Raw genomic sequence first — 56,379 nt, forward strand, 5'->3', positions numbered from 1 at the left:
AACGCGACGGCGCGATCGGACCAGCACACGTGAAAGTGCTGCGGGAGTTCTTCCACCAACTACCCGCCTGCGTCGACACCAGCACCCGACAATCCGCGGAAACCGAACTCGCCGCCCACGCCCGAGCACTACGACCGGACCAGCTGAAGAAAGTCGCTGAACGCCTCGAAACGATCATCAACCCCGACGGCACCTTCGACGACACCGACCGAGCGCGGCGCCGTAGCTTCACCCTCGGCCGCCAAGGCCCGGACCTGATGAGCAAGTGCGTTCTCATCGCCGACCCCGAACTACGCTCCTACCTCGAAGCAGTCTTCGCGAAACTCGCCAAACCCGGCATCAACAACCCCGAAGACACCACACCCGCACAAAGTGAGGGCGAACCCGATCCCGAGGCCGTCGACCGTGACGACCGCAGCAGCAGCCAACGCCAACACGACGCCCTGAAAACCATAGCGCGGGCGATACTCTCCTCCGGAAACCTCGGCCAACACCGAGGACTCCCCGTCTCAGTAGTAGTGACCACCACACTGCAAGACCTCGAAAACGCTGTCGGACACACCGATCCCGCGCACGGTCCGAGTGAAGTTTTCGTGTCCGGGCCACCGGTAGTCACCGGTGGTGGAAGCCTGCTACCGATGCATGACCTGATCCGGATGGCCGCCCACGCCTACCACTACCTCGCTGTCTTCGACGAAAGTAACGGGCGACCGCTGTATCTGGGTCGAACCAAACGCATCGCGACCGCTGACCAACGCATCATCTTGCATGCCCGCGATATCGGCTGCACCCACCCCGGCTGCTCGAAACCCGGATACCTATGCCAAACCCACCACCGTCAGGAATGGGCCCACGGCGGTTCCACCGATGCTGATCAACTCACCTTCGCCTGCGAACCCCACCACCGCCTCGTCGGTAGCGGGGAAATGCAGTGGGCCACCACCCCGGCACCGGTGGGTCATTCGACACCCGGACGCACGCAATGGATCCCACCAAAAACCACCGACCCCAACCAAACACCCCGGATCAACCATTACCACCATCCGAACGAATACCTCGCACCCCAACACCACCCACCCAACAAAGAACCCGAGAACGGCTGAGTCGGGTGGCGGTTGAGCGCAATGCGGTCGCCGAGTTCGGTCATGCCCAGTGGCTGGATACTCCACTCCTCACCAACATCGACAAGCACTTCGCCGACAAACTCGACACCGCCGCATCCACGTTCACCACTCACGCTGGAATACCCACCAGTGCAATAGGTGTCGGCTCGTCTCGTCGGCGTATACCCGAATTACGGGTGGCCACCGGTCATCTAGCCTGCGACTGCTTTCGCTATGAAGACCTCGAGCCCTTCGCCCTCAAAGCGTCACACTTCAATCGAGCACAACCACCGCACGGTTCAGCCGAGCACAAACCCGCCACACGATTCAGCCGAACATCAAAACCGCACACAGTTCAGCGGAACACAAGATCTCAACCGCGCTTGGCGAAGCCGAGGTCGATGACGGCGGCGCGTTCCTGCTCGAGTTCGGCGACGCTGGCGTCTATGCGGGCGCGGGAGAAGTCGTCGAGGTCCAGGCGTTGGACGATGGTGTACTTGCCGTCGGCGCATGTGACCGGGAACGAGCTGATTATGCCCTCTGGGACGCCGTAGGAGCCGTCCGACGGGACGGCCATGGAGGTCCAGTCGGCGTTGGGGGTGCCGAGCACCCAGTCGTGGATGTGGTCGATGGCGGCACTGGCGGCACTGGCCGCCGAGGATGCGCCACGGGCCTTGATTATGGCGGTGCCGCGCTGCTGCACAGTGGGGATGAACTCGTCGCGCAGCCACGTGTCGTTGTCGATGAGGTCGAGCGCGCGTCTGCCGCCGACCGTGGCGTGGGTGATGTCAGGGTACTGGGTGGCCGAGTGGTTGCCCCAGATTGTCACCCGGGCGATGTCGGCTCCTGGTGTGCCGGTTTTCTTGGCCAGCTGCGCGATCGCCCGATTGTGGTCTAGGCGGGTCATCGCGGTGAAGCGGTCGGCGGGCACGTCGGGGGCGTTGCTCATGGCGATGAACGCGTTGGTGTTGGCGGGGTTGCCGATCACGAGCACCTTCACGTCGTCGGCGGCACTGGCATTGATCGCCGCACCTTGGTCGGTGAAGATCGGGCCGTTGGCGTTCAGGAGGTCGGCGCGCTCCATCCCTGCCGTTCGCGGGCGCGCGCCGACCAGTAGTGCGACGTTCGCGCGGTCGAAACCCACCCACGGGTCGTCGCTGACGTCGATCGACTCGAGTAGCGGAAACGCGCCGTCCTCGAGCTCCATCGCGACACCTTCCAGCGAAGCGACGGCAGCCGGAATTTCCAGCAACCGCAACCGCACCGGCGTATCCGCCCCGAGCATCGCCCCGGACGCGATCCGGAACAGCAGACCATACGCGATCTGCCCCGCAGCTCCGGTTACAGCGACAGTGACTGGCGCGGTGCTCACGACGAACTCCTTGCGGTAGGCGGACACTCGATCCCCACCCTATCGACTCTCACAGCCCACGAACCCACGTGGTGAGCTACCGAACAGTTGCCTTCCGGAGGCTCTGCACCCGTACCCCTGATCGCACTCGGCACCTTCGCTGCGTTTCGACGGATCCACGCACTCGTGCATCAACAACCACGCGCCAGCGCGCGACGCCGTCGAAGCAGGGGCAACCGCAGCCGGCAGCGGCCCACCATCTTTCAACCGGGCACCATTGGGGCCGCCCATTCGTAGCCAGGCGGGCGACGCGGTCCACTCGCACGAGACTCTGCGTGGGGACCGCGGACTCGACAGGAATCCGCGGCTCAATAGGCCCGTGTAACCCCGCCCAAAACTTCGACACCCTCTCGGAACCAGGTCGGCTCCACCTCCGCGACGACCCGCACAGCTCTTCGGAGTCAGCGCATCTGGCCGACGGCGGCACAGTTCAGCACAGGGCCGCGACTTCCCTATCTGTCAGCACGATCGGTGAAACGTAGTCCTTCTCGCGCGCTATTTGCACCGCTCGATACAGCGGTCGCTCCCCCAACCCCGCGTCACGTGCCTCGGCGCGCAGCTGGTGGATCAGCATCGTCGAAACCGCAACAGCGGCAGCCAATGGGCAGGCGGACAGGGCGTCGGCCAGTTTGCGCAGGCCGACCAGGTGTAGTTCGCGGCCGCTGCCTGTGTCGGTGTACATGGCCAACGGAATGATCTGTGTGTCGGCTCCTGCGGTCACCCGCAGCACGATGCGGCTGAGGCGGCCCTGGAATACCAGGACCTCGACGCCGGTCGCCGCGGCGATGTCGATGCGTTGTTCGCCGAATAGGCGGCGCGCGTGAATCATGGTCCCGGTCAGCCACATTCGCCGACGCCGCAATGCCAGCGCATACGCGAGGGTGGGCGCGCCGAAGACGAGACCGATCACCAGCGCGACCGGCCAGCTCACCAGCAGGGCCGCCAATAGTGCGGCGCCGAGTCCGACCCCTATCGCCGCGAGGGCAAGGCGCCGCAGCATGGGTTCATATGTCTCCGGTGCGACGAGGTCGAGTCCGACCGGTGAAACAGGCTGAGAATCCCCAGGATTCGAAGGTTCAACAGTCACGGCAGCACATTCATACGAGTGTCGGTGTATTTCGGCACCGTACTACTCGGTACGGGTCAGCGCGGCTGCGACGGCGGTAACCGTCTCGTCCAATGGGATCTGGCGTTGGTCACCGGTCGCCATTACCTTCAGACCGATCACGCCTTCGGCCAGGTCGCGGTCGCCCAGGACCAGGGTGAGCTCGGCACCGGACTTGTCCGCTGCCTTCATGGCGCCCTTGACACCGCGCCCGCCATAGGCCAGGTCCACCCGGATGCCCTCGGCACGAAGCTGCGCGGCCAGTACGACCAAGCGCTGTTTAGCTGCCTCGCCCAGTGGCACCCCGTAGACCTCGCAGCGCGAGGGGTCGCCCGCCGACTTGCCCTCCGCGGCCAGGGCGAGGACGGTGCGGTCGACGCCGAGCCCGAATCCGATGCCGGAAAGGGGTTGTCCACCGAGCTCGGCCATCAGGCCGTCGTAGCGACCGCCGCCGCCGATGCCGGACTGCGCGCCGAGACCGTCGTGCACGAATTCGAAGGTCGTCTTCGTGTAGTAGTCCAGGCCGCGGACCATGCGCGGGTTCACCACGTAGGGCACGCCGAGCGCGTCGAGGTAGCCGAGCACCTGTTCGAAGTGCGTCTTGGCCGATTCCGACAGGTGGTCGATCATCAGCGGCGCGTTCGCGGTCATTTCCCGCACCTCGGGACGCTTGTCGTCGAGCACGCGCAGTGGGTTGATCTGCGCGCGGCGCTTGGTCTCCTCGTCCAACGGGAGTTTGAACAGGAACTCTTGCAGCAGCTCCCGGTATTGCGGACGGCAGGTCTCGTCGCCGAGTGAGGTGATGTCGAGCCGGAAGCCTTCCAAACCGAGCGAACGGAATCCGGTATCGGCGATGGCGATCACCTCGGCGTCGAGCGCGGGATCGTCGACGCCGATCGCCTCGACGCCGACCTGCTGCAACTGCCGGTAGCGACCCGCCTGTGGCCGCTCGTAGCGGAAGAACGGTCCCGCGTACACGAGCTTCACCGGCAATTGGCCGCGGTCGAGGCTGTGCTCGATCACCGCGCGCATCACACCGGCGGTACCTTCGGGGCGAAGCGTCACACTACGGTCGCTGCGATCGGAGAAGGTGAACATTTCCTTGCTCACCACGTCGGTCGATTCGCCGACGCCGCGCGCGAACAGTTCGGTGTCTTCGAAGACCGGCAGCTCTACATGCCCGTACCCGGCGAGTCGGGCGGCGCGAATGAGGCCATCGCGCACCGCGACGAACTCGGCCGAGCCGGGTGGTACGTAGTCCGGTACCCCCTTCGGGGCGGAGAAGCTGCTGGTCTTGGTCACGATGGACAAGTTTCCACCACCACCGCCCACCAAGTCCAACCGGTTATCATCCATCACCGAATCGGCGCACGATATTCACGCTGAGCGGGCCCAGTGCGGCGATATCGCACCGATCATCGGCACCGCGTCGAGCAATCCGGCTGCCACAACCAGTCCCGGTCCCCAGTGTCGTGAATCGCATATCTTCTTCTCGATTCCGTCGCTGCGATGATGACGGGCACGCGAGAGAGTCGCCTCCAGAAATATGCTGCGACACGACCCCGGGCCGCTCACCCGTGACGGATATCGCGGGGGCTGGCTTCGAAGCGATGACGGAAGGCGGTGCTGAACGCGCTTGCGGACCCGAAGCCCGACCCGAGGGCGAGAGCCGCGATGCTCCAGTCGCGATACGCGGGACTACGCAGGCGCGCATAGGCCAGTTGCAGACGTTCTTCCTTGATGAGTTCACGAGGGGTGGTACCGGCACGCTGGAGCGCCAATTGGATTTGCCGCACAGACCAGCCCAGAGCGTGCCCGATCGTCGCGCCGCTGAGCTCGGGGTCACTCGCGTGGGTCCGGATGTAGTGTCGGACAGCTGTTTCCAGGTCGGCGAGGTGGCTCGGTCCGGTCGGCTGATCGCCGACTATGTGCATGCACAACAGTTCGACAAGGCGCGTGGCGACGGTGTCGAACTGACGTCCGGTGAGGACGGCGCCCTCGGCGAACAGTCCGGCGGCGAGGTCGACGACGATCGGTCCGAGCCCGGAGGTGAGATCGGTGGGCTGTGTTGGTTGCGCGCCGCGGTCCAAGCGGTGGTCGACCTCGCGGCGCGGGATGGTCATCAGCAGGCCCTTGGTTCCTTCGCCGAGCGCGAAGGCAAAGGGCTTATCGATGGTCACCAGGCATCCGACACCCGGCGGCAAGCGCGCGTACTCCTCGGCCTGCCGCAGCCCCATCTGCCCGGTGATGGGCAGCAGCAGTCGGTAGTCGTCGTCGGAGTCGGCCCGCACATCTCCCGCGGTGCGGTAGTAGGTGACAGCGTCGGACTCCCAGCCTATGAGCTGGTATTCGGCGGTGCGCCGCAGCGTCGTGCGGCCGTCGAAATCGGTGCGGCGCGGGAAGGCGTAGCTGAGGCGACGGTGGTAGGAGTTGATCAGCTCGGACCAGTAGTCCGCACGTTCCTCCGGCGCTGCGACACGCGTCGTCGCGGACTCGACGAAGACGGTTCGGTCGTGCACCGTCACCCACTTCCTACCTGGCGATCTGCTCTGCACCGCGGCGCGCAACGCAGTGGTGTCGGCACAGAATAGAACCCCTCGCCGCGGCAGGGCGAAAAAGAGGCTTTGCGCATAACCAAAACTTTGCTGCGCACGCAGACAACCGGGACACCCGCCGCGTTTCTATCGTCACCGACCAAGGGATAACGTCGACGATGAGGAACCCAACGATGCGCAGAATAGTGATGGGCCGCAGCGAATCCGGCAAGACTCAGGTTCTTTCCGACGAGAACATCGACCCGATCACCATCGCCCTGTTGCCAGGGGCAGCGGTGCACCGGATGTGGGAGTTGGACGAGCCGACGACCCTGCCGGTGACCGCGGCACAAGGTCCCGCGGACGGCATGTTCTTTCCTGGCCCCGGCGGCCTGCGCTTCGGTTTCATCTCCATTCCGCCAGGGCTGAGCTACGAGCCGCCCGCGGATCTGCCCGCCGAGGTGATGGTCGCGGCCATCGCGGAAGCCGACGAGAAGCTGCCAGGGATGATGGCCACCTTCGACGAGCGGTTCCCGGGAATACACACCACCCACACCGTCGATTTCGTGGTCGTACTGTCCGGCGACGGCCGCTTGCGAACCGACGACGGTGTCGACGTGCCGCTGCACCCCGGCGACTGCGTGATCCAAAACGGTTCCGCACACGCCTGGTTCAACGACGGCACCCAACCGTTCGTCTTCTGCTACAGCCTCAGCGGTGCCCACTGAGGCTGTAGCGCAGGTCACACTGAAGCGCGGCCGCGCGATGACGCTCAGCCAACGCGCGGCCGCCGTTCACACCGTTGGTTCGCGCGGCCGCGCCAAAGCGCGTCGTGACTCACAGAATGCTGACGGTATGGTGGCCGCATGAACACGGACACGGGAGGAACGTGGTAGTGCCGAGCAACGAACAACGACGAGCAACGGCGAAACGCAAGCTGGAACGCCAGCTCGCCAACCGGGCCGATCGGACGCGCAGGCGCAAGCAACTCACGATCGCCGGGTCCGTGCTCGGCGTCGTCGTGGCGGTAGCTGCGGTCACCGGCGTCTATTTCCTGACTCGCGGTGACGACAGCGACAACACCACCGCCGCCTCCGAGACCAAGGACGCCTCACTCTCGGCCGCCGCACCGCCGGCCGCGCAGGCCAAGCCCGCCTCGGTGAACTGCACCTACCGCGACGGTCAGCGGCCCGCGGACAAGCCGGTCAACAAGCCGCGCACCGAGGGCATCCTGACCGACGGCCCCAACGCCAAGGTGAGCCTCAGCGTGGAGACCAGTCAGGGCCCCCTCGGCCTGACGTTGAACAACGCCGAGTCGCCGTGCACCGTGAACAGCTTCGCGAGCCTGGCGGGCCAGGGCTACTTCGACGGCACCAGCTGCCACCGCATGACCGCGGGCGAGGGCCTGAAGGTGTTGCAGTGCGGTGACCCGACCGGCACCGGAATGGGCGGCCCCGGTTACGAATTCGCCAACGAGTACCCGACCGATCAGTACGCGCCCGGCGATCCGGCCGCGGAGTCGCAGCCGGTCGCCTACAAGCGCGGCGTACTCGCGATGGCCAACGCGGGTCCCGGCCCCGACGGCGGCGGCACCAATGGCAGCCAGTTCTTCATCGTGTACGGAGACTCCGAACTGCCGCCGCAGTACACCATTTTCGGCACCGTCGACGAGGGCGGCCTCGCGACACTGGACAAGATCGCCAAGGGCGGTCAGGACAACGCGAACGGCCCCGGCGACGGCAAGCCGACCCTCCCGGTGGTCATTTCTTCGGTGCGCCTGGACTGAGTTGCGCGACTGCCCGGACTCGAGTCCATCGTCCCCGGCGATGGACTCGAGTCGACCCGGAGTAAGGCGTACCTCCGCCTTCGCTCCGGCCGTGTGCGGGTCCAAGAATAGACCTCGTCGGCTGCGTCTATTAGGCGATCCTAATCATCCGGTAAGGGTGGGCTAAAACCGAAGATCCTACGGCCCGTTGCGCTGCGTGCCGGAATTGTGCGATATATGCTGTTAAGCGGCCCGCCCGCGCGATTGGGGCGAGCTTTCTCGGGTAATCTGGAACCAAGGAGTTCCCGTAGCGTCGTAAGAAATGACACGCCACGAGTGCTTCGCATGTTCAAGATTGCAGGCGGGGCAGCGTCGGACAGACTACAGTTCGCGTGGCGGTGTCCGTGACGAAGAACCACAACATCCATAGTGATCACTGCAGCATCGGGGAGCAGCCATGTCCGAGGAACTGGACGACATCGGCCGGGAAACTGCGGCCATGATGAGGACAATGTTGCAGCTTGCGACGCTGGTCGCGCTGCGCACCCGTGAACGTGGTCAGAAAGAAGCCGAAGCTCGGGTCAAGGTGACCGAGGCTCGTGCGAAGGAAGCCAGAGAGCTTCAGATACGTGAGGCGCGCGACTCGAAGGCCAAGGACCCGCGCAACCTCGAATTGGCCAGAATGGTCGAGAATCCGGTGCCCGCCAAGGGAATCTCCTTGGAGAAGGACCGATTCGCGGCACAGGCCGAGGCGAGCCGCATGGCCGCCACCGCGTCCGCCATGGCCAAACCACTCGTCAGGTACGACTCGGCCGAACGGCGCACCGCCATCGCGGCACATCTCGCCAGGATCGGTATCGCGCCGGAATTGGCGGCGGTACGGATGCTCATCGAGGTAGGGCAAGCCCAGCCGCCGGAAGAAGCGGTCCGCGTCCGCAGCGAAGAGGCCCGCGCGACTGCCACCAGGGGCCGGGAGCAGGAATCCCGTGGTCTGGAACGCGTCCGCCAGTAATACATGAGAAACGCCCGCTGACCCAGCGGGCGTTTCGTCATTTCACGGGCCGGTAAGTCCTGCGCGGCTTCAGGTTTCGCTCACATGCGGAAATCACCGACGGTCGGATCACCATCGAACATCCCCCGGTCGGGGGACTTCAGCGGCAGCGGGCTCAGCATGTCCTTGTGCCCGTTGCGGACACTGCAATACTTGAACGGCCCGCGAGGATCGAACAGCTTCGTCATGTGCGGGTCGGCGTGGTCGAGGAACCAGACGCTCAGCCCGGTACTCGGCTGATTCCGATAGTGCTCCCACGCGCGCCACAGCGCATCCAGCCGCGCCACCGCCTCGGCGTGCTTCCACCATTCGGGGCACCACACCGTTTCGCTGATGTCGGTCACCTGGCGGCGGTAGACGAGGCTCAGATAGTTCTCGACGAATTCCACCACGTTGGTGTAAATCATCGGCTGTTGCGGCTGTTCGGTCACAGCGGCCGGACCTCCTCGGTTTTGCCGTATTCCGGTGGTTGGGTGACCTTGGTCAGCGAAGGCGAACCGATCAGGTCAACGATCTCGGTCTTGCGCCCTGGGAGATGGTGCTCGATCGACCTCTTCACGTCGGCAGCGTACTCGCCCTCCCACCACGGGACCGTGCGGACGAGCACCGCGGGCTGGCCGGAGGTGAAGACGATCGCACGGCCCTGCGGCAGGGTCGCCAATCCGTGCGCGGTGAACGTCTTCGACGAACCGAGCGAGCGCGAATAGCTCTTGCCGCCTTTGGATTCGGAGACCGACGACGACACGGCATCGTATTCGCCGATCGCCTCCGAACGATCCCGCAGGAAGTTCATATCATCGACGCCAGGGCCGAGGACCTTGACGTTGGCCGCCGACCACAGCGCCAGCATGCCCGCGTCACCCCAGCAGCGCGCACCCTGCGCCCACGACTGCAGCACCGTCATCACCACGATGCCGCGCGACCCGAAGTGGCTGTACTGCTTGGGCAGATCCTTCCAGCGCACCACGTTGGCCGCCTCGTCGAGCACAGCGAGCATCGGAATGGGCAGGCGACCGTGCGGCGAGCGCGACGCCTTACGCATGGCCACATCGATCACGGCCTCGGTCAGCGCACTCACCAGTGGCGCCGCCGAGCCGCGCCCTTCCAGTGACAGGCTGTAGAGGGTGCCGTTGGCCTCGACGAAGCCGAGTTCGTCGAACTGTTCCCTGTTATCGCCAGGCAGGATCCAGGAGTGCACGTTCGACAGCTGTAGGCACCGGATCATCTTCTTCGCGGTACCGAAAATGCCGCTCTTGGTTCGCGGGTCGGCGTTGTACTGCATGGCAAGGCCCGACGCCGTGTAGTGCTTGTTGGCATTACGCAGCAGCTCGATCGGCTCCGAGTTATTGGGATCTGTTACCCAGTCCCACACCTGGACGATCGGCAACTCACCGAACGCCGCGGCCAGGAACAGACCGGCGAGCAGATCTTCGGCCTCCGGGTCGAAGAACACATCGGACTTCGTGGAGTCCGAACCGTTGTCCGCGTCGGCGAAGTGCCCTGCCAGCCGTGCGGCCCGCATTTCCGCGCCGTCGTGGTGAGCATCCACCCAGGCCAACGGATCCCAGTACCAGGTGGGTTCTTCGCCGGCCACACCCTGCGGGTCGAAGACGAAGGTCGGGCTTCCCTTTGCCTTGCGCACATCCCGGGTCGCGTCCACCACGTCGCGCTTGTTCGACGTGGCCAATACCGGACCGATCGCGGTCAGGATCGCCGGAATCACCCGTGAGGTCGACTTGCCCTGGCGCGGACCCCAGATATCCAGGTGCAGGTCCTCATAGGAGCCATAGAGCATCACCCCGTCGGCGACGCCGATGCCGATCGGCACGCCGGGTGCGTCGTTGTAACCGAGCCGCACGCCGAGAGTTTCGGCCTTGGCCCGCACGCCCGCCTCGGTGAGCGCGGTGATGGCGCCGCCGCTGCCCATCACATCGGCCTTGTCGTCGATGGACAGGCGTCCCTTGCCTTTGTGTCTCGTCAGCTGCTTGCGCACGAAGATATAGACGAACAGGAGCGCGACGACCAGCAGCACGATCACCGTCGACGCGCGCGGCCAGTGCAGGTTGCCGCGAGCGATGTCGGCGACGATGGCGATCGGGTTGACCGGAATGTCCTGGCGGGTGACCGCCATCGCGTTGCCGAGATGCAGTGCGATCCACAGGGTCCCGAGGATCGCGAAACCGGCGTAGATCATGTACAGGGTGATATCGGGTCCGACCACGGCCGGATCCACCACCTTCTTCTTCTTCGCCATGTTGCCTCCTCCTCGGGTCCGTGCGTGTGGTCTGCGCTGGTATCAGCGGAATGCGTCGAGCCGCCAGCCGTCCGAGGTACGGACGACGGTGGCGATGACCGTGGCGGGCGGCAACTTTTCCTTGCGCTGGTTCGGGTAGACGACGGTCTGCTCGATACCGATCTTGAATTGTTGGATATTCGGGTCCGCGCCTGCGGGCGGCTTGTCACCGGCCGCGAAGGTGAATGCCTCGACGCGTGCCTTCGCCCTGGCCCAATCTGCCCATTGCAGTGTCGCCTTCGGCGTCTCCAGCCCGGTCGGCGAGCTGTCGAGCATCCGAATCATGCTGGGGCCCAGCCACTTTCTGGCCCTTGTCAACGAAGCACCCTGATCCTCGGTGGCAGGTTCCCAGGTATAGATCTCCTTCAGCGCGGTCACCGCAACACCGTCCGGCGTGACCGGATCGGGCGCGGGCGCTTCCTCGAGCAACCTGGGCGTGGATGTAGCGGGATGCGCCCCACCGGAACCCGCGTCACCGCCATCTGCGCGACTACAGGAAGCACCGAGCATCGCGACGCTCACCACCAGCATCACCACCAGTTTCGCGCGGAATTTCGCTTTGTCATCCAAGACTAATCGGTCATTCAAGGCTAGTCGCCGCGACCGACACATCGGCGCCGCAACAGCCTCCGGCGCTTCGGCGTGTGCACTGCCCCTGATGCCCCCGCTGTTCACAACACCCTCCTGGCCCGAGCGTCGCCTGGCACCGCGACCTCGGTCACGCCGCCGCGCGTCCGCGCGTCCGCACCGGGCACCGACTGGATCATTTGTCCATTGCCGGAATAGATTCCGACCAGCGCGGGCCCACGCGGACCGAACGCGCTGAATACCAGATCGCCCGGCGCCAGTTTGCCCATCGGGACCTCGATACCCGCCTCCCACTGTTGTTCGGCGGTGCGCGGCAGCGTCACGGCGCCGGAGGAGGCCGCGAACACCGCCGCCGAGGTCAGGCCGGGTCCGTCGAGGCCACCGCCGCTCGGTCCCTGCGGCCCGCCACCACCCCACACATACGGCTGGCCGAGCCATTCGTGCGCGGCCTCGACCACGTTGTCCCCGCTCGATCCATCCTTCGGGGTGAAGCGCCCGAGCGAACCAGGCGCGCGGTACTGCGGCTCCATCGCCAAGATGTTCGCGACGTAGGGCTGGGTCTCGGAGTAGTGCGCCGCCACCTGATTCGGCATACCGCCGGAGGCGAGCACCGCCCCCTCGCCCGCGTTGTAGGCGGCGAGCGTCAGCGCGGTGACGTCGCCGTGTACTCGGCCGTCGGCTTCCCAGGCCATGATCTTGTGCGCGATCGCGCACATGTAGCGGCCCTGGCCGATGATCGCATCGCCGTCGTCCCACACGCTGGCAACGCCATTGCCGTCGGCGTCGAGGACATACGGCTGCCCGTCATCGGGGTTCGTGCTCGCCGCTGTGCCCGGCAGGAATTGCGCGAGGCCCTGCGCGCCCGCGGGCGAGTTCGCCCCGCGCTGGAAACCGGACTCCTGCCTGCCCTGAGCAGCCAGCAGCGACGGGGTGATCTGCGGGCACAGCGAACCGGCACGGCGATACCAGATTTCGAGCTCCGGCGGCACCTTGCCGACGGCCAGCGCGCCACCGGCGGTACCGAAACCGCGACTGCACCGAGGATCGTTCGAAAAGGCGCGCGCGCCACCGACATCCGGCGTCGGTGCGCCGTCGAGCCATGGCATCGGATCGATTTGGCGACCACCGGTGAAGCGACCACCGGGGACGATCTCGAAATGCAGGTGTGGACCGCTGGATTCACCTGCCGAGCCGACCTGTGCGATCGGCTGGCCCGCGGTCACCGTGTCGCCGACGCGCACGTGCACGCCGGTATCCCACATATGGCCGTACACGGCCGAATACGAACGGCCGTTGGTATCCACCGAGTCGACGACGACCCAGTTACCGAAACCCGATGCGGGACCGGCCGCGACGACGCGACCATCGGCCACCGAGTAGATCGTGGTGCCGTCGGTGGCGGCAAGGTCGATACCGAGGTGGGTGCCACCGCGCGCACCGAAGACGTCCGACACCGTGAAGGTACCCACCGCGAGCGGCAGTGTGCGGCGGATCGGCCCGCTACCTGCGGCCAGCGACGGCGTGCCGGTGACCGTCGGATTCGCCTGGGTCACAGAGGGATTCGTCTCGGTAACGGAGGGATTCGTCGAGGTAGCCGAGGAGGCAGCGGCACGGGGGTCACCCGGCGCGTAACCACCCGGCGGAGGCAGCATGGCCTGCGACGACCCGAGCACCGAGTAGCTCTCGCACTCGTCATCAACCGCGGGCATCACGATCACGACCACCAAGGTCATCAGACCGAGTACCGCACCGAGCGCAACCCATAGGATGGAGCGCCCTGTCACCGCGGCACCATCACCGTCGGTGCCGCGATTGATTGAGGGTGTCGGCGAGTGTGCGATTCATTTCCGCGGCCGCGGCCAATTGCTGTTGCAGCAGTATGACTTTGCGACGCAGCGCCGTCGCGTCCAACCGCTCCAGGCTCGGCCCTTCGGCGGCGCGAACCCAGTTGCGAACCGAATTCGTGTGCACACCGATCTGTTCGGCGACCACCCTGCACGCCTCTGATTCGCTGCGTAGCTTGTCGGTCAGCGCGGCGACCTGCTCCACCGCGGCATTGCGTACCTCGGGCGACACTCGCCGATAGGACCGATGCGGCATCATGCGGTCCACCTCCCGCACGCACCCACGGGTCTGCACCATCTCACGGCCATCGCACCAACCCTCATGCGGCACTCCCGTTCGGTGATCTCGAGCCACGCGCGGTGGATTCGGTGAATTCACTGAACCGCTGGTTGGTGTCGTGTATTCCACTTTCCTTCTCCGAGAGGGTGAATTCCATATGGAATGGGATGCCCGGTCGACGATCCTCACCGATCTTCAACAGGAACTTGCCGGTGCCCGGTGGCGACGGTCGTAGCTGGCCCGGCTTGAGTGCCTCCCCCGTCAGCGCTTGCGGCGCGGACCATCCGGTCACCATCTCCGCCTCGGCGGATGTGAAGGGAATGGTGCTGTCGAGACGCTTGATCTCCTCGCCGGGCAGCGCGCCGAAAATCTTGGCGCGCGCCCGCTCCAGGAAACCGAGGGCCTTGGCAATCGCCGCTTCCGATCCGAGTGCTTGCAAGTCCTTGATGGTGTGGCTGATCATGATCAGCGCGGTGCCGATGCCACGCTGCAGACGGGTGAGCTCGTCGACCCGGTCGATCATGAAGTCGCCGAGGCCGAGCACCTGCCACAGCTCGTCCATCACCACCTGGAAGTAGCGCTGCGCGCCGAGGTCGGCGTCGGCGAGCACGTGCGCGGCCTCCACCGAGGCGAATCCATCAGCCCAGCAGGCCAACATGACGGCGGCCTTGAGCTTCTTGTCGCCGGTGGGGATGTGCGAGACATCGATGCAGACCGCGACGGCGCTGGTATCGATCGGCACCGTGGTCTGGCCGTTGAAGATCGCGCCGAACGGACCCTGGGTCAGCGCGCGCAGCGAACGGCGCAACCCCTTGATCGCGATCTGGTATTCGTCCGGGTTGTCGGCGCCCGCGTCGAGCATCAATTCCTCACCGCCCTCGACGATCACCTCCAGCAGATGCTCCATGATGGGCGGCTGGTCGGGGGTGTAGCCGCTGCCCGGCCGGTACAGCACACGCAGCGCGGTCGCGATCAGCGTCTCCTCGTAGTCGCGCACTCGCGCACCGCGCACCAACTCGACCAGACCCGCCACCAGCGTCACCTGCCTGGCCCGCAGATCCTGGAGCACCTGTGCCTGCAACGCGGGCAACTCGTCCAGCATCGGGACCACCGAGCCGAGCACGCCCGCGGCGAGCGGATTGAGCTTGCCGTGACCGTAGCCGAGGTCGATCACCTGGCCGCCGACCAGTTCCACCAACTTGCGGTAGTCCGGTTTCACGTCGGCGAGGATGAGCGGGGTGATGCCCTGCGCGACGCCGCCGAGCACGATTCGGCGCACCAGCGACGACTTACCGAAACCATTGAGCCCCAGCACGAAAAGGCTCGGCGCGGTGATGAAACTGCCGCGCATGAACCAGTTCATCGGGTCGAAGCAGACCGGTGCGCCGGTGTGCAGGTGAGAACCGAGCGGGGTACCGATCAACGGCGCGCCCGCGCCGACCGACCACGGCCACAAGCCCGCGACCTGGGCGGTGGTTGCCCGGTACTCGACAGGGCGGCCGACCACGTTCATCCGCCCGCCGCCCGGCCCCGCGTAGCCGCGATCGGTGAGTTGCGCGGTGCTGCGGTCGAATCCGTCCTCGAAGGTCTGTTCCGCGCGGGCGGCGTAATTGCGGCGGCGGATCTCGTCGGTGCGCAGCTTGAAGGTCGCCCATGCCGCGCGCAGCCCCGTCTGCTCGCGGCTGATCCCCTCCAGCCTGGTCCTGGTGATGTCGTCGAGCAGCTTCGGGCCGGACTGTCTGCGCTTGTCCGCCTTCAGCTTTGCCTTGTCCATCTGCGGGGTGCCCATCGCACGGTCGGCGACCCGGTCGGCTTTGACCGGGCGCGGCACGCCGCGGCCACCCCGTGCACCAGTACGTTCCACCTTCGCTCCGGTCCGCTGGGGCGGCGGCACCGGCCGATTACCGCGCGCGGGGCGTTCGCCCTCACGCTGCGGCCGCGCGTTCCTGCCCTCGCCACGATCGGCGGAAGTGCGCTCATTACGGCCGTTCTCGGCATGCGGGCGCTCGGCGCGGGCCCGCTCGGGGTGTGCCCGCTCGGGACGGGCGCCATCGGCGCGGCCCGCTCCGGCCCGCGCTCGACGCTCGGCCGCCTCGTGCGCCGATCGCCGTTCCCGATCGGCGACTTCCTCGAGACCCGGCCGATCGTCGCCGGTCACCCGCGCCGGTTCCCGTACGGGTGGCTCGTAGTCACGTGCCATGAATCGCTCACTCCTCCGCCTCGCTGGCGCTCGGCTCCGTCGTGCGCGACGCGCCCTGTGTCTTCGGTTCGCTCGCTACGCTCACTCAGCCCGCCAGTGCTTTCGGAATAGTCGCGTGTTCCGGCAGGATCACACCACAGCCGAGCGAGGCAGCGAACGCCGCCGACTGATAGCGATAGCACCGCCGGATCTTCAGTCGCGCCTGTGTGGACAGGTCGCGGGTGATGGCTTCGATACGCGGCAGATCGCCGCGCAGGGGCTCGGTGATGGTCACCAACGCCCCGAAGCGGGTCACACCGTGACCCCGGGCTTGCTCTTCACGGGCCTGCTGGGTGGCGCCGACCCGCAGGGTCGCGGCCGCCGAGACAACCCCACGCTCGCTCTGCTGAGCGACGAGCGCGTTCTTGAAATCGTCGTCGACGATCTCGGCGGCGTCGGCGGCCGAGTGTGGACGATAGACGATCGCGATGCGCTTGCGCGGCACTTCGGGATTCGGCGCGAGCAACCGCTGCAGCACGCGCTCGTCCACCGCACCCTCGGGTGCCGCGTCCATCTCCCAGGTGACCGAGCGGCCACCATCGTGCACCAGGTGATCCCACTTCTCGTCGTGCGAGACCGGCCCCGCATCGGCCCAATCCAAGCCGTGCCCTTCGGGTTCGCCCGCCGCCACCTCGAGGTCGGCCTGCGAAGCAGGGTCGTAGCTGCGCCGGATGAAGGAGATGACCTCGTCGGCCGACATCGGTTGTGCGCGCACACCGGCCTCCGCGAGCGCGGCACAGATACCCGGCAGCCTGCGGCCGATCTCGACCGCCTCTTCCGCGGGGTTCTTACGACGCTCGGCGGTGGTCGCCTTGAAGGTGATCGCCACCCGGGGCAGCAGCTGCACCCGCTCCTGCGGCAGCTCGGTGGCCAGCTCGTACATCACCTGCTGGGCAAGCTCCGGCGCGTCGGGCCGTGTGATCGTGGAAACCTCGGTGAGCAAACGGTTTCCGGTCTCCGGCACGGTGTCGATCACCGGAACGACGGCGACGATGTCACTGGTCTGGCCGACCGAGGCGAGGAAGGTGCCCCACGCCGATACCCAGCGGTCGATGACCGGCTGATCGACCGCCTCGTGGCCCTGCGGCCATGCCCGTAGCACCACCGTGTACTGCGCGAACTGCGGTAGGTGGATCATGCCGAAGCTGTACCCGCCCGCGTCGATGCCCTCGTACAACTTCGAGGGCGCGAGCAGTCCGGGAAGCCGAGTGACACCACCGGGAATCCGCGAGAAACGGCCACCGCGATACACGTGCTCGCCACTCTTACGCGAGCGCATCCAGTTGAACATCATAATTCCGTTCTCGTAGCCGGAGCGGCCCCCCGTCCGCCACACCAGCGGAAGCATTACGACAACACCGGTGCCGCCCACGATCAGACCCCATTTGAACCCGCCGACCATGGCGCAGATCAAGGCCGTGATCACGACGACGAAGCCGATGACGGTCTCTTCCCAGCGCAGGCCGAAAAGGCCTGCGCTGCGCGGCTTTTGCCACAGTCCGTACGCGCGGCGCTCGTAAGTATCGTTCGTCGTCATGGTCATCGCGGAATGGTGCTCCTCCCGAGGTCGGGTGAACGATTGGCCCAGCGGTCGCCGGCCACGTCACCCATTGCTTGATCGGCCCCGGTCAGCGGGGCCGTCATGGCACGTGCCGCGCCGACACGGCCGGCCGCTCTGGCCGCACCGGACGGTACTCCCGCGGAGCCCGCGGACCCGGAGGCGCGCGGTGCGCCGCCACCGGCACCACCGCCTCCGCCTCCACCGCCACGCGGCGGGGCGGGGCGGGGACCCGCGCCACCACCACGGGTAGGCGGCGGACTGCCCGCACCACCGACGTAGCCCGCCGAGCCAGGAGCCGCCGCGCTCTTGACCGCAACGGCTTTGGTGCCCATGGCACCGAGACCGGCGACGGCGAGCAAGGTACCGCCGGTCGCGGTGAGACCGGAGCCACCGCTACCGACGACCGCGATCGCGGGTGTGACAAGACGCATCAGCGCGGGCAGCACGAACGCGACACTGCACAGCAGCACGATGGCGACCAGCATGCGTTGCGCCTGATCACCTTCCGGCAGTCCGGAGGTGTCGGTCAGCGCGTCCACATGCCCCGCGGTGGTGAACGCGATCATGTAGACGATGGCCGCGACAGGTTTCCACAGCATGAACGCGATGATCCAGCCGACCAGCTTCTGATACGAGGTCTTGCCGACATTCATACCGGAAGCCGCTGCGGCCAAGGGCAATACGCCCGCCGCGATGATCAGCAGCCCCTGTCTGACAATGGCAAGGATGATCTGCGCGAGTGCGCCGAGCAATCCGACGATGGCGATGATCAGCACCAGGCCCGGCGAGAATGCCTGTAGCTTACTGGTTTTCACCATCAGCTCGGCGAGGTCCTTGGCATTGCCGTCGGTCGAGTCGTTGATGATCCACTCGGAGAACTTGTCCGAGGCCTGGGTGCCCGCGACAATGACCGCGCCGAGCATCCACGAGCTGAACACCACCCTGGCGAACATCCGGAACGATTCGGCCGCCTCGTTCATCGCGGCGCCGCGTCTGGCCTCGGCCAATCTGGCGCCGGAGAGGATCACCGAGGCTATCAAGAGCAATATTTGGGCCTGATAGGTGTAATCGTTGATCTTGGTGAACAACGACCCCCCATCGCTGGCCACCTCGTTGGGCACCTTCATCCAGAACGTCAACGCCAGAATGATGGCCTCGCCGAGACCCTTCATCAGCGAATCGACGACCTTGCCGAAGGTCGAATCCCACGCCTTGTCCTTGACCGCGGTGGCCGCGCTGCCGGGATGCGAGGCGGCATTGCCCGCCTTACACGCGGCCGACGCGGCATCGCCGAGCGAGATTCCCGGCAGACCGACATTGTCGAGGGTGTCGTGCAATTCGTTGCACGTCTCGTCGAATCCGTAGGTCTGACCGTAGGCCACGGTCGGTGTCGCGATCATCACCGTGAAGATGACCGCGAAAATTGTGACGACACGCCTCACCATTGTGTCCACCCCTCGATGCTTCGCAGGGAATCGGTCAACTGTCTCTCGAGCCTTTCTCGCGGACTGAATGGGCGCGTTCTGTTCGGTGTAGGTCACCATTTCGTCCACCCCGCAAGCGATTCGACGTACTCGGTCTGTGCGTTGTTGGACGTGGCGGGCTTGAGTCGCCAGTCCCCCGCGTCCCATACCATCACCAGGCGCAGCGCCGCCCACAGCTGTTTGCCGTCGACAACCGGCCCGCGTGAGGCGAGCCGAATGATGGCGAGGTCGTCGGCGTAGTTCTCCACCTTGAAGGCGTCCGAGGCGACGAAGTATCGAGTCACCTTCTCCGGCTGCTGTTCTGGCAATCGGTCCTGCGACAACGCCTTGTCGTAGGCGGCGATCTGCTGGGCCGAGACCCGCACCTGCCGTACATACAGATCGCGGTCGGCGGGCCTGGCGTTGAGCCGGTAGGTGATCTGCGCCGCGGCGAGCACCGATCCCTGCGGGGTGTGCGAATAGCCAACGGCCAGACCGTCTTCGATGTGCGAGGGACCATCGGAGGTCGAGAACGGCACCGAGGCGCCGTATATCCGCTGCCAGCCGTGCGGCGCCGCGGTGCCTTCCGGCGCGGCGGTCAGCCAATCCGGGTCCGACGGCTTGCGCTGGTCGCTCGGCTGCTGCGGAAGCGGTTGTCCGGCAGGATCATTCGGGACATCGACCCGCCTACCGAAGATATCGACCTCGGGATCGGCGAACCCGGACGCGCCGGACCCCGCCGCGGCGACCGGCCCGCTGCCGCCATCCGAACCGGTATCGCGGCCGAGGTACATGACAAGACCGACGATCACGATGAGTGCGAGCACCGCTGCGGACGCGATGGCACCGAAGGAGACGCGATCGCGCGCGTTCGACTCCTTCTCGTTCACTTCGGTGCCTCCAATGTCACGATGTCAGTGGGTAATGCGTCGACCGCCTCGATGGGCCGGGCAGTCGATTCGGGGTCGGGCAGTCGTAATCTCCAGTCGTCGCCGTACCACTCGACGGTGGTGTGGTTGACCGCTCTCGAGTTGTCCGAATATTCGGTATAGACGTCGACACCGGAACGCTCGTCGGAGTATTCGATGATCTTGTAGCCGAGCAACCGCGGTGCGTATTCGACCGAAGCGGACCCACTGATCGAGAGCTGCACGCGGTTGACCGACCACTCGTCTCTGGCAGTGCCCGGCACCACCTCCATGGCCACTACCTTCGACCACTGGTTGTCCGCGGCTACCGACAATCGCACCGTGTGGATGATCGCGGCGAGCGCTGCGCCGGGCGGGGAATGCTCGAAACCTGTTGCCGCGCCATCGGCCTCCTTCTTCGGGCCCTGCTCCGCGTGCGGCAGTGCCACACCCTGGAACGGCTGCCAGCGCACGTGCGTCGGCGTCGCGGCCAGCTTCGGGCCGCCGTCGCCGTCGCCACCGCAGCCGACCGCCGCCATCAGCAACACGACACCGACCGCACCAGCGGTGGGCCCGCGAGCACCGCGTCGCGACGCGCGGACGGCGTTTCGGGTCACGGTGTGCTCGGACCGTGTCTGCGTGGAGTTCATCGTCATCACGTCGGTAGGAACGCCAGCGCGATCCCGGACGCGGTACTGGCCACCGCTGCGCCGAGCAGGCTCATCAAAACCCCGTGTGAGGCGTCGTTCATCGCGAGATCGCTGCGGAACGAGTTCCACAGCTTTCCCGCGGAAACGATCATCCAGGCGAGGCACACCAGCAGTACGAACCAGAGCAGCCAATTCAACAGCTGCATCAAAGGTTGCAGCACCTCGGAAGGCATCTGCTTGTACGCGAGCAGCTCACCTGCCGAGACCCGCACGGTAGACATCGCCCCCATCAGGTGCCGATGACGGCGTTCATGATGGTGCCCGCGCTGGTCGCGACGACGCCACCGATCATGGCTCCGGCCACCATCTTGGGCGACTCCAGCCCACCACCGGTCCACTTCTCCCACGCGAACTTGCCGCCCGCGTAGGTGATGCCGCAGATACCCGACAGCAGAACGAACCAGGTGAGGTACCGGACCAGCTGCAGGATCTTCTCCGAGCCGGGAGGCGCCTCTGGTGTCGGGTTACCGACTTGAGCCAGGACAGTGCCGTACGCGTCCTGCACTGCGAGGAGGATGGTGCTCATCGGGTGCCTTTCTCGAAAAAGTGGGCGGTCAACGGTCCGGGACGGCGCTGAATATCAACATTATTCTGGCCCATCGTCGAAAGATGAAGCAGCATCCAGGTTTTCACGCACCGCAGCGAGGATATCGGTGCCGAGCTCCCGGACCTCGAGCGGAACTTCCTCGAGCGGGTCGATCTTTCGTTTCTTCGGCGGGAGCGCGTCACCCGGCGCCCAGACCGGCAGATTCTCCGGCTCGACGAGGGTCCACTCCTCATACCACGGCACCTGCCATACCTGACCGGCCAGCGAACCGACCACGTCGCGGTAGCGCCGGATCTCGGCGGGCATCCTGCCGGGCCGTGCCGCCACCGTGATCAGCCCGAGCACCTCGGCGGCGCCGGCGAATCCCGAATGGTGTTGGCGCAACAGGTCGTGGGCGCGGGTCAATCCCGCGATGGTTTCTCTGGCTACCAGAACGACGAAGGGCGACTCGCGGTCGAAGACACCGGGCCAGCGTCGGCCCGAATCCGCCGCGGGCGCAAGCACATGCGCGAGGCTACTGGCTCCCGCGCCACCGTGCACGCCGAGCAACCACACCAGCGGCGCTCTGCCGACACCCGGCACCGGACGGTCCCAGATCAGCGCGCGCCGTGACTCCGGTGGAGCGACCACACCGACTTGCGCGGGCTCGGGTCGACGACGAAGTTTCATGGCGGCCGTCATGATGCCACCCCGGCCAGCAGGCGCGCATACGCCCGTCGCGTCTCCGCGGCCAACGACGCGTGCCGCACGAGTTCACCACGGGCCAGGTGGGGGTCGTACGGAATCTCCCTGATGTCACGGACCCAACCCGACAGATGAGAACGCAAATGGTCGGCAACCCGTGACTCGCCACCGGGCTGCTGGTGCGAGACAACGATCGTCGTGTCACCGACGATGCCGCTGCCCTGCCCCTGCGCCGAGTCGCCGAACTGGTCGTCGAGCCATTCCAGGGTCACCCGCAGCCTGTTGGCAGCATCGGCGCGCGCCGGAATGGCAAGCACCAGAGCAACATCGGAGTCATCGAGCAGTGGCCGCAGCTGACGTCCAGCGATCGGGCTTCCGCCATCGTAGACACCGGTGAAACCGGCGTCGTAGATCGCGCGGGCCACAGTCAGATAGGTGGCCCTTCGCCGCAGTGGTGCGGCGTCGCGCCACAGCAGCCCGATCCCCGAGCTCGCCTGCGACATGCACTCCTTCAACGGTGCTGGCTCGTCGTTGCCGCGCCCGTACAACCACGACTGCAGACTGATCGGGTACAGGTGCTCGTCGGCGCCGCGCAGCGCCAGATCGCTGCCCGCCGCCGTCGCGTCCACCGCTACCGTCGGGTTACCCGCTGTCGCAAGCTCGCCCGCGATCCCGAGCACCGTCGTGGTGGCGCCCGCACCACCGCAGCCGCCGACCACCAGGATCGGACGCTGTGCCGGCTCCTCCGCGTCCTGCGCACTGTTCTCCGCGCGCTTGCCGCGCCGCAGCCGCACTACCGGAGCCCTCACGCGCGCAGGTCGGCCCGCCGATTCGCCCTCCTCGGGCGTCTCGTCGAGCCAGCGGCTCCAGTCCTCTCCCATCGCCTCAGCTCTCCTTTTATCCGGCCGCGATACCCGTGATGAGGGTGCGGCCGTCGACCACCGCTGTGGTGACCGTCTGCTTGTTGTACGTGGCAGGCACACCGCCGGGCCGGTACTCGGTGATCTCCACCAGATACCGGCTTTCGGTGATCGTCACGACGCGCACACAGTGCGTGGTGCCCACCGGAATGGAGTCGATACCGCGTTGGATCACCGAGGCGGGCGACACGGCCGCCTCCGGCGCGACCACTTCCCTGGCCCGCTCACCGGAGCGTTCCACGTAGTAGCCGTACTGGAACGACAGCACCGCGTCCGGACCCGAGGTGGTGCCGCCGGATTCGGCGCTGCGCACGATGCGTTCCTCGCGTTCGGTGGGGCATGCGTCGGCCGCGCCGGCACCGGTGCCCGGCTGTGGCCTTGTCGCGTAATTCGGCCCTGCGCCCACCTCGTTGGGCTGCGCGGTGCCGATCGCGAAGTGCATCGACGACGGAGTGGGCTCGGCGGCGCCGCGATCGGAGGAGGAGCGCAGCAGCAACAGCACGCCCGCGGCGGCAGCGCCGAGCAGCACGACCGCGACGACGAGCACCACGATCGCCCGGGCGCGACGTGAGGTCGGGTGATCGCGCGCCTCTTGACGCAGGGCGCGCGAGGCTTCCGCCGCGGCGGTGGCGCGCTCCTCACGGTCGTCGTCGAATTCGTCTTCGGGCCACGGGAACCGCACGACACCAGCCACACTCGGCGGTGCGTAATCGTCATCCGGTCCCGGCGCGCGGCCGGACACCCAGTCCGACCAACCGCCGGTGAATTCGGCACGGCCCGACGGGAGATCGGTCGGTACGTCCGCGCGGGCGCGAACCTCATCGGGATCGTCGTCGAGAATGTAATGCGGATATCGGGCCGGGCCGTCGTCGTCACCGAGGGTGGACACACCGACCTCGTCTGCGTGAGCGGGGGTCGCCGAACCCGTTTCCGGCTCCAGCGGGCCGTACCAACGCGACAGCTGTTTGTACGACTTCAACATTCCCCCCGTCCCGCGGAGTGAGGCACATGGCGCATCTCAGACCCTCTCTGCGATCAGTTCGTGGAGAACGGGTAGGTGTTGGCGGTGCCGGGTCGATCGGCGGGGGGTACCGAAGTCTCGCCTCCGGATGAGGCGCCATCGGCTCCCGTCCCAAACGGAAATTGTCCCGTACCGGACGAATTCGGCACAGTCGACGCGCCGGAACTTTCTCCGAAGAATCCGGGCGACGGCCTGTCGCTGCCTCCTTGCGGCGTGGCGCCACTACCGAACTTACCTGCCACATCGCGTGCGACCGCTGCGAGCCAGTCGGCGACGAACCGGGTCGGCGCTTCACCATTGGCCGAAACCGCCGCGGTCCCGTATCCGGTGTGCCGCTGGACGGTGTCCCAGTATCTGGTCCACGTGGTGATGTCGAGCAGCTCGCTGTTGTCGGTGATATTTTGTACAACCGCGTCGAAGGCCTGGGTAACCAGCCGGACACCGGTGGTCGGCGGAATCAATTGTGGAACGGCACCGAGTAGCTTCGTCCCCAACAGCAGCAGCCCGGCCGCCGGGTTCGACAACCCCGCGGTCGCGAGCTCTCCGATGCCCGCGGGACTGATGACCGCCCTGACCACGGTGACCACCGAGCTCAGGCCGATCATGCCGACCTTCAGCAGGCCCTGGATCGCACCGGGGATGTCCAGCGGGGTGCGCGGATCGGCCGCGTCGGCCAGCCGCTGGGAGATCGACTTCTTCGGCGCGAGTGACAGATTCGCGATCGAGTTGCCCTGGACGTCCTCGTTGGCGACCTTGGTCACCGTCTTGATCGAGGTGAACGCCAGCGCTTGCGCGATCGAGACCAGCGAGGCGATCGGGTCACCGCCACTGAGCTCGGCCTGGCCGACGACATTGGCGACGGCCTTCAGGATCGGCGCACCCTGCGGTGCGTCGCAGGCGAGGTCGCCCGCCGTACAAAAACTGGCGACACGACCGGTCAGCGCGCCGAAATTCGCCGCCCTGTCCCGATCGGGGCCGATACCGCCGCCCGCGGCAGGCGCCTGCGCAAGTGCGGTGATCGAGGCCAGCTGATCGCCTGAAGTACCCGGCGCCGCATCGGGCGTCGCCTTGCCCGGCGAGCCGGGGAACAGTGGCGCACCGGGATTGCGGGTCGGATCGCCGAACAGCGCTACCGCCGCGACCTTCTCGGCGGGCAGCACGCCACGCCCCTGGCCGATCTCCTGCGCGAACATCGACGCGACATGTGCGCCTTGGGAATACCCCACCACCGCGAACCGGGAGTCGCCACACCGATCTGCGACGGTCTTCGCCATGCTGCGCAACCGGGCCAGGCCGCCGGCGACGGACTCCGAATACGGCACAACGCCACCGGCGGTCGCGCCACCGAATGCGGACTCGTACGGCACATAGGCTCGATCGACCAGTCCCGGTTCGGGAGCATTTGCCAGCATCGGACGGAAGACCGTCGACAGCATCCCGGTGTCGGTGGTGGTCGCCGCGTCGGGCGAGGACTCCCCGGTGCCCTGAATTCCCAACGCGTACAAGGCGGGACAGCTATTGATCGGCACGTCCGTCGAGGGACCTGCCGGATTCGAGGGCTCCGCGACCGCGGCACCGGTGGTAGCAGTCACCACAGCAACGGTGAACGCGACCAGCATTCCCGAGATTCGTGCCGAGTACCTTGTCATAGCGATCCACAATCAGTCCGTGTTGCCGCAGCTAACCTCAACGCCATGAAACGCACTAAACCGTAACAGAATCCGGCAATCATCGGCGAGCCCGCGGAAAGTTTCCGGGAACCGCCGGACGATCCAGGACACCTCCTGGCGCGGCGCAGGCAACCGGCCGACAACTTTCCGATCATGATCAGTCGATCGCAATCACCCGGCCACCGCTGCCGATTCGAATCATCAACCTGGACTTCGCATTACGGCGAACAAGGCGGCCCCGCGAACGTCTGTGCCGGAAAAATAGCGCAGGCCACCGGGCCAAACCCGGTGACCTGCGGCGATGTTCAGCTAGCTTGACGCATCTCGGCCACTCAGGTGGCCGAGGTGACGCGGTAGACGTCATAGACGCCTTCGACATTGCGCACCACGTTGAGCAGGTGACCCAGATGCTTCGGATCGCCCATCTCGAAGGTGAACTTGCTGATCGCGACCCGATCGCCGTGCGTGGCCACCGAGGCGGAGAGGATGTTCACCTTTTCGTCGGCGAGTACCTTCGTCACATCCGACAGCAGGCGGGTGCGATCGAGCGCCTCGATCTGGATGGCCACCAAGAACACCGACGACGGCGACGGCGCCCATTCCACGTCGATGATGCGCTCGGCCTGATCGCGCAGCGAACCGGCATTGGTGCAATCGGTCCGATGCACGCTGACCGCGCCACCCCGGGTCACGAAGCCCATGATCTCGTCGCCGGGCACGGGGGTGCAGCATTTGGCCAGCTTGGCCACGGTGCCGGTCGCGCCGGGGATCAGCACACCCGCATCGCCGGTGACGCGCTGGCGGTTGGGTGTCGTCGACGGAGTGGAGCGCTCCGCGAGCTCGTTCTCCACGTCGCCGATACCGCCGAGCTGCGCCATCAGGCGCTGCACGACATGCTGCGCGGATACCTGGTGCTCGCCGACGGCGGCGTAGAGCATCGAGATGTCGGTGTAGTGCAGCTCGTGCGCGACCGCGGTCATCGCGTCCACGCTCATCAACCGCTGCAATGGCAGCCCGCCCCTGCGGACTTCCTTGCCGATCTGCTCCTTACCGCTCTCCAGTGCCTCCTCACGGCGTTCCTTCGCGAACCACTGCCGAATCTTGGCCTTGGCGCGCGGGGACACCACGAAGTTCTGCCAGTCGCGGCTCGGTCCCGCGTTCTGCGCCTTCGAGGTGAACACCTCGATGACCTCGCCGTTCTCCAGCTGCCGTTCCAGTGCGACGAGCCTGCCGTTCACACGGGCGCCGATGCATTTGTGCCCGACCTCGGTGTGCACCGCGTACGCGAAATCGACCGGCGTCGACTTCTGCGGCAGGGTGATCACATCACCCTTCGGGGTGAACACGAAGATCTCCGGCGACTTCAGGTCGAAGCGCAGCGACTCCAGGAACTCGGCCGGGTCGGCCGCCTCCCGCTGCCAGTCCAGCAGCTGGCGCATCCACGCCATGTCGTCGACCTCGGTGGAGTCGTTCGAGTGCTTGCCTCGGGTCTCCTTGTAGCGCCAGTGCGCCGCGATGCCGAACTCGGCGGTGCGGTGCATGTCCTGGGTACGGATCTGCACCTCGAGTGGCTTGCCGTCCGGACCGACGACGGTGGTGTGCAGCGACTGGTAGACGCCGTAACGCGGCTGGGCGATGTAGTCCTTGAACCGGCCCGCCATCGGCTGCCACAACGAGTGCACGACACCGACCGCGGCGTAGCAGTCGCGGACCTCGTCGCACAGGATGCGGATACCGACCAGGTCATGGATGTCGTCGAAGTCTTTACCCTTGACGATCATCTTCTGATAGATCGACCAGTAATGCTTGGGCCTGCCCTCGACGATCGCATTGATCCGGGACGCGGCAAGGGTGTTCACGATCTCGGCGCGCACCCGCGCCAGATAGGTATCGCGCGAGGGTGCCCGGTCGGCGACCAACCGCACGATCTCGTCGTACTTCTTCGGGTGCAGGATCGCGAAGGCGAGGTCCTCCAGTTCCCATTTGACCGTCGCCATGCCGAGGCGATGCGCTAGCGGCGCGATCACCTCGAGGGTTTCCTTGGCCTTCTTCGCCTGCTTCTCCGGCGGCAGGAAACGCATGGTGCGCATGTTGTGCAGCCGGTCGGCCACCTTGATCACCAGCACGCGCGGATCCCGCGCCATCGCGATGATCATCTTGCGGATCGTCTCGGCCTCCGCGGCGGCACCGAGGTTGACCTTGTCCAGCTTGGTGACGCCGTCGACCAGATGCGCGATCTCCGGCCCGAAGTCCGTGGTCAGCTGCTCGAGCGAGTACCCGGTGTCCTCCACGGTGTCGTGCAACAGCGCCGCGACCAGCGTGGTCGTGTCCATGCCGAGCTCGGCCAGAATATTGGCCACCGCGAGTGGGTGGGTGATGTACGGGTCACCCGACTTGCGGAACTGATGCGCGTGGCGCTCGTCGGCGACATCGAACGCACGCTGCAACAGCGTGAGATTCGCCTTCGGATACAGCTCACGATGCACGCTGGCGAGCGGCTCCAGCACCGGCTTGACCGCCGCGATCCCACGCTGGCCGGTCATCCGCCGCGCCAACCGCGCCCGCACCCGGCGCGAGGCCGACGTCGGCACCGCCGCCGAGGTTCCCGGCTGGCGCGACGGAGTCGAATTACTCGCCGCGGGCTCCGCGGCAGCGGTGGCAGCCTTCACTCTTTCCTCCGGGGTGGCCGCCGCACCATTCGTCGGCGAGGCCGCCGCCGATTGCTCGACATTCGCCTCGCCTAGATGCTGAGTCATGCCACCACCTCTCCACGCCGCGGTCGGACCACCCTATCCGACCGCCATATCCGCCCTCATCAACTCTAGCCCCGCCCCGACTTCGGCGTCCGGTACCGGATCGATAGGGGACCATCATGGTTGTCGCGCGAGTAGCGGTGGCAGCGGTCGCGCGACGCCGATGAACAGGCTCAGCGGCGTGCTAGCGAACCCCTTGCGGCAGGACCGCGTCGATGATCCCGACGTGCCCGCGAGGTCGGGCCAGCATGGAATGACCATCGGAGGCGGGGTCGGCTGGGGCGTCGAGCAGATCGAGCACGGTGGGGGTGATGTCGACCAGACAGTAGCGGTTGTCGGTGCTGCCCGTGGCGAAGTCGGATCCGCGTGCGATCACGAAATTCGTTGTCTCATCGGATGATTGGCCGCCGTGGCCACCCTCGGGCCGGTGCCCGTGGTCGGCGGTGACCAGAATCGGGCGGACGTGACGCTCCGGAAGCGCGCCGCACGATTGTTCATGGATGTTTCACCGGCCGCGCCACCGCGCGTTGCCCCGCTGAACGGCCACTGAACATTCGATAGCGAAAACCTATTCACCCAGTTCGAAGCGGTTAACCTGGGCGACCGGTGCGGTATACCGATTGACACCCGGCCGGCCATGTGGCTGGCTGACAAACATGCCCTCCAGCGGGAACCGAAACATCCGAATCGCCGCTGTCGCGGATTTGCACATGCGTGACTCTATGGTCGGCGCCTTCCGCTCCGCCTTCACCGACCTGGCCGCACACGCCGACGTGCTGCTGTTGGCGGGCGACCTCACCGAGGGCGGCAGGCTGAACGAGGCCGATCTGCTCTGCGCCGAAATCGCCGCGCTCCCCGTTCCGGTCGTCGCGGTATTAGGCAATCACGACCACGACCGCAGGCAGGGCTATCGCATCGCCACCATGCTCACCGCGCTCGGCGTGCACATGCTCGACGGAGAAGCAATCACCCTCGACATAGCGGGCATCCAACTCGGCATCGCGGGCGTAATGGGCGGCAGCGGCGGATTCCCCCACTACCCCGGCACGCCCGACGAAGGCACCACCGAACACCGTGCCCGAACGCGGCGCGGCCCTGTCGACGCGCTGCGCCTTCGGCAGGCCCTGGACACCCTCACCTGCGAAACCCGAATCGCCCTCATGCATTTCGCCCCCGTCACCGACACCCTGGTCGGCGAGCCTCGCAAGATCTACGCGGGCCTCGGCTGCCACGATCTCGCCGAAGCAGTCGACGCGGGGCGCGCCGCTCTCGCAATCCACGGCCACGCCCACAACGGCACCGAATTCGGTCGCACCGCAGGCGGAGTCCCGGTCCGCAACGTCTCCTACTCCGTCATCGGCAACAGCTACGCCGTCTACAAAGTCGCGCCGATCCAGGCGGACAACTAGCGCGGACCTTCCTCTACCGCAGCTCTTTCGACGTCCTTGCGCTCTTGCAGGACGCAGACTATTGCGGCCACCGGACAACGCCATTCCGGGCAAACGTCATTAATGCGCATATCCAAGTATCACAATGCGTTTCCGACACGCTCGGTCTCGGGCGATAGTCCGAAGCCGCTGCGACCGCTCCAGCTGTTACGGAGCGTCGACGCGATCGGGGTAGAACGCGATGTGATTCTTGATCTCGGCGACCGCCGGGTACGGCGACTCGTATGCCCATCCCGCGTCGATGCTCTGTGCGCCACCGACCGAGACCGTGAAGTAGCTCGCCTCGCCCTTGTAGGGGCAGTAGGTGGCCGTCTCGGTGCGCTCGAGCACCGAATCCTCGGCGTCGGCCAACGGGAGGTAGTAGACCGGCGGATACGACGCTTCTTGCAGAACCAGTGCGTTCTCGGTATCGATGACCACGTGTCCGTGCACGCGGACGACAACGCGCTCCGGGTGCGGTGTGACGGTGATCGGATGATCGGGGCCCGGTTGCAGAACAGGTCTAGTCATGGTTATTGCAACCGACGCCGCCGATGGTTGTATTCCGGTCGAGGCACGGTTCAGATGGCTTGGCGCTCGCGCTTCATGGCCTCGCGGGCGAGGGCGCGGTCACGCTGTTCCTCGAATCTGAGGACGTCCTTGCCGAGCTTGTCGAGGAAGGCGGCCAGGTCGTCGCGGATCTGCTCGCCACGGGGTGAGAAGTCGGTCCGTTCGAAGACATTCCAGATGCGCAGGACCGGTGAGATGACCTCTTCCAGATGCTGGCGCAGGTCGTAGATGCCGTGTTTGGCCATCAGGACACTGTTGCGGCGGAAGTTGGGCATGCCCGCCCCGGGCATCTGGAAGTTCTTGATGATGAAGGAGACGGCTTCGAGGGTCTGGTCGGGGGCCAGATCCAGGGCCGCGGCGCACAGATTGCGATAGAAGATCATGTGCAGGTTCTCGTCGGCGGCGATACGTTGCAGCATGCGGTCCGCGATCGGGTCCTCACAGACCCTGCCGGTATTGCGATGACTGACGCGGGTGGCCAACTCCTGGAAGGTCACGTAGGTGACGCCCCGCAAGAAACCGGTATCGCCGGCCCCGGTCGGGTCGATCACACCGTTGGTCATGTGAATCATCCGCGCCGCTTCGAGGGCGACCGGGTCCACACCTCGGGTCACGACCAGGTAGTCCCGCATGGCGACACCGTGGCGGTTCTCCTCGGCGGTCCAGCGCCCCACCCAGGTCCCCCACGCGCCGTCCTGGGAGAACGAGTCGGCGATCAGCCGGTGGTAGGACGGCAGATTGTCCTCGGTGAGCAGGTTGGTGATCATCGCGGCCTTGGCCAGCTCACTGAGCTTGGACTGCCCCGGTTCCCAGTCGATTCCGCCCATGGCCGCGAAATTGCGGCCCTGGTCCCACGGCACATAGTCGTGCGGATGCCAGTCCTTCGCTATGGACAGATGCCGGTTCACATTTTGCTCGGCAACCGGTTCCAGCTCGATCAGCAGCTCCAGCTGGCTCAAGTTCCTCGTCACCATCGCGTTCCCATCCTCGAATCGAAAGCGGTTCCACCGTCCGGGCTGTCGACGTCTGCTCACCGAATGCTCTGACACAGAGATCATTTCGAGCGCATATTGGTTGCGGCAATCATCCACTCGCAGGTCGCTCGCAACAAGGGCTCGAACCATTTCGCCCGGCCGGTCGCAACCGCGTGTCGCGCGACCATGTCCAGTTTACGGCGATTCATGCAGCGGTGTCTCGGTGCCTCGGACGCTGATCGGTCGGACAGGAAGGGCTTCCAGCTTGTCGAGGTCGTCATACACATCAGGCCACCCGTCCTCGTCCACCGCGCGGAAAGTTCCGTCCGACCCGTGAACGATCGGCAAGCTGTCGGTCGGCGCGATCGCGAGCTTGTGGGCAGTGTCCTCGTGAAAGACCGCCAGAAGCTCACGCACCGAAGGAGCGACCGCACCGGACGGCAGATACGGGACCGGGTCCGACATCTACATTCCCCGCGACCAGGCGGGCGGATCCGTCATGCACAGCAACGCCGCCCACAGATCGTCACGGACCGCGTCCCACAGATCCAGATGACCGGGGAACATCATGCGGACTTCCCAAAGATCAGGCAGCGCAACACCATCGAACAACACGAGACCACGCTGCGCGCTGGGCAATGATCTGCCGCTCGGCCATCGATACGCGGCAGACGCATCGGCACGATTCTGGAATCGAAGAATCTGACAATCACGACCGATCAACCGCCATACAGCGACCTTCCTGCTGTCCGGTGATTCGGTGGTACGCAAACGATCTCGACGCATTACAGCCCACCTTCCAAACGCGCGGTCTCGTCGTTCGTGCGCCCGATGCCGGAGGACTCGACACCCCGGCACCGGGACGACTCAGCGGCCATCGGCTCACCAGCCCACTCACGCAGCGCGGACGCGAACGTCTCGACCACATCGGCCGTTGCGCCCACATAGCTGGTTGGCGGCCCGGCGAACGGGACTCGTTGCGGAAGCTCACTTTTCGGCATCTGCCGACCTCCGGGGCATCGACTTGCGGCTTGGGTGCGCCGGGCCCTCATAGCTCCTGACGGAGGAAGGGAGTCATCTCTCCGGCGCAGGTCCAGAACACACCCAAACCGCCAAGGTTGGAATCCTCAAACACCTGAATTCGATTGGTAGATGCCGTACTTTTGCTGCGGATGCCGCCGGGTGGATGCTGCCAGTTGACGGCCTCCAAAAGACAGCTCACTCGACAGCGAGGCTAACGACATGAGCGCTACCGGAAGTACCCTGCCGCGCCGGGCCCTTGGCCGCGAGCTCCGCAGACTTCGCACAGCCAAGGCGATGACCCAAGCCGACGCGGCGAGGGCGGGTGAGACTTCACCGCAGTCAATCGGCCGCATGGAGGAAGGCCAATCCACGCGCGTCACCAACATGATGGTCAACGCCCTGTGCGATGCATTCAGCGCCACCGACGTGGAGCGGAAAACACTGCTCGGTCTGGTGCAAGAAGTTCGCTCAGCGCGCGAGCGCGGCGGGGGCTGGTGGAGGGCTTACGCGGACCAGATAGCAACGGACTTCGATCACTATCTGGCTCTAGAGGAGTCAGCGTCCCGGTTGACTGCCTGGAAGGTAGCGATCCTCCCGGGACTGCTTCAGACTCCTGAGTATCGACGTGAGATTGCCTGGGCAGAATCCCCGGATGCGCCCGCCGATGTGATCGAGAAGCGAATCGAGTGGGCTACGCGAAGGCAAACACGTCTCGAGAATCCTCACTTCACGGTCGACGTCATCCTGTTGGAGTCGGTGCTCCGTGATCAGGTGGGAGGATCGACTGTCATGGCCGGACAGATGCACCATCTCGCAAAAGTGGCTGAGCTGCCTAATGTTTCAGTGCGCGTGGTGCCGTTCAGTGCACGTAGCATTCTCGGGTCGTATGTTGGATCGTTCAGCTTGCTGGAGTTCCCGGAGTTGCCACAGTCCAAGCTCGTTGAGCCTCCGATCGTCTACGTCGAGGAATATGCGGGCGATCTGTACTTGGAGCGGGACGCGGAGGTGGAACGTTATCGTCATGCGTTACGAGAGATAAACCGGGTAGCGTTGGATCGAGGCAAGTCCAGGAGCCTGATCCTGTCTGTAGCAAAGGGGTATGCCGAGTGAACATCGACCTGTCCGGGGCCGAGTGGTTCAAGTCCAGCCGCAGCGGCTCAACGAAGGATTGCGTGGAGGTCGCGCACCTCGACGGGGGCCTGGTCGGCGTGCGGGATTCCAAGAACCCGTCCGGCCCGGCGCTGGTGTTCACTCCTAGTGAATGGGACGCATTCACCGGTGGCGTGAACGATGGCGAATTCGACCGCCCCTAGTAGCGTCGGAGCTAGTACCCGTCCAGGCAACTGATCCTGGAAGTAGCAAAGGAGTACTCCGAGTGAGCGTCGACCTTTCCGGGGCGAAGTGGTTCAAGTCCAGCCGAAGCTCGTCAGGCAAGGAGTGCGTCGAGATCGCGTTCCTCGATGCGGGCATGGTCGGTGTTCGTGACTCCAAGAACCCGACCGGTCCGGCCCTGGTGTTCACCCCGGCGAGTGGACCGCCTTCACCGGTGGCGTGAACGACGGTGAGTTCGACCGTCCGTAGCTGTGGAAGCCGAGAGCCCTGCACCTCGATTGATAGTTGAGGTACAGGGCTTTTGCGCGCTGAACACCGCCGCGCCGGATCGGATACCCACCTCCCCGCCCCCGGGTCAGCCGTCCTCACACCTCGCGACGTATCGGTACTGCCCGTCCTCAGCCGGGTGAATACCGCAGGGACTGCCAGGTTTCGATTGCCCAGTTCATCTCCTCGTCGGGGACGCTGATGGTGACGAGGAGCAATTCACCGTTGCGGTGGCTGGCGATGCCCTGGACACCGGCTTCGTCGGTTTCGCTGGAGGGCAGCCACCAGCCGTCGCCTGGGCCGCCCAACACCGGTTCGCCGCGGTGGCCTTCGGTCGCGTTCGCGCCGTATTGCAGCATGGCGGCGGGTGGTGGGCCCGACTTCTCGTCGTCCACGCGGAGCACGGTGATGTCGATTTGGCGCTCGCCGTCCCATGCCCACCAACGGTCGCCGTCCCAGCCGTAGGTGAAATCGCCTGGTATGCGCAGACTCCAGCCGGGCAGCATCGAGGTGAAGACCGGGCGGCGTCGATATCCTGGCCGGACACCGACGTCGCGGACGGCGCGTTCGTCCAGGTCCGGGGGTGCGCCGTCGACGACGGGTTCCAGCGAGCCGAGCAGTCCGCGCAACTCGTGCCAGGCGGCCCACGGCAGTTCGAGTGTGAGATCGAGACGGCTCGCCTCGGCGAGCAGGGTGTCGGCCTGACGCAAGGCGGGTGCGTCGTCCTCGTCCGTGGGGATACGCCAGCGCACGTCGTTCCACATGATGCCGAGCGAGGTGTCACGGAAGGTGCGTGCGGTCCAGCCGTCCTCCCACCAGGGGAAGAACCGGATGGCCTCGGCTTCGTCACCGTCGGCGACCGCACGGAACCAATCGACGTCGCGTGGCCCCAGCCAGGTCGCTGCCAAACCTTCGTAGTCGAACTGGTCGCTGCCGAGGGACAAACCGAGCGACACCACGTTGTCTTCGTTCGGAACCTGAGTGAGCACGGTGTGCGCGAGCGTCCGAATCCACATCAGATAGTCCCGTTCGACCTCCGCTCGATTATCGGCGAGCCCGAGCGGGTCCTCGGTCCCCTCATCCCAGACAATGTCGAATTCCCTGGCCATTTCGTGCAGGACCGCACCGACATGCCGGTGATAGCCCGGACCCGCGGGCGCGCACCCCGCGCTCACCACCACCTGCCCGTGTGCCGCGCGCAGATCGACCGGCTCGGCCGCAGGATGCAGCACGGCGAGCAGTTGATCCCCCGACGTCTCGAACGCATTGCGGAATGGCGCCGATGTCGAGGCCCAGTCGATCCGCGCACCGGCAGGGCCGGTCCGCAACCACTGTTGCACCTGCTGGAGAAAATCTTCAGCGGGTTCGCGGCACACCCCCGCGACGTTCAACTCGATACCCATGGATACATCCTTGTGCCCGCGGTCCAACGCCGAAAGTCGGGACGGTACACCTACACTCCGACTATGGATCCGTTGGCGCGGATACGGGCGATTTGCCTGGTATTACCGGAGAGCAGTGAGCGACTCAGCCACGGCGTCCCCAATTTCTTCGTGCGCGCCAAGACGGTGTTCACGATGTACGCCGAGGACGCCTACCGCGAGCCGGGGGCGACGATCTGGTGTCCGGCCCCGGACGGTGTGCAGGCCGAACTGGTCGACACCGAACCCGAACGCTTCTTCGTTCCACCGTACGTCGGCCACCGCGGCTGGATCGGCGTCCGTCTGGACATCGACCCGGACTGGTCGGAAATCACCCAGATCATTCGCGACGGCTACCGCAAGGTCGCCCCGAAAAAGCTCTCGGCACAGATGGATTGAGCACGAGTCCGGCACGCACAAGGCGACGACCGAGAAGCTCCCCCGTCATGTCTCGCTCGGCGGGACCGAGGCTTGGATGTAGTCGCCGATGAGCATGGTGCCCGGCGCGCGGTGGGAGCCGGGACCGGGTAGCCAGTGGACGTTGTCGGCGGTGAGGGGTGCCGCGCATTCGGTGCATGTGACCACGCCCGAGGTTGTTCGGCCGCAGTCGCGGTGCACGACAAGCGCCGGTGGGCCTTCGGGACCGGCGAGCCATTTGTCGCCCCACGTGATGAGCATGGTCAGCACCGGGTAGAGGTCGCGGCCTTGTTCGGTGAGCACGTATTCGTGGCGGACCGGATTCGATTGGTAGGCCCTGGTTTCGACGATGCCGTGCTGTCGCAGGGTTTCCAGCCGTGCGGTGAGCACGTTCGTCGCTATGCCGAGGTCGCGGCGGATGTCCTCGAATCGGTTCAATCCGACGAACAGATCACGCAGGATCAGCGGGGTCCACCGCTCGCCGACCACGTCGAGGGTGCGCGCGATCGAGCAGACGATATCGGACATGGCAGCCTTGGGCACTCGGCCAGCGTAGTCCATTGCTTTTTGCAAGTCACTACCGATAGGTTCAGCTCGACCCAATTGCGCGCACGAGAGGTGACCGAGACCATGACCGATGCCGTGTCCCAGTTCCGCACAGCCACAGAGTCCGCCGATATCGACGCATTGATGGATACCCTCGCCCCCGACGCCGAGCTGGCCTCCCCCGTTTCCGGCAAACTGGTGTTCCGGGGCCACGACGACCTTCGGATCCTGATGTCCGCGGTGTACCGCGGCGTGACAGGGATGCGGTGGACCGATCAGATCGGCGACGGCACGCGGCGAGTTCTGCTGGGAGAGGCCACCATCGGGCCGTTTCGGATGACCGAGGCGATGGTCATCGAGCTGGCCGAGGACGGCCGCATCCGCAGGCTGAGCCCGCATCTACGCCCGTGGCTCCCGCTCACGTTGCTCGCCGTCACGCTGGGGCCCCGGCTGATCCGGCACCCCGGCGTGCTGAGGCGAGCCTCCGACGCGCACACCGCTTGATGCGCGGCACCCACGCGACAATGCGCCGCACACCCCTCGGTGTCGTGCTCCCGCATGGGCGTGGGGCGCCGGACACCGAGGAGAACACGGTGCTGCGGGCCCGCACTACCGGACCAGCGTCTCGACCAGACCGCCGGCCGTGAGTTCCGCGCGACGAGTCACCCCGATGTCATCGAGGAACCGTGGGTCGTGGCTCACCACGATCAGCGCGCCCTCGAAACTCGCGAGCGCCTGGGTCAGGTGTACCAGGCTCGGCAGGTCGAGATTGTTGGTCGGCTCGTCGAGCAGCAGCAGCTTCGGTGCCGGGTCGGCCAGCAAAAGCATGGCAAGCGCGGCACGTAGGCGTTCACCACCGGACAACGCCGAGGCGGCGACGTCGGCATCGGTACCGCGGAACAGGAACCGGGCCAACTGGGCTCGGATCCGCTCCGCCGACGCGTGCGGTGCCGCCGCGGCGACATTCTCGAATACCGAAAGCCGCTCATCGAAGACGTCGAGGCGTTGCGGCAGCATGCGCCACGCAACCTTCGGCGGCGCCTCGGCGATCCCGTGCAGCAGTGTGGTTTTGCCGATGCCGTTGCGGCCGGTGAGCGCGATCCGCTCCGGGCCGCTCACCCGCAACCGCACCGTCGGCCCGCAGGCCAACTGGACCTCGTCGAGGTCGATCACGTCCTGGCCCGGATACAGCCGGGTGTCGGGCAGTTCGACCCGGATCTCCCTGTCGTCACGCAGCAACTCCTGCGCCTGCTGGAGCTGCTCCTTCGCGGTATCGACCTTGTCGATGTGATTGTTGCGCAACTTGCCCGCCGAAACCTGCGCCTGCCGCTTCCGTTCGTTCATCACGATTTTCGGTTCGCGCTTGGTGTCCCACATCTTCTGCCCGTAGCGCAGTCGGCGATCCAGTTTGATCCTCGCATCCACCAATTCGCGTGACTGCTTGCGCACATCGCTGCGCGCATCGCGAATCGCGGCCCGCGCGGCCTCCTGCTCGGCTTCGATGATCCGCTCGTACTCGCTGAAATTGCCGCCGAACAAACGCAATTCACCCTGCCGAAGCTCGACGATCGAGGTCATCCGGTCCAGCAGCTCACGGTCGTGGCTGACGGTGAGCACGGTGCCGGAGAACTGCCCGACCACCGCGTAAAGCCGTTGCCTTGCCACGTGATCCAGGTTGTTCGTCGGCTCATCGAGCAACAGCACATCGGGATCGCGCAGCAGCTGCGCCACCAAACCGAGCAGTACCGTCTCGCCGCCGGAAAGGGTTTCCAGCTTGCGATCGAGCTGCTCGGTCGAATCGGCGAGATAATGCAGGCCCAACCGGCCCAGCAGCGCGACGGCGCTCTCCTCGACGTCCCACTGGCCGCCGACGATATCGAAGTCGGTGTCCTGTGCGATACCGGATTCGATGCGGTGCAACGCTTTCCGTGTATCGGCGATGCCGAGCACCTCGTCCACCCGCTGGCCGTCACCGAGCCCGAGGTCCTGCCGCAGATAACCGAGCCGACCGGAGACCGTGACCGAGCCACGTGCCGGTAGCAGTTCACCCGCGATCAACCGCAACAGCGTCGATTTGCCCTCACCGTTGCTGCCGACCAGACCGAGGTGGCCGGGACCGAGCACCGCATCGAGTCCGTCGAATACGGGCGTCCCATCGGGCCACGAGAAAGTGAGATCGGAAAAAGAAAGATTGGTCATGTGCACCCCAGAGGTCGCAACGGAACGCGACGCGCGAAACGCGGGTCGCCCGAGTGGCTACCTCATGAGAGCAACGGCATGACTCCGATCAACGGGAACAAGACCCATCTAGATTAAGCAGACCGGCACCGATCGCGCCAGTGATATTTGGATCACACCGTTTACGCAGGTCGGAGACCGAGCGTCCCACCCCGGAAACGCAAAAGCCAGCGGCCCGACAGCACACAGGCGTCGACCGCTGGCCCGAACAAAACTATGCGCGAACCACCGAGGTCAACGGGTAATCGCCCTGGAGATCGCGGCCGCCGAGGAAGCCGAGTTCCAGCACCACCGCCGCCGCGACGACTTCGGCACCCGCGTCGGCGAAGAGTGCCGCCGCGGCAGCGAGGGTGCCGCCGGTGGCCAGGACGTCGTCGAGCAGCAGAATACGCTTGCCCTTCAGATCGAGGCCGTCGGCCGGGATCTCCAGGGCCGCGGTGCCGTATTCGAGGCGGTATTCGCGGGTGATCACCGGCGGGGGCAGCTTGCCCGCCTTGCGGACCGCGAGGACGCCGGTACCGAGGGTGGCCGCGACGCCCGCACCGATGATGAAGCCACGGGCATCCACGCCCGCGACCAGGTCGGCCTGCGGCGCGCAGTCCGCGAGACAGTCGATGACGGCGCGGAACGCTTCCGGATCGGCGAATACCGGGCTCAGATCAGCAAAACGAACACCAGGAGTGGGGAAATCGTCGCGCCACCGGGTAAGACGCTCGACCAACTCGGCGGCCTTGGTTGTCCGCTCGTTTGCCAGGTCGTTTGATTCGACCGCCGCGTGCTTGCTCATCGACACCTCTCCATGGTCCATCACCCACACCAACTTGTCACCGCCTCAACACCCAGCGGTCCATGTTCCAGCCGGTCCCGCCCTGCGTGGGACCGGCGATGCCGTTCTGCAAACCGTTGCCGAAGGCGATGGTGCGGGGACTGGCGAACAGGGGGATGCTCGGCATCTCCGACCACAGCAGGTTTTCGGCTTCGGTGAGCAGATTCAGCGTTGCGGTCGAGTTGTCGTCGGCCGCAAGCTGATCGGCGATCGCATCGTATCGCCCATTACCGAAGCGACCGAAATTGAGCCCGCTACCTGTAAGCAACGCGCTGGTCGAGGCGATACCGGCCTGCGATCCGGTCGGGCCCGGCGCCGACGCGGTGCTCGCGAGGACGGCGTCGACCTTGCCCGCGGTGAGCGCGGTGGGGGTGAAATCGGCGGAACCGGCGTCCACGACAGTGATTCCCGCCGGCTTGCATGCCTCGGCGATCATCGCGACGGTCTGGGCGCGACGGGCATCAGGTTGCAGGTAACCGATGCGAATGGTCGGTTTGGCATTGCCCAGCGCAGCAGTGGCGGCGGGGATGTCGCTGCCGCGGTACTTGTCGGCCGCGCCGATGACTGCCGGATAGTACAGCGAGTCCTGCTGCACGATACGGGAATTCAGCGGCGCGGTACCGAGGCCCGTCTTCGGTGCGTCCTTCGCCTTGCCGAGCTTGTCGAACAGCGCCTGCCTCGGCACACACAGAGCGAACCCCCGGCGCGCATCGGCGGAGCCGAACACCGCGCCGGTGCCGAGCACCAACTGCTCGACGCCGCGGCCCGGCACATCACGCACCGAAAACCCGTCCAGGTTGAGGTCTTTCACCGATCCCGCGCCGGCATCGACGACTCCGATGGCGTTGTCGGAAACCTTGGACTTCAGATCGACGGTCTTCGGCCACACGACAATGCGTCCGGTCTCGGCCTTGTTACCCCACCAACGTTCGTTCGAGACAAGGACCAAACCGTCCTCGGCGGAATAGGATTCGATCCGATACGGCCCGGATGACGGGAACCTGGACACGTCGAGATTTCCCGAACTCATCGTCCAGCCGTTGTTCCAGAAGTCGGCCAACCGCTGGATCCCGCCAGGTTCACCGGATTGCAAGGCCGACACCACGTTCGGCACATTGGCCACCCGCGCGGCCACATGCGACGGCATGAGCTCGCCCGCGGTGAACAGAGTGCGCCACGGCAGGAAATGCCGGTCGGGCCGGAATACAACGGTGGCATCCTTGGAGCCGGGCTGGCAGTCGACCCGCTCGATATCGGAGTACCCGGCGCTGTCGGCCGCGTCGAACAGCGGCGCGGGCCCACGATCACCCGGCTTGGTGAACCGACCACTGTGCGCGGCCCAGGCCAGCACCAGGTCGTCACACGAGGTGGGCACCCCGTCGGAGTACACGCCGTCCGGGTTGAGCCGGTACTGCACCGTCTGTGCCTCGCCGGGAACCTCTTTCGCGGTACCCGCATCGGTGTCGGCGACCTGCTGACCGTCGGGTCCGGTGTAGAAGAACCCCGTCAGCACCCGCCCGAACACGGCAGCGGAGCCACTACTGGCGCCGAGCGCGCTGCCACCGTTGTAGCTGGCGATCACGGCATCTACGGCGTAGCCGATGGACGGTACCTGACTCTGACCGGAACACCCGACGACCAGCCCGGCCGCCAGGGTGCCCGCAGCCACCGCTCCGATCACGCGTACCGCTAGCGACTGCATGAAACGAAACCCCTGCCTGTAGGTCAGTGCCTCTTCTTGGACCGTTTCCCGCTCGGCCGCGCGCCGGGCCGAGGCGCATCGCCCGGCTCCCGCACCCGCCGCGGTGCATCGCCGTAACCCCGGCCTGTCGCGGCGACCGCGCGTCGCTGCGCCTCGGCCCCCGCACGCGCCGCCGCGACACCGGACCGCTTGGCCTCCACCTTCTTGGTGTGCGCCGCCACCGGGCCCCAGCGTTCCTTGATCGACACCAGCAACGGGGTGGCGAAGAAGATCGAGGAGTAGGTGCCGACCAACAGGCCGACCAACTGCACGAGCGCCAGATCCTTGAGGGTGCCGACGCCGAGCATCCAGACCGCGATCACCATCAGGCCGACGATCGGCAGCACGCCGATCAGCGCGGTGTTGATGGAGCGCATCAGGGTCTGGTTCACCGCGAGGTTGGCCTGCTCGCCGTAGGTCCGACGGTTCAAATGCAGGATGCCCCTGGTGTTTTCCTCGACCTTGTCGAAGACGACGACCGAGTCGTAGAGCGAGAAGCCCAAGATGGTGAGCATGCCGATCACGGTGGCCGGAGTGACTTCGAGGCCGACGATCGAGTACACGCCCGCCGTCACCGACAGGTCGAAGCCCAACGCGGCGAGCGCGGCGATCGCCATGTCCCGTTCGAAGCGGACGGTGATGTAGATGGCGACAAGCACCAGGAACACCGCGAGCGCGAGGAGCGCCTTACGGGTGATCTGACCGCCCCAGGTTTCGCTGACGTCGGAGGTGCTGATCGCCGCCTGGCTCGGGTTACCGTTCCTGTCCTTGGGCTGGAACTGGGTGAACAACGCATTGTTGAGCGCGGACACCTGACTGGTGTCCAGCGCCTCCGAACGGATCAGCATCGTGGTCGACGAGCCGGTGCCCACCGTCTGCACCGACACCGGGTCGGTGCCGATGGCGGCGCGGTAGACGTCTTCCACCTGGCTGGTGGTCGCGGTGCCCGCCGGGAACTGGATCCGTGATCCGCCCTCGAAGTCGATGCCGAGGGTGAAGCCGCGAAACGCGATGCTGCCCAACGAGATCAGCACGATGGCGGCGGTGACCAGGTACCAATTGCGTCGCTTGCCGATGACGTCGATCGCTCCGGTACCGGTGTAGAGCCGGTTGAGGAAGCTGTGCTTGGGCTGCTCCGCGTACCGCACGTCGTCGGTTTCGGGATCTTCCTCGTGCTTGTGCGTCGAGGACGTGGTGTGGCTGTTGGTCATTGCGTCCTCACGCCTTCCCGAGTGCGGCATCGGCCGCCCTGCGCTCGCGGGCTACCTTTTGGATCGCACCGAGGCCGTTCACCGACGGGTTCGCCCACCAGCTCGTCCTCGACGAGAGCATCACCAGCGGCGCGGTCACCAGGAACACCACCACCACGTCGAGCACGGTGGTGAGGCCGAGGGTGAACGCGAAGCCACGCACCTGGCCGACGGCCAGCGCGTAGAGCACCGCGGCGGCGATGAAGCTCACCGCGTTGCCGGACAGGATGGTGCGGCGCGCACGCTGCCAGCCGCGTGGCACGGCCGAGCGGAAGCTGCGGCCCTCACGCATCTCGTCCTTGATGCGTTCGAAGAACACCACGAACGAGTCGGCGGTCATACCGATGCCGATGATCAGACCGGCGATACCTGCCAGGTCGAGGGTGAAACCGATCCACCGCCCGAGCAGCACCATGATGCCGTACACCGCGAGACCGGAAGCGACCAGCGACAGCCCGGTCAGGAAACCGAGCATCCGGTAGTAGGCCAGGCAGTAGAGCAGCACTACGACAAGACCGACACCGCCCGCGAGCAGGCCTGCCTTCAACGAGGAAAGACCGAGCGTCGCCGAGACGGTTTCGGCCTCCGAGGTCTGGAACGACAGCGGCAGCGAACCGTACTTCAGCGTGTTCGCGAGTTCCTTCGCGCTGGTGGCGGTGAAACTGCCGCTGATGGTCGTGCGGCCGCCCTGCTGCGGACCCGCCTGCACGACGGGTGCGCTGACGACCTTCGAGTCGAGCACGAAAGCGACTCGCTTGTTGAGGTATTCACCGGTGAGCGTGGCCCACGCGTCGCTGCCGCCGGACTTGAATTCGAGGTTCACCTCGTGCCGTGCCTGCTGCTGATTGAGCCCGGCAGTGGCGTTCTTGATCTCCTGGCCGTCGATGCGGCTCTTGTCGAGCAGGAACACCTCGTTGCCGTCGGTGGAGCAGGCGACCAGCGGCAGGTTCGGATCGTCGTTACCTGCCAGCGGGTCGAGCTTGCCGCAATCCATCGCGGCCATCGCGGCCTGCTGGATCGTCGGGTCGGTGCTCTGCCGAACGGCCTTGGCCGTCGCGATTTCCTGCTGGGCCTGTTCCTGCGGGGAACCCGGCGGTGCGGGCGGCTGGGTGGGCGCCTGCGCGGGGAAGACGCGCTGCTGCGGAACCGAGTCGGGCGCCACGTCCTGCGGGGCCTCCTGCGGCGCTTCGGGCGCAATACTGGATGGCGGCACATCGCCGGGTGCGCTGCTCGGCGGCACATCGGCGGGTGTCGGCACCGCCTGCTGCGGCGTGCCCTTGCCCGCCGCGGGCGCGGCTTGCAGCACAGGGCGGATGTAGAGCTTGGCGGTGGTCGCCAGCGCGCGCGCCTGCTGACCGTCGTCACCCGGCACTGTGATGACGATATTGTCACCGTCGATCACGACCTCGGAGCCACCGACACCCAGGCCGTTGACCCGGTTCTCGATGATCTCCTGCGCCTTCTTCAGGCTGTCCTGGCTCGGCTTGCCGCCGTCGGGAGTGCGTGCGGTCAGCGTGACCCGGGTACCACCCTGTAGGTCGATGCCGAGCTTGGGTGTCGGGGCTTTATCACCGGTGAAGAACACCAACGCATAGATCACGGCCAGCAGCGCGGCGTAGACGCCGAGCAGCCGGAGCGGATGCGCCGATCCCTGGGAAGGTGGCACAGTACGTCATCTCCTAGGCAGAAAGTCGAGATGGAACGGGCGGGCACGCACCAGCGGCGCCGGTGCCCGGGAGGTGGCCGCGGGATCAACCGGCGCGCGGGCTCACCGATGACCGATCGAGCCGGTCAGTCCTTGGTCAGCCGGGTTTCGGTCTGATCCTTGGACTCTTCGACGGGAGCGTCGACGGCCTCGTCGGTGACTGTCTCTGTCTCTGTCTCTGTCTCTGTCTCGGTCGCTGTCTCGGGCACGTCCGCGGCCACGTCCTCGGCCACATCCTCGGTGCGCACCTCACGGATGGCCTGGCGCAGCCACGTGGTGACGACCTCCTCGGCGATCTCGAGGTCGACAGTGATGTCGTCGAGATCGACCACGGTGCCATACAGCCCCGACGTGGTGGTGACCTGATCGCCGACCTTCAGACTGTCCTGCATCTCGCTGACCTTCGCCGTCTCACGCTTCTGGCGGCGAGACATCAGGAACATCGGAACGAACAGAGCTAGCAGCAGGAGCGGAAACAGAAGTTCCATCGTCGAAGTCAGTCCCTAGTCTTGGGTGGGGGTGGACAAGTATTTCAACAGTCTGCCAGTTCGTGTCACCAGTGCCACACCGGCACACCCTTGACGTCCCGATTCCAGCCCTAGCATCGACAAGCCCCGCGGCCGAAGTCCTCGGTCGCGGGGCTCACACAACGGGGTGTCTTCGCCGATTACGCCGAATTGCCGTAGCTGTAGTCCTCCAGCGGGAAGCTGACCGCCTCGCGGTGGGCGCTGAGGGTGCTGGTCGGGCGCAGCAGCGCGGCCTCGCCGTGCTGGTTGAAGTAATAGCTGCGTGCGGTCGAGCAGTCGCCGCCGTAGAACACCGAGGAGCCGAGCTTTTCGGTCACCCGGTCCAAGAAGTGGGAGTTTGCCTGCTCGGTCACCTCGAAGGTGGTCTCACCGCGACGGAAAGTTTCCTTCAGCAGCCTGCCCATGTGCTTCATCTGGGCCTCGATGGTGGTGAAGTACGACAGGCCGCTGTAGGAGTACGGGCTGTTGAGGCTGATGAGGTTCGGGAACTTGGGCACGGTGATGCCCTCGTAGGCCTGGAAACGGTTGTCGCGCCAGAACTTTCCGAGGTTGACGCCCTCGCGGCCGATGATCTCGATGGCGGGGAAGTTCACGTCCCACAGGTTGAAGCCGGTGGCAAGGATCAGGGTGTCGATCTCGGTCTTGTGGCCGTCGGCGGTCACGATGCCGTCGGCCTCGACGCGCTCGATCGAGTTGGTCTCCAGTCGCACGTTCGGACGGTTGAACGTCTTGAAGTACAGGTTGGAGAAGGTCGGGCGTTTACAGCCGAAGTCGTAGTGCGGGGTCAGCTTCTTGCGCGTTTCCTTATCCTTCACCTGCGCGCGCAGGTGCGCCTTCGCGACCAGGCTCGCGGCCTTGTTCAACGGCTTGGCCTGCTTGTAGTGCAGCACGCCGAGCACCATCAGCGCCTCGAGCATGCTGGTGTTCACCAGGCGGGCGGCCTTCTGGGTGGCGGGCACCCGCGCGAACAGCTTCTGCACCGGGCCGGGGATCTGGGTGTCGACCTTCGGCACCACCCAGATCGGCGTCCGCTGGAAGACAGTGAGATGCTCCACCTTCTCGGCCGCCTCCGGCACCAGCTGCACAGCGGTCGCGCCGGTGCCGATGATCGCGGCCCTGCGGCCGGTGAGGTCGAAATCGTCCTCCCACGCGGTGGTGTGGATGATCTTGCCCGCGAAGGACTCGATGCCGGGGAACGGCGGCGTGTAGGGCTGAGAGAGGAAGCCGGTCGCAGTGAGAAGGTAACGGCCGGTGAGGGTTTCACCGCCTGCGACGGAGACAACCCAGTGCTGGTGCTCCTCGTCCCAGCGGGCGCCGTCGACCACGGCGCCGAAACGCATCCTGCGGCGGAGGCCGTACTTGTCGGCGACGAACTCCGCGTACTTCTTGAGCTCCTTGCCCGGCGCGAACAGTCGCGTCCAGTACGGGTTGGGCTCGAAAGAGTACGAGTAGGTCACCGAGGCGATGTCGACCGCAAGACCCGGGTAGTGATTGACGTGCCAGGTGCCGCCGAGATCGCCTTCGCGCTCCAGGATGACGAAATTGCTCAGACCGAGCCGGTCGAGCTCGATGCCCGCACCCATTCCGCCGAAACCCGCACCGACAACGACCGCATCGAACTGAGGCGCCACGTCGAACCTCCTGCTGAGTGAACCATTTCGCATGAAATGTGAATCAATCCTCACGGAATGACACATCATTCCTCTTGTGAACACAGTATCATCGTGAGGGTGACGAAGCCATCCACGCGAGCCGAGCGACGCAAAGCCGAACTGCGCCAGGACATCATCGACACCGCCTTCGTCTGTTTCGCGGAGAAGGGCTATCACGCGACCGGCATCGCGGACATCGCGAGCATCCTCGGCATCGGGCACGGCACCTTCTACCGGTACTTCAGCAACAAGCGCGACATCATCGATCACGTCATCGACGACCTCGCAGGTCGCATCGTGGAGGCCCTCGGCACCGAGAACGCCCCGGACGCGGCGACCTCGCTCGATGACTACCGGGCCCAGCTCGACCGCATCGGCGTCGCGCTCGACCACATTCTTGTCGAGGACCGCAGGGTGGCCCAGCTGCTGCTGTTCCACGCCACCGGCATCGACGACGAACTCACCGCGCGCCTCTACGGCCTGCTGGACATGGCCGACGCGCTGACCGCCGGATATCTCTCGCACGGCGTGGAACTGGGCTATCTGCGCGCCGACCTCGACACCACCAATACCGCGAAAGCCGTCACCGGCATGCTCATCGCCGGAATCGTGCACGGCATGCGCAGCCCCGACACCACCGCCGTCAACGGCCTGAACGAGGCAATCCGGCGGCTGCTCATCGATGGCGTTCGCAAGGACTGATCTCGCTCCCGCCACCGCAGATCCGGTGTGGCACAGAGACCCTCCTGCGATCGATCGCCGGGGGTGGGCGGGTCGAATATCAGCGGGTGCGAGCGCGATTCCGGAGGCTACTCTGAACGCAGATCGACGGTGTCCACATAGGGGTCGCACGTGTTCGCAAGAGACCGCGCAGTACGAAGAAGCAGTACTCGGTCAGCGCAGGGCAACCGCCCTGAGAGAATGTCGCGCGTGACCCCCGAGGACGTGAGCCGGACCCATTTCCCCATGCCGCCGGTCGGACATCGTGGCTACCACGCCGAAGAGGTCGACGCCTTTCTGGAACTCGTGGCCGCCACCCTCGACGGCCGTGGCACGCTCACCGCCGACGACATTCGGCACGTCGCGTTCGACGCCCCCAGGTTCGGCGGGCGCGGCTACCAGGCCGACCAGGTCGATGAATTCCTCGATCAGATTCGGACCGAACTGGAGTACCGGCAGCTCGGCAGCCGGCCGGTGCCCGCGTCCGGCAATGGGTCCGGGCCGCTGCTCACACCCGACGACGTCCATCGGATGCAATTCTCGCAGGCCGGCATCGGTCGACGTGGCTACGACACCGACGAGGTCGACGCCTTTCTCGACCTGGTCGCCGCCACGCTCGCCCACGGCGGACCCGGCAGTCTCACCGTCACCGATGTGCGCGCGGTGCGGTTCACCGAGTCCAGGCTCGGCACTCGCGGGTACGAGCACGGCGAGGTGGACGCGTTCGTCGACCTGGTCGTCACCGCACTCGAGCACCCGGCGCACCCGCACCGCTGAAACAGGTTCCGCAACAAGGTAGCGCCGAAGGCTGCCGCACAAGATCAGTCGAGGGCATCCGAAGTCGGTAGCGGTTCGCGACCGCGAACTTCGATCGCGCCGAATATCAGGTCCGGTGGCGGGACCAAGCCCAGGTGCTCCCATGCCGAGGCGGTGGCGACGCGCCCTCGGGGAGTTCGCGCGATCATGCCCGCGCGAACGAGGAATGGTTCGCAGACCTCCTCGACGGTGGCCGCCTCCTCCCCTACCGCGACCGCCAGCGTCGAGACACCCACCGGGCCGCCGCCGAAGCCGCGGACAAGGGCGGTGAGCACCGCGCGGTCGAGACGGTCGAGACCGAGGACGTCGACGTCGTAGACCTCGAGTGCGGCCTTGGCGATGGGCAGGGTGATCAGACCGTCGGCGCGCACCTCTGCGTAATCGCGGACGCGGCGCAGCAGGCGGTTCGCGATGCGGGGCGTGCCACGGGAGCGCCCCGCGATTTCGGCCGCAGCGTCGGGCTCGACACTGAGGCCGAGGATGCGTGCCGAGCGCTGCAAGATGCGCAGCAGTTCGTCGGGGTCGTAGAAGTCCATGTGGCCGGTGAAGCCGAAGCGGTCACGCAGCGGGCCGGTGAGTGCGCCCGAGCGGGTGGTGGCACCGACCAGAGTGAATGGGGCGATATCGAGCGGTATCGAGGTCGCGCCAGGACCTTTGCCGACGACGACATCGACGCGGAAATCCTCCATGGCCAAATAGAGCATTTCCTCGGCAGGCCGTGCGATGCGGTGGATCTCATCGATGAACAACACGTCGCCGTCGACCAGATTGCTGAGCATCGCGGCAAGATCGCCCGCCCGTTCCAGCGCGGGGCCCGAGGTGATGCGCAGTGCGGTACCGAGTTCGCCCGCGATGATCATCGCCATGCTGGTCTTGCCGAGGCCGGGCGGCCCCGAAAGCAGCACGTGGTCGGGTGTGCCGCCACGCAATTTGGCACCGCGCAGCACGAGGGCGAGCTGTTCACGCACCCGGGGCTGGCCGATGAAGTCGTCGAGGGATTTCGGGCGAAGGCTGGCCTCGACCTCACCGTCGGACTCGAGAAGCCGTGCGGTGACCTGGGATTCGTCGTCCGCATCGGGTTCGGTGTCGTCGTAATCCATGCGCCGCTACCGGTTCTTGCCCAGCGAGGCGAGGGCCGCACGCAAAGTGGTCGCGGTGTCGGCGGCGGGCTTTTCGGCCAGTACCGCGTCGACCGACTGCTCCGCCTGCTTGAGCGGGAAGCCGAGCCCTGTCAACGCCTCGACAACCTGGTCGCGCACCGGCGTGACCACCGGCAGCGCCGTGGTTCCCGGCGGGCCGGACTGCACGGGAACGAGATTCACCTTGTCGCGCAATTCGACGACCATCCGTTCGGCGCCACGTTTGCCGATACCGGGGACACGGGTCAGCGCGGCGACATTGCTCTCCGCAAGCGCCTTGCGCAGCGCTTCCGGTTCGAGCACCGCGAGTACGGCCATGGCCAGTCGGGGTCCGACGCCGGACACCGTCTGCAAGAGGCCGAAAAGATCACGGGATTCGGTGTCGGCGAACCCGAACAGCGTCATCGAATCCTCGCGGACGATCATCGCCGTGTACAACCGGGATTCCTCGCCACGGGTCAGCGTGGACAGCGTTGCCGGGGTGACATTGAGCCGGTATCCGACGCCCGCCGCCTCGATCACCACGTGATCGAGCGCGATCTCGAGCACCTCACCGCGTACCGACGCGATCACCTGCGTACCGCCTTCCGTTGTTCGGCAAGCTTTTCCGCGTACCGTCGCTGCGCCGCGGCCGCCTGAGCCTCGGCCTTGGCCATCCGATCCATCAACGGCGCACGCCAGCAATGGCAGATCGCCAAGGCCAGCGCGTCGGCCGCGTCCGCGGGTTTGGGCGCGACTCGGAGCCCGAGAATACGCGTCACCATCGCGGTCACCTGAGCCTTGTCCGCCGAACCGTTGCCGGTGACGGCGGCCTTCACCTCACTGGGTGTGTGGAAAGCGACCGGTATCCCCCGCCGTACCGCCGCGAGCGCGATCACGCCGCCCGCCTGCGCGGTACCCATCGCGGTACTCACATTGTGCTGTGCGAACACCCGCTCGATCGCCACCGCTTCGGGTAGGTGGGTGTCCATCCAGAGTTCGGCCGCGTCCGCGACGCCGAGCAGTCGATGCGCCAAATCCAGATCCGGCGGAGTGCGCACCACATCGACAGCCAGCGCGGTCACCTTCCGGCCGAGCCCGCCCTCCACGATGCTGAGGCCGCACCGGGTGAGCCCGGGATCGACGCCCATCACCCGCACGAAAACACCCCTTCGGATACGCGAACAGTTGTTCGAAGTCTAGAGGACCTCGAACGCCGCCCCCGACAGCGACACGGCGCGAAGGACGATTTCGAGAGCAGTGGTCAGCGCGCCGAGGGCGCGAGGCCCAGCAGTGCCGGTTCGGTGGCGCGCGAGGCCCATTCGTGCGCGGGATCGGCCACCAGGCGCCGCGTCCGAAGATCGAGTAGGCCGCTGACAAAGGTGATAGTCGCCGACAATTCACCGTCGGATCGGGTGAACGAGTGCTCGACACGGTAGGTCTTGCCCTCGCCCCATATCCATGAGCACGACACATCCACCGAGTCACCGGCACGCAGCTCACGGTGATACTTGATCACCGTCTCGAGATTGACAGGCCCCAGGCCCGAGCTCAGTAGGTCCTCGACGGATATTCCGGCCGCCTGCACGCACGAGAACCGCGCGTGGTCGGCGAACTGCTGGTAAGCGGCGCCGGTGACATGCTGCTGGAGGTCGAGGTCGGACACGCGGACCTCGATCCGAACCCGAAACGGCTCTTGGGTATTCGTCACGCCACCACCATGACAGAACCCACCGACATGTTTTCACCGCACGCGCCCCGGTCCGGCCCCACCTTGCGCGATGGCACCACGCACCGGCGCGATCACGATCGGAATCTGTCTGCGAGGCGACGCGCCACAGGCCGATGGTTTCGGGGAATCGTCTGATTCGGTATGGCTATGCCCCTACGATCCGAAGATGAGCAACTCTGTTAAGGCAGTCCTCGAGGGCGGGCCGGAGGACTTGCAGGCCCGCATCGTTCCCATCACACCTCCGGGGATCGAACTCAAGGTCGCGTTCAAGGGCGGCTACGAGCATTTCAAGGTCACCTCCAGGCACCAGGACACCCCCGATGGCAGCCTCCCTGTCTATGAGTGGAGCTTTCGCACCGAGATCGCCGAGTGACCCAGGGGCAGTCACAGTGTCACCGGAGCGAATTCACAGCTCGTCTCGAGCAATGACCTCGACAATCCCATAGGTGCCCGTTCTTCGAGCGCCGCTCGCCGCGCCTGTCACCCCCGTGCCGCAACCGCCGCAGCTTCCTTCGGCGGATCTGAACCCCAACTACCAGAGCACCTTTCATCACGGACTATCGGTGTTGCACGGCTGGCTGCCACTGACCATCGAGTTGGTGGCGGTCGCCGTGCTCATCGTGGCCGTCGGGTGGCGCACGCGTCGCTGGCGTCTTGCGCTGGCGCCGGTGTGCGTCGTGGCGGGTATCGCGGGTGCGGTCGCCGCGTGGGTCTACGTCAACGATCAAGGGTTGGCGTCGGATCCGGCACCGCTGCTGCTGTGGGCGTGTATCGGCGTGAGCGTTGCGGCGATCGCGGTCGCGGTGCTCGGCTGGCGCAGCGCGCGGTGGTGGCGGCGCGGGGTGTCGATCCTCGCGGTTCCGCTGGCCATGCTGAGCACAGGCATCGTGCTCAACCAGTGGGTCGGCTACTACCCGACCGTGCAGTCCGCGTGGAGTGCGCTCACCGCCGGTCCGCTACCACAGCAGACCGACCTCGACGCGCTGCCCGCGCTGCGCGGCACCGACGTCACCACCGGCAAGATCGTGCCGGTCCGAATCCCCGACACGGGGAGCGGTTTTCCGCATCGCAGCGAATACGTGTACCTGCCGCCCGCATGGTTCGCCGGGCCGACTCCCCCTGAGCTGCCGGTGGTCATGATGATCGGCGGCGAATTCAATACTCCCGCCGACTGGGTTCGCAGCGGCCAGATCATGCCCGCCGTCGACAAGTTCACCGCGGCCAACGGCGGGCGCGCGCCGATCCTCGTGTTCGTCGATTCCAGCGGCAGTTTCAACAACGACACCGAGTGTGTGAACGGCCCACGCGGCGACGCCGCCGATCACCTCACCCGTGATGTGCCCAGCTATATCGAGTCCACGTTCGGCGCATCGGCGGATCCGGCGAAGTGGGCGGTGGTCGGCTGGTCGATGGGCGGCACCTGCGCGGTGGATCTTGCGGTCATGCACCCGGAGCTCGTGCGCACCTTCGTCGATATCGCCGGCGATATCGGGCCGGTCTCCGGCACCAAGGAGCAGACCATCGCCCGTCTATTCGGCGGCGATGCCGAACGCTGGGCGGCTTTCGACCCGCTCACGGTCATGAAGACACACGGTCGGTACACCGGCACCGCCGGACTCTTCGACGACCTGACCCCGCCGCCGCACACCAGGACCGGCGGCCACCCGCGACCGGCGGCCGACGACGACTCCGCGGGCATGGGCGGTCACGACGGCGTGCCCGACACCGGCGAGGTCGGTGCGGCCGAAAAGCTGTGCGACCAAGGCCGCGAGGTCGGCATCGACTGCACGATCCACACCACCCAGGGCGGGCACACCTGGCAATTCGCGGCCGCGGCATTCACCGCGTCGCTCCCCTGGATCACCGCTCGTGTCGGACTTCCGGTACCCGGCTCGACCTGACCGATCAGCGGGCGGTCGAGCAGCACGCCCTGCCGGATGGCGCAAGACTATTCGCGAAGCCAACTCGCGGGGGCGGCCTCAACGCCCCTCATGCGTAACGGGTGGCGCCAGGTCGGTGGCGAGGTCGGCGAACTCCTCGATCAGTGGGCTGTGCCGGTCGGCGCCCCAAGCCACGCTCACCTGGTTGGGCGCGATATCGGACACTGCGAGGTAGGCGATGTCGGGACGTGTGTAGAAAGTCATGACCGACAGTGGCAAGAAGATGATGCCGCGGCCCGCGGCAACGTGTTCCAGCTTCTCCTCGACGCTATGGAAGACAGGCACATCCCGCCCCCCGATCCGCAGCTCGCTGGCGACATCGCGCCATTCGGACACCAGGTCGGGGTTCTGCAACAGATGTTCGTCGGCGAGGTCGGCGACGTCGACGGTTTGTTTGCCGGCCAGCCGGTGGTCGGCGGAGACCACCACGACGCGCGGTTCGGTGCACAGCGGTCTAACGGACAGGCCCTGTGCGCCGATCGGAAGACGGACGAAGCTGACGTCGACACGGCCGTCATGGATCGCGGTGGTCTGGTCGTCCCAGGTCCGGCTCCGTACTCACCCTGGATGGCGGCGCGGTGCTCAGTTGAGCTGCTGAAGCTGCTCTGTTTCGCCGACCGCGCGGTTCGCCGACCACGGCGCTGGAGTGTCGGTGTGCCGACAGCGAGGTGGGAGCGTCAACCGCGCTCGGCGGGGTTCTCGAGCGGATCGGGGCGGAAGGTGCGGCGGTAGGTGCGGGGCGAGACGCCGATGGCTTCGTGCAGGTGTTGGCGCAGGGAGCCGCCGGTGGCGAAGCCGACCTCGCCTGCGATGCGGTCGATCGGGAGGTCGGTGGATTCCAGGAGGTCGCGAGCGCGGAAGATGCGCTGTTGGATGAGCCAGCGGCCGGGGCTCATGCCGACCTCGTCGCGAAAGCGGCGGGCGAAGGTGCGCTTGCTCATGCGGGCGCGGGTGGCGAGATCGTCCATGGTCACAGGTGATCCGAGGTTTTCCAGCGCCCAGAGCCGGGCCGTGGCGGTGCCTGCGGAGACCGATGCCGGGACCGGCTGCTCGATGTATTGGGCTTGACCGCCGTCTCGCCATGGCGGGATCACGCAGCGGCGAGCCACCATATTGGCCACTTCGCTGCCGTGGTCGCGGCGCACCAGATGCAGGCAGACGTCGATACCCGCCGCCGCGCCCGCCGAGGTGAGGAGGTCGCCGTCGTCGACGTAGAGCACGTCGGGGTCGAGATGGACCTTCGGGAAGGTGCGGTGGAACAGTTCGGCGTGATTCCAATGGGTCGTCGCGGGCCTGCCGTCCAGTAGTCCCGCAGCCGCGGCGACGAACGCGCCGGTGCAGATGGACACGATTCTGGTCCCCGAGCGGATACGCGCGAGCGCGTCCGATACCGCCGATGGCAGCTCGCCATCGAGTGTCATCGCGATATCGCAGGCCGGGATGATCACGGTGTCGGCAGTCTCGAGCGCACTGCTGTCGAGTTCGACGGTGATCGCGAAATCGGAGCTGGTCGCCACCGGAGCACCGTCGACCGAGCAGGTGCTGACCTCGTATTTGTCCGGGACGGTGCCGAAGATCCTGCTCGGGATACCGAGCTCGAAGGGATGCACCCCGTCCAGCGCCAATACGACAACGTGGTGCGGCACCGCACTCGACCGAGCATCCATCACCATGGCACGATCATATCGAAGAATGGCAATCGTGCCATTTTCTCGATCGGCGGTCACAGGCATTGTCGAGTGCATGAACGAAACCAACACGATGCGCGCGATCAGTCAGGATGTCCTCGGCGGACCCGAGGTACTGACCGAGGTGCGACTGCCACGTCCGGTGCCCGGCCCCGGCGAAATCCTGGTTCGGGTGCGTGCGGCGGGACTCAACCCCACCGACTGGCGGCACCGAGCCGAGGCGGGGTTGTTCCTGCCCGAGCCGCCGTTCGTGCTCGGCTGGGACGTCTCGGGCGAGGTGGTCGCCACTGGCATCGGCGTCACCCTCTTCGCGCCGGGCGACCAGGTCTTCGGCATGCTCCCCTACCCGTACGGTCACGGTTCGCTCGCCGAATACACCACCGGGCCCGCCCGCGCCTTCGCACGGAAACCGGCCGGGCTGGACCACATTCAGGCCGCCGCCATCCCCCTCGCCGCCCTCACCGCATGGCAAGCCCTCGTCGATACCGCCGCACTGGCCGCCGGGCATCGCATTCTGATCCACGCCGCCGCGGGCGGTGTCGGGCACTTCGCCGTCCAAATCGCCAAGGCCCGTGGCGCATACGTGATCGGCACCGCCAGTGCACCCAACCACGACTTCCTGCGCGCCCTCGGCGCCGACGAGGTGATCGATTACCGCACAACAGATTTCGCCGAAGCCGTGCATGACGTCGACGTGGTGCTCGACTCGATCGACGACGACAACAGCTTCCGCTCCCTGCCCACCCTGCGCCCCGGCGGCCTGCTGATCTCGTTGCGCGCCTTCGGCCCGGCCGACCTGGCAGCCGAGGCCGAAAAGCTGGGCGTGCGCGCGGTCCGCATGCTGGTGGAAGACGACCACGCGGGCATGACCGCCCTCGCGCAACTCGCCGAAACCGGCGCACTGCGCCCGACGATCGCGGGCACCTTCCCGCTGGCAGACGCCGCGAAGGCACACGCGCTCGGCGACAGCGGCCGCACCGTCGGAAAACTGGTTCTCACAGTGCCGTGACCACAGGCGAGCGACATGCTTCGGGGCGGCCCGCGCTGCGGACCGCCCCGATTACGGCGGCTACGACCTACCGTGAAGCATTGCTGCCGAGCCGGTGGAGCTACTCGTCCTCGAGCTCCGCCATGACCTCGTCGGACAGGTCGACGTTGGTGAACACGTTCTGCACGTCGTCGCTGTCCTCGAGCGCGTCGACCAGCTTGAACACCTTGCGGGCACCGTCCGCGTCGACCGCGACCGATACCGACGGCTGAAAGCCGGATTCGGCGGAGTCGTAATCGATTCCGGCGGACTGCAATGCGGAGCGCACGGCGATCAGGTCGGAGGGGTCGCTGATGATCTCGAAACTGTCACCGAGGTCGTTGACGTCCTCGGCACCGGCGTCGAGCACGGCCGTGAGGACGTCGTCCTCGGACAGACCGTTCTTCTCGAGCGTGACGACACCCTTGCGATGGAACAGGTACGACACCGAACCCGGGTCCGCCATGTTGCCGCCGTTGCGGGTCATCGCGACACGCACCTCGCCCGCCGCGCGGTTGCGATTATCGGTGAGGCACTCGATCAGCACGGCGACACCGTTGGGCCCATAGCCCTCGTAGGTGATCGTCTGCCAGTCGGCGCCGCCGGCTTCTTCGCCGCCGCCGCGCTTACGGGCGCGCTCGATATTGTCGTTGGGCACCGACGACTTCTTCGCCTTCTGAATGGCGTCGAAAAGTGTTGGATTACCGGTCGGGTCGCTACCACCTGTGCGGGCCGCCACCTCGATGTTCTTGATCAGCTTGGCGAAAAGCTTGCCACGCTTCGCATCGATCCCCGCCTTCTTGTGCTTGGTGGTGGCCCATTTGGAGTGGCCGCTCATTCCCTACTTCCTCCAGGTCGACTGCACGTCTGATTGTGCGCACGGTACCCGTTTCGGGCGGGTAGACAACTACTCCAGCCTAATGTACGCAGCCGGGCGAAGTCCGACCGCCGCCCGCACCGAGCCGAGCGCAG

General features: G+C 66.1%; 57 protein-coding genes and 1 pseudogene. 15 read left to right on the forward strand and 43 right to left on the reverse strand.

Annotated features, from left to right (window positions below):
* Positions 1–1,103: HNH endonuclease signature motif containing protein (locus tag ACLMAJ_RS27200; RefSeq protein WP_412016690.1), on the forward strand; the 1,103-nt coding region annotated here is incomplete at its 5' end.
* Positions 1,104–1,476: 373 nt separating this feature from the next.
* On the opposite strand, the gene ACLMAJ_RS27205 is transcribed toward ACLMAJ_RS27200, so the two are convergent.
* The 4 genes from ACLMAJ_RS27205 to ACLMAJ_RS27220 form a co-directional block, all read right to left on the reverse strand.
* Positions 1,477–2,475: a malate dehydrogenase gene (locus ACLMAJ_RS27205; protein ID WP_412016691.1), complete on the reverse strand. Its 999-nt coding sequence runs from the start codon at positions 2,473–2,475 to the stop codon at positions 1,477–1,479.
* 469 nt (positions 2,476–2,944) lie between these two features.
* Complete coding sequence (locus tag ACLMAJ_RS27210) at positions 2,945–3,601, reverse strand: hypothetical protein (RefSeq protein ID WP_412016692.1); 657 nt, start codon at positions 3,599–3,601, stop codon at positions 2,945–2,947.
* A gap of 42 nt (positions 3,602–3,643) precedes the next feature.
* On the reverse strand, positions 3,644–4,921 hold the full coding sequence (gene hisS / locus ACLMAJ_RS27215; protein WP_412016693.1) for a histidine--tRNA ligase: 1,278 nt from the start codon (positions 4,919–4,921) through the stop codon (positions 3,644–3,646).
* A 269-nt stretch (positions 4,922–5,190) separates the two neighbouring features.
* On the reverse strand, positions 5,191–6,144 hold the full coding sequence (locus ACLMAJ_RS27220; RefSeq protein ID WP_412016694.1) for an AraC-like ligand-binding domain-containing protein: 954 nt from the start codon (positions 6,142–6,144) through the stop codon (positions 5,191–5,193).
* Between the two features lie 203 nt (positions 6,145–6,347).
* On the opposite strand from ACLMAJ_RS27220, the gene ACLMAJ_RS27225 reads away from it, so the two are divergent.
* The 3 genes from ACLMAJ_RS27225 (at position 6,348) to ACLMAJ_RS27235 (ending at position 8,930) form a co-directional block, all read left to right on the forward strand.
* On the forward strand, positions 6,348–6,881 hold the full coding sequence (locus tag ACLMAJ_RS27225; RefSeq protein WP_412016695.1) for a cupin domain-containing protein: 534 nt from the start codon (positions 6,348–6,350) through the stop codon (positions 6,879–6,881).
* 167 nt (positions 6,882–7,048) lie between these two features.
* Entirely contained in the window at positions 7,049–7,939 is an 891-nt protein-coding gene (locus ACLMAJ_RS27230) for a peptidylprolyl isomerase (RefSeq protein WP_412016696.1), read from the forward strand.
* Between the two features lie 436 nt (positions 7,940–8,375).
* Positions 8,376–8,930, forward strand: a complete 555-nt coding sequence (locus ACLMAJ_RS27235; RefSeq protein WP_412016697.1) for a hypothetical protein — start codon at positions 8,376–8,378, stop codon at positions 8,928–8,930.
* Between the two features lie 80 nt (positions 8,931–9,010).
* On the opposite strand, the gene ACLMAJ_RS27240 is transcribed toward ACLMAJ_RS27235, so the two are convergent.
* The 18 genes from ACLMAJ_RS27240 to ACLMAJ_RS27325 all read right to left on the reverse strand — a co-directional run bounded on the left by ACLMAJ_RS27240 (position 9,011) and on the right by ACLMAJ_RS27325 (position 28,826).
* Entirely contained in the window at positions 9,011–9,400 is a 390-nt protein-coding gene (locus ACLMAJ_RS27240) for a DUF4913 domain-containing protein (protein WP_412016698.1), read from the reverse strand.
* Positions 9,397–11,223, reverse strand: a complete 1,827-nt coding sequence (locus tag ACLMAJ_RS27245) for a type IV secretory system conjugative DNA transfer family protein (protein ID WP_412016699.1) — start codon at positions 11,221–11,223, stop codon at positions 9,397–9,399. The genes ACLMAJ_RS27240 and ACLMAJ_RS27245 overlap by 4 nt, the downstream gene beginning before the upstream one ends.
* 42 nt (positions 11,224–11,265) lie before the next feature.
* Positions 11,266–11,832, reverse strand: a complete 567-nt coding sequence (locus ACLMAJ_RS27250) for a hypothetical protein (protein WP_412016700.1) — start codon at positions 11,830–11,832, stop codon at positions 11,266–11,268.
* 101 nt (positions 11,833–11,933) lie between these two features.
* The gene (locus tag ACLMAJ_RS27255; protein WP_412016701.1) at positions 11,934–13,634 is read right to left on the reverse strand and encodes a peptidoglycan DD-metalloendopeptidase family protein; all 1,701 of its coding nucleotides are present in this window, start codon (positions 13,632–13,634) and stop codon (positions 11,934–11,936) included.
* Between the two features lie 10 nt (positions 13,635–13,644).
* The gene (locus tag ACLMAJ_RS27260; RefSeq protein WP_412016702.1) at positions 13,645–13,953 is read right to left on the reverse strand and encodes a transposase; all 309 of its coding nucleotides are present in this window, start codon (positions 13,951–13,953) and stop codon (positions 13,645–13,647) included.
* Positions 13,954–14,014: 61 nt separating this feature from the next.
* Positions 14,015–16,174 carry a hypothetical protein gene (locus tag ACLMAJ_RS27265; protein ID WP_412016703.1) on the reverse strand — a complete coding sequence of 720 codons (2,160 nt, stop codon included), beginning with the start codon at positions 16,172–16,174 and terminating at the stop codon, positions 14,015–14,017.
* Positions 16,175–16,259: 85 nt separating this feature from the next.
* Positions 16,260–17,750: an SCO6880 family protein gene (locus ACLMAJ_RS27270; protein WP_412016887.1), complete on the reverse strand. Its 1,491-nt coding sequence runs from the start codon at positions 17,748–17,750 to the stop codon at positions 16,260–16,262.
* A gap of 2 nt (positions 17,751–17,752) precedes the next feature.
* A complete protein-coding gene (locus ACLMAJ_RS27275) occupies positions 17,753–19,219 on the reverse strand; it encodes a hypothetical protein (protein ID WP_412016704.1) in 1,467 nt (488 codons plus the stop codon).
* Between the two features lie 92 nt (positions 19,220–19,311).
* Complete coding sequence (locus ACLMAJ_RS27280) at positions 19,312–20,127, reverse strand: DUF8175 domain-containg protein (protein ID WP_412016705.1); 816 nt, start codon at positions 20,125–20,127, stop codon at positions 19,312–19,314.
* Positions 20,124–20,795, reverse strand: coding sequence for a DUF8175 domain-containg protein (locus ACLMAJ_RS27285; protein WP_412016706.1), 672 nt, complete (start codon positions 20,793–20,795; stop codon positions 20,124–20,126). Before ACLMAJ_RS27285 ends, ACLMAJ_RS27280 begins: the two co-directional genes overlap by 4 nt.
* A 5-nt stretch (positions 20,796–20,800) precedes the next feature.
* Positions 20,801–21,076, reverse strand: a complete 276-nt coding sequence (locus ACLMAJ_RS27290) for a hypothetical protein (RefSeq protein ID WP_412016707.1) — start codon at positions 21,074–21,076, stop codon at positions 20,801–20,803.
* Between the two features lie 8 nt (positions 21,077–21,084).
* A complete protein-coding gene (locus ACLMAJ_RS27295; RefSeq protein WP_412016708.1) occupies positions 21,085–21,381 on the reverse strand; it encodes a hypothetical protein in 297 nt (98 codons plus the stop codon).
* A 60-nt stretch (positions 21,382–21,441) separates the two neighbouring features.
* On the reverse strand, positions 21,442–22,083 hold the full coding sequence (locus tag ACLMAJ_RS27300) for a hypothetical protein (protein ID WP_412016709.1): 642 nt from the start codon (positions 22,081–22,083) through the stop codon (positions 21,442–21,444).
* Entirely contained in the window at positions 22,080–22,967 is an 888-nt protein-coding gene (locus ACLMAJ_RS27305; RefSeq protein WP_412016710.1) for a MinD/ParA family ATP-binding protein, read from the reverse strand. The genes ACLMAJ_RS27300 and ACLMAJ_RS27305 overlap by 4 nt, the downstream gene beginning before the upstream one ends.
* Before the next feature lie 16 nt (positions 22,968–22,983).
* Positions 22,984–23,988, reverse strand: a complete 1,005-nt coding sequence (locus ACLMAJ_RS27310; protein ID WP_412016711.1) for a DUF8176 domain-containing protein — start codon at positions 23,986–23,988, stop codon at positions 22,984–22,986.
* 53 nt (positions 23,989–24,041) lie between these two features.
* Positions 24,042–25,676: a cutinase family protein gene (locus tag ACLMAJ_RS27315; protein WP_412016712.1), complete on the reverse strand. Its 1,635-nt coding sequence runs from the start codon at positions 25,674–25,676 to the stop codon at positions 24,042–24,044.
* Between the two features lie 353 nt (positions 25,677–26,029).
* Positions 26,030–28,453: a RelA/SpoT family protein gene (locus ACLMAJ_RS27320; RefSeq protein WP_412016713.1), complete on the reverse strand. Its 2,424-nt coding sequence runs from the start codon at positions 28,451–28,453 to the stop codon at positions 26,030–26,032.
* Positions 28,454–28,634: 181 nt separating this feature from the next.
* On the reverse strand, positions 28,635–28,826 hold the full coding sequence (locus ACLMAJ_RS27325) for a hypothetical protein (protein ID WP_412016714.1): 192 nt from the start codon (positions 28,824–28,826) through the stop codon (positions 28,635–28,637).
* Between the two features lie 334 nt (positions 28,827–29,160).
* Here ACLMAJ_RS27325 and ACLMAJ_RS27330 point away from each other — a divergent pair, with 334 nt between their 5' ends.
* Positions 29,161–29,859 carry a metallophosphoesterase family protein gene (locus ACLMAJ_RS27330; RefSeq protein WP_412016715.1) on the forward strand — a complete coding sequence of 233 codons (699 nt, stop codon included), beginning with the start codon at positions 29,161–29,163 and terminating at the stop codon, positions 29,857–29,859.
* A 186-nt stretch (positions 29,860–30,045) separates the two neighbouring features.
* On the opposite strand, the gene ACLMAJ_RS27335 is transcribed toward ACLMAJ_RS27330, so the two are convergent.
* The 5 genes from ACLMAJ_RS27335 to ACLMAJ_RS27355 all read right to left on the reverse strand — a co-directional run bounded on the left by ACLMAJ_RS27335 (position 30,046) and on the right by ACLMAJ_RS27355 (position 32,422).
* Entirely contained in the window at positions 30,046–30,408 is a 363-nt protein-coding gene (locus ACLMAJ_RS27335) for a DUF427 domain-containing protein (protein WP_412016716.1), read from the reverse strand.
* Between the two features lie 50 nt (positions 30,409–30,458).
* Positions 30,459–31,418: an acyl-ACP desaturase gene (locus tag ACLMAJ_RS27340; protein WP_412016888.1), complete on the reverse strand. Its 960-nt coding sequence runs from the start codon at positions 31,416–31,418 to the stop codon at positions 30,459–30,461.
* Positions 31,419–31,616: 198 nt separating this feature from the next.
* Positions 31,617–31,886: a hypothetical protein gene (locus ACLMAJ_RS27345; RefSeq protein WP_412016717.1), complete on the reverse strand. Its 270-nt coding sequence runs from the start codon at positions 31,884–31,886 to the stop codon at positions 31,617–31,619.
* Positions 31,887–32,036: a hypothetical protein gene (locus ACLMAJ_RS27350; RefSeq protein WP_412013087.1), complete on the reverse strand. Its 150-nt coding sequence runs from the start codon at positions 32,034–32,036 to the stop codon at positions 31,887–31,889.
* A 170-nt stretch (positions 32,037–32,206) separates the two neighbouring features.
* Complete coding sequence (locus tag ACLMAJ_RS27355; protein WP_412016718.1) at positions 32,207–32,422, reverse strand: hypothetical protein; 216 nt, start codon at positions 32,420–32,422, stop codon at positions 32,207–32,209.
* Positions 32,423–32,663: 241 nt separating this feature from the next.
* On the opposite strand from ACLMAJ_RS27355, the gene ACLMAJ_RS27360 reads away from it, so the two are divergent.
* The 3 genes from ACLMAJ_RS27360 (at position 32,664) to ACLMAJ_RS27370 (ending at position 33,999) form a co-directional block, all read left to right on the forward strand.
* Entirely contained in the window at positions 32,664–33,554 is an 891-nt protein-coding gene (locus tag ACLMAJ_RS27360) for a helix-turn-helix domain-containing protein (RefSeq protein ID WP_412016719.1), read from the forward strand.
* Positions 33,551–33,757 (forward strand): DUF397 domain-containing protein, encoded by a 207-nt coding sequence (locus ACLMAJ_RS27365; RefSeq protein WP_412016720.1) that lies wholly within the window; start codon positions 33,551–33,553, stop codon positions 33,755–33,757. Before ACLMAJ_RS27360 ends, ACLMAJ_RS27365 begins: the two co-directional genes overlap by 4 nt.
* A gap of 62 nt (positions 33,758–33,819) precedes the next feature.
* Positions 33,820–33,999, forward strand: a complete 180-nt coding sequence (locus tag ACLMAJ_RS27370) for a DUF397 domain-containing protein (protein WP_412016721.1) — start codon at positions 33,820–33,822, stop codon at positions 33,997–33,999.
* A gap of 175 nt (positions 34,000–34,174) precedes the next feature.
* On the opposite strand, the gene ACLMAJ_RS27375 is transcribed toward ACLMAJ_RS27370, so the two are convergent.
* Positions 34,175–35,446, reverse strand: coding sequence for a hypothetical protein (locus tag ACLMAJ_RS27375; RefSeq protein ID WP_412016722.1), 1,272 nt, complete (start codon positions 35,444–35,446; stop codon positions 34,175–34,177).
* Positions 35,447–35,509: 63 nt separating this feature from the next.
* Between ACLMAJ_RS27375 and ACLMAJ_RS27380 the strand changes: the two genes are divergently transcribed.
* Positions 35,510–35,863 (forward strand): MmcQ/YjbR family DNA-binding protein, encoded by a 354-nt coding sequence (locus ACLMAJ_RS27380; RefSeq protein ID WP_412016723.1) that lies wholly within the window; start codon positions 35,510–35,512, stop codon positions 35,861–35,863.
* Between the two features lie 45 nt (positions 35,864–35,908).
* On the opposite strand, the gene ACLMAJ_RS27385 is transcribed toward ACLMAJ_RS27380, so the two are convergent.
* On the reverse strand, positions 35,909–36,424 hold the full coding sequence (locus ACLMAJ_RS27385; protein ID WP_412016724.1) for a winged helix-turn-helix transcriptional regulator: 516 nt from the start codon (positions 36,422–36,424) through the stop codon (positions 35,909–35,911).
* A gap of 87 nt (positions 36,425–36,511) precedes the next feature.
* Here ACLMAJ_RS27385 and ACLMAJ_RS27390 point away from each other — a divergent pair, with 87 nt between their 5' ends.
* Complete coding sequence (locus ACLMAJ_RS27390; RefSeq protein ID WP_412016725.1) at positions 36,512–36,931, forward strand: nuclear transport factor 2 family protein; 420 nt, start codon at positions 36,512–36,514, stop codon at positions 36,929–36,931.
* Between the two features lie 105 nt (positions 36,932–37,036).
* Here ACLMAJ_RS27390 and ACLMAJ_RS27395 read toward each other — a convergent pair whose 3' ends face one another.
* The 7 genes from ACLMAJ_RS27395 to ACLMAJ_RS27425 all read right to left on the reverse strand — a co-directional run bounded on the left by ACLMAJ_RS27395 (position 37,037) and on the right by ACLMAJ_RS27425 (position 46,345).
* Entirely contained in the window at positions 37,037–38,626 is a 1,590-nt protein-coding gene (locus tag ACLMAJ_RS27395; protein WP_412016726.1) for an ABC-F family ATP-binding cassette domain-containing protein, read from the reverse strand.
* 253 nt (positions 38,627–38,879) lie between these two features.
* On the reverse strand, positions 38,880–39,452 hold the full coding sequence (locus ACLMAJ_RS27400) for an adenine phosphoribosyltransferase (RefSeq protein WP_412016727.1): 573 nt from the start codon (positions 39,450–39,452) through the stop codon (positions 38,880–38,882).
* Between the two features lie 37 nt (positions 39,453–39,489).
* Positions 39,490–41,193 (reverse strand): ABC transporter substrate-binding protein, encoded by a 1,704-nt coding sequence (locus tag ACLMAJ_RS27405; protein WP_412016728.1) that lies wholly within the window; start codon positions 41,191–41,193, stop codon positions 39,490–39,492.
* Positions 41,194–41,216: 23 nt separating this feature from the next.
* Positions 41,217–42,473 carry a protein translocase subunit SecF gene (secF, locus tag ACLMAJ_RS27410; protein WP_412016729.1) on the reverse strand — a complete coding sequence of 419 codons (1,257 nt, stop codon included), beginning with the start codon at positions 42,471–42,473 and terminating at the stop codon, positions 41,217–41,219.
* On the reverse strand, positions 42,451–44,148 hold the full coding sequence (secD, locus tag ACLMAJ_RS27415; protein ID WP_412016730.1) for a protein translocase subunit SecD: 1,698 nt from the start codon (positions 44,146–44,148) through the stop codon (positions 42,451–42,453). The genes secF and secD overlap by 23 nt, the downstream gene beginning before the upstream one ends.
* A 125-nt stretch (positions 44,149–44,273) precedes the next feature.
* Positions 44,274–44,675, reverse strand: coding sequence for a preprotein translocase subunit YajC (yajC, locus tag ACLMAJ_RS27420; RefSeq protein WP_412016731.1), 402 nt, complete (start codon positions 44,673–44,675; stop codon positions 44,274–44,276).
* Between the two features lie 179 nt (positions 44,676–44,854).
* The gene (locus ACLMAJ_RS27425; RefSeq protein WP_412016732.1) at positions 44,855–46,345 is read right to left on the reverse strand and encodes a flavin-containing monooxygenase; all 1,491 of its coding nucleotides are present in this window, start codon (positions 46,343–46,345) and stop codon (positions 44,855–44,857) included.
* Positions 46,346–46,402: 57 nt separating this feature from the next.
* Between ACLMAJ_RS27425 and ACLMAJ_RS27430 the strand changes: the two genes are divergently transcribed.
* Together ACLMAJ_RS27430 and ACLMAJ_RS27435 are read left to right on the forward strand one after the other, a co-directional pair.
* Positions 46,403–47,068 (forward strand): TetR/AcrR family transcriptional regulator, encoded by a 666-nt coding sequence (locus tag ACLMAJ_RS27430; protein ID WP_412016733.1) that lies wholly within the window; start codon positions 46,403–46,405, stop codon positions 47,066–47,068.
* Between the two features lie 219 nt (positions 47,069–47,287).
* Positions 47,288–47,863, forward strand: a complete 576-nt coding sequence (locus ACLMAJ_RS27435; RefSeq protein WP_412016734.1) for a DivIVA domain-containing protein — start codon at positions 47,288–47,290, stop codon at positions 47,861–47,863.
* A gap of 44 nt (positions 47,864–47,907) precedes the next feature.
* Here the strand turns inward: ACLMAJ_RS27435 and ruvB are convergent, their stop codons facing one another.
* The 4 genes from ruvB to ACLMAJ_RS27455 all read right to left on the reverse strand — a co-directional run bounded on the left by ruvB (position 47,908) and on the right by ACLMAJ_RS27455 (position 50,731).
* Entirely contained in the window at positions 47,908–49,002 is a 1,095-nt protein-coding gene (gene ruvB, locus ACLMAJ_RS27440) for a Holliday junction branch migration DNA helicase RuvB (RefSeq protein ID WP_412016735.1), read from the reverse strand.
* A 6-nt stretch (positions 49,003–49,008) separates the two neighbouring features.
* Positions 49,009–49,614: a Holliday junction branch migration protein RuvA gene (gene ruvA / locus ACLMAJ_RS27445; RefSeq protein WP_412016736.1), complete on the reverse strand. Its 606-nt coding sequence runs from the start codon at positions 49,612–49,614 to the stop codon at positions 49,009–49,011.
* Complete coding sequence (gene ruvC / locus ACLMAJ_RS27450) at positions 49,611–50,180, reverse strand: crossover junction endodeoxyribonuclease RuvC (RefSeq protein ID WP_412016737.1); 570 nt, start codon at positions 50,178–50,180, stop codon at positions 49,611–49,613. Before ruvC ends, ruvA begins: the two co-directional genes overlap by 4 nt.
* A 104-nt stretch (positions 50,181–50,284) precedes the next feature.
* The gene (locus ACLMAJ_RS27455) at positions 50,285–50,731 is read right to left on the reverse strand and encodes an acyl-CoA thioesterase (protein WP_412016738.1); all 447 of its coding nucleotides are present in this window, start codon (positions 50,729–50,731) and stop codon (positions 50,285–50,287) included.
* Positions 50,732–50,918: 187 nt separating this feature from the next.
* Between ACLMAJ_RS27455 and ACLMAJ_RS27460 the strand changes: the two genes are divergently transcribed.
* A complete protein-coding gene (locus tag ACLMAJ_RS27460) occupies positions 50,919–51,125 on the forward strand; it encodes a DUF5988 family protein (RefSeq protein ID WP_412016739.1) in 207 nt (68 codons plus the stop codon).
* Positions 51,126–51,198: 73 nt separating this feature from the next.
* The gene (locus ACLMAJ_RS27465; protein ID WP_412016740.1) at positions 51,199–52,653 is read left to right on the forward strand and encodes an alpha/beta hydrolase; all 1,455 of its coding nucleotides are present in this window, start codon (positions 51,199–51,201) and stop codon (positions 52,651–52,653) included.
* Between the two features lie 78 nt (positions 52,654–52,731).
* Here ACLMAJ_RS27465 and ACLMAJ_RS27470 read toward each other — a convergent pair.
* Together ACLMAJ_RS27470 and ACLMAJ_RS27475 are read right to left on the reverse strand one after the other, a co-directional pair.
* A pseudogene (locus ACLMAJ_RS27470) lies at positions 52,732–53,232 on the reverse strand (LysR family substrate-binding domain-containing protein); the annotation flags it as partial.
* Positions 53,233–53,369: 137 nt separating this feature from the next.
* The gene (locus tag ACLMAJ_RS27475) at positions 53,370–54,365 is read right to left on the reverse strand and encodes a GlxA family transcriptional regulator (RefSeq protein ID WP_412016741.1); all 996 of its coding nucleotides are present in this window, start codon (positions 54,363–54,365) and stop codon (positions 53,370–53,372) included.
* A 70-nt stretch (positions 54,366–54,435) separates the two neighbouring features.
* On the opposite strand from ACLMAJ_RS27475, the gene ACLMAJ_RS27480 reads away from it, so the two are divergent.
* Complete coding sequence (locus ACLMAJ_RS27480; protein ID WP_412016742.1) at positions 54,436–55,389, forward strand: NADP-dependent oxidoreductase; 954 nt, start codon at positions 54,436–54,438, stop codon at positions 55,387–55,389.
* 100 nt (positions 55,390–55,489) lie between these two features.
* Here the strand turns inward: ACLMAJ_RS27480 and ACLMAJ_RS27485 are convergent, their stop codons facing one another.
* Positions 55,490–56,245: a YebC/PmpR family DNA-binding transcriptional regulator gene (locus ACLMAJ_RS27485; protein WP_412016743.1), complete on the reverse strand. Its 756-nt coding sequence runs from the start codon at positions 56,243–56,245 to the stop codon at positions 55,490–55,492.
* Between the last annotated feature and the right edge of the window lie 134 nt (positions 56,246–56,379).

The organism is Nocardia arseniciresistens (assembly GCF_046764875.1).
In the GTDB taxonomy this organism is placed as follows: Bacteria; Actinomycetota; Actinomycetes; order Mycobacteriales; family Mycobacteriaceae; genus Nocardia; species Nocardia arseniciresistens.

What these genes read in the sequence shown, in the direction of transcription:
- ACLMAJ_RS27225 (WP_412016695.1), top strand. Translation starts at nt 6,348, where the DNA reads ATGCGCAGAATAGTGATGGGCCGCAGCGAATCCGGCAAGACTCAGGTT.
- ACLMAJ_RS27235 (WP_412016697.1), top strand. Translation starts at nt 8,376, where the DNA reads ATGTCCGAGGAACTGGACGACATCGGCCGGGAAACTGCGGCCATGATG.
- ACLMAJ_RS27245 (WP_412016699.1), bottom strand. Translation starts at nt 11,223, where the DNA reads ATGGCGAAGAAGAAGAAGGTGGTGGATCCGGCCGTGGTCGGACCCGAT.
- ACLMAJ_RS27260 (WP_412016702.1), bottom strand. Translation starts at nt 13,953, where the DNA reads ATGATGCCGCATCGGTCCTATCGGCGAGTGTCGCCCGAGGTACGCAAT.
- ACLMAJ_RS27265 (WP_412016703.1), bottom strand. Translation starts at nt 16,174, where the DNA reads ATGGCACGTGACTACGAGCCACCCGTACGGGAACCGGCGCGGGTGACC.
- ACLMAJ_RS27270 (WP_412016887.1), bottom strand. Translation starts at nt 17,750, where the DNA reads ATGACGACGAACGATACTTACGAGCGCCGCGCGTACGGACTGTGGCAA.
- ACLMAJ_RS27275 (WP_412016704.1), bottom strand. Translation starts at nt 19,219, where the DNA reads ATGGTGAGGCGTGTCGTCACAATTTTCGCGGTCATCTTCACGGTGATG.
- ACLMAJ_RS27285 (WP_412016706.1), bottom strand. Translation starts at nt 20,795, where the DNA reads ATGAACTCCACGCAGACACGGTCCGAGCACACCGTGACCCGAAACGCC.
- ACLMAJ_RS27290 (WP_412016707.1), bottom strand. Translation starts at nt 21,076, where the DNA reads ATGTCTACCGTGCGGGTCTCGGCAGGTGAGCTGCTCGCGTACAAGCAG.
- ACLMAJ_RS27295 (WP_412016708.1), bottom strand. Translation starts at nt 21,381, where the DNA reads ATGAGCACCATCCTCCTCGCAGTGCAGGACGCGTACGGCACTGTCCTG.
- ACLMAJ_RS27300 (WP_412016709.1), bottom strand. Translation starts at nt 22,083, where the DNA reads ATGACGGCCGCCATGAAACTTCGTCGTCGACCCGAGCCCGCGCAAGTC.
- ACLMAJ_RS27305 (WP_412016710.1), bottom strand. Translation starts at nt 22,967, where the DNA reads ATGGGAGAGGACTGGAGCCGCTGGCTCGACGAGACGCCCGAGGAGGGC.
- ACLMAJ_RS27310 (WP_412016711.1), bottom strand. Translation starts at nt 23,988, where the DNA reads ATGTTGAAGTCGTACAAACAGCTGTCGCGTTGGTACGGCCCGCTGGAG.
- ACLMAJ_RS27315 (WP_412016712.1), bottom strand. Translation starts at nt 25,676, where the DNA reads ATGACAAGGTACTCGGCACGAATCTCGGGAATGCTGGTCGCGTTCACC.
- ACLMAJ_RS27320 (WP_412016713.1), bottom strand. Translation starts at nt 28,453, where the DNA reads ATGACTCAGCATCTAGGCGAGGCGAATGTCGAGCAATCGGCGGCGGCC.
- ACLMAJ_RS27330 (WP_412016715.1), top strand. Translation starts at nt 29,161, where the DNA reads ATGCGTGACTCTATGGTCGGCGCCTTCCGCTCCGCCTTCACCGACCTG.
- ACLMAJ_RS27335 (WP_412016716.1), bottom strand. Translation starts at nt 30,408, where the DNA reads ATGACTAGACCTGTTCTGCAACCGGGCCCCGATCATCCGATCACCGTC.
- ACLMAJ_RS27345 (WP_412016717.1), bottom strand. Translation starts at nt 31,886, where the DNA reads ATGTCGGACCCGGTCCCGTATCTGCCGTCCGGTGCGGTCGCTCCTTCG.
- ACLMAJ_RS27355 (WP_412016718.1), bottom strand. Translation starts at nt 32,422, where the DNA reads ATGCCGAAAAGTGAGCTTCCGCAACGAGTCCCGTTCGCCGGGCCGCCA.
- ACLMAJ_RS27360 (WP_412016719.1), top strand. Translation starts at nt 32,664, where the DNA reads ATGAGCGCTACCGGAAGTACCCTGCCGCGCCGGGCCCTTGGCCGCGAG.
- ACLMAJ_RS27375 (WP_412016722.1), bottom strand. Translation starts at nt 35,446, where the DNA reads ATGGGTATCGAGTTGAACGTCGCGGGGGTGTGCCGCGAACCCGCTGAA.
- ACLMAJ_RS27380 (WP_412016723.1), top strand. Translation starts at nt 35,510, where the DNA reads ATGGATCCGTTGGCGCGGATACGGGCGATTTGCCTGGTATTACCGGAG.
- ACLMAJ_RS27390 (WP_412016725.1), top strand. Translation starts at nt 36,512, where the DNA reads ATGACCGATGCCGTGTCCCAGTTCCGCACAGCCACAGAGTCCGCCGAT.
- ACLMAJ_RS27395 (WP_412016726.1), bottom strand. Translation starts at nt 38,626, where the DNA reads ATGACCAATCTTTCTTTTTCCGATCTCACTTTCTCGTGGCCCGATGGG.
- ACLMAJ_RS27400 (WP_412016727.1), bottom strand. Translation starts at nt 39,452, where the DNA reads ATGAGCAAGCACGCGGCGGTCGAATCAAACGACCTGGCAAACGAGCGG.
- ACLMAJ_RS27405 (WP_412016728.1), bottom strand. Translation starts at nt 41,193, where the DNA reads ATGCAGTCGCTAGCGGTACGCGTGATCGGAGCGGTGGCTGCGGGCACC.
- secF (WP_412016729.1), bottom strand. Translation starts at nt 42,473, where the DNA reads ATGCCGCACTCGGGAAGGCGTGAGGACGCAATGACCAACAGCCACACC.
- yajC (WP_412016731.1), bottom strand. Translation starts at nt 44,675, where the DNA reads ATGGAACTTCTGTTTCCGCTCCTGCTGCTAGCTCTGTTCGTTCCGATG.
- ACLMAJ_RS27430 (WP_412016733.1), top strand. Translation starts at nt 46,403, where the DNA reads ATGACACATCATTCCTCTTGTGAACACAGTATCATCGTGAGGGTGACG.
- ACLMAJ_RS27435 (WP_412016734.1), top strand. Translation starts at nt 47,288, where the DNA reads ATGTCGCGCGTGACCCCCGAGGACGTGAGCCGGACCCATTTCCCCATG.
- ruvB (WP_412016735.1), bottom strand. Translation starts at nt 49,002, where the DNA reads ATGGATTACGACGACACCGAACCCGATGCGGACGACGAATCCCAGGTC.
- ACLMAJ_RS27460 (WP_412016739.1), top strand. Translation starts at nt 50,919, where the DNA reads ATGAGCAACTCTGTTAAGGCAGTCCTCGAGGGCGGGCCGGAGGACTTG.
- ACLMAJ_RS27475 (WP_412016741.1), bottom strand. Translation starts at nt 54,365, where the DNA reads ATGGTGATGGATGCTCGGTCGAGTGCGGTGCCGCACCACGTTGTCGTA.
- ACLMAJ_RS27480 (WP_412016742.1), top strand. Translation starts at nt 54,436, where the DNA reads ATGAACGAAACCAACACGATGCGCGCGATCAGTCAGGATGTCCTCGGC.
- ACLMAJ_RS27485 (WP_412016743.1), bottom strand. Translation starts at nt 56,245, where the DNA reads ATGAGCGGCCACTCCAAATGGGCCACCACCAAGCACAAGAAGGCGGGG.